Origin of the sequence: Halomonas ramblicola, from assembly GCF_030409215.1 — a bacterium.
Classification (GTDB): domain Bacteria; phylum Pseudomonadota; class Gammaproteobacteria; order Pseudomonadales; family Halomonadaceae; genus Halomonas; species Halomonas ramblicola.
This window is the reverse complement of sequence record NZ_JAUFPL010000032.1, coordinates 98,872-153,224: the sequence shown is the minus strand read 5'-3', so window position 1 is coordinate 153,224 and position 54,353 is coordinate 98,872. Positions and strand designations below refer to the sequence as shown.

54 protein-coding genes (1 of these 54 running past the window's edge) are annotated in these 54,353 nt (G+C 69.6%); 24 read left to right on the top strand and 30 right to left on the bottom strand.

The features are described from left to right. Both QWY80_RS14770 and QWY80_RS14765 read right to left on the bottom strand, forming a co-directional pair. Nucleotides 1-209: the beginning of a hypothetical protein gene (locus QWY80_RS14770; protein ID WP_290232988.1), read on the bottom strand. The gene continues 343 nt to the left of window position 1, outside the view; only the first 209 of its 552 coding nucleotides appear in the window; the start codon lies at nt 207-209; its stop codon lies beyond the left edge, outside the window. A 160-nt stretch (nt 210-369) separates the two neighbouring features. Further along, nucleotides 370-822 (bottom strand): Rrf2 family transcriptional regulator, encoded by a 453-nt coding sequence (locus QWY80_RS14765; protein WP_290232985.1) that lies wholly within the window; start codon nt 820-822, stop codon nt 370-372. Nucleotides 823-1,035: 213 nt separating this feature from the next. Between QWY80_RS14765 and hemN the strand changes: the two genes are divergently transcribed. Further along, on the top strand, nt 1,036-2,421 hold the full coding sequence (gene hemN, locus QWY80_RS14760) for an oxygen-independent coproporphyrinogen III oxidase (protein ID WP_290232983.1): 1,386 nt from the start codon (nt 1,036-1,038) through the stop codon (nt 2,419-2,421). A 176-nt stretch (nt 2,422-2,597) separates the two neighbouring features. Here the strand turns inward: hemN and QWY80_RS14755 are convergent, their stop codons facing one another. Then, the gene (locus tag QWY80_RS14755) at nt 2,598-3,512 is read right to left on the bottom strand and encodes an AEC family transporter (RefSeq protein ID WP_290232981.1); all 915 of its coding nucleotides are present in this window, start codon (nt 3,510-3,512) and stop codon (nt 2,598-2,600) included. Between the two features lie 107 nt (nt 3,513-3,619). Here QWY80_RS14755 and QWY80_RS14750 point away from each other — a divergent pair, with 107 nt between their 5' ends. Further along, on the top strand, nt 3,620-4,132 hold the full coding sequence (locus QWY80_RS14750) for a hypothetical protein (RefSeq protein ID WP_290232979.1): 513 nt from the start codon (nt 3,620-3,622) through the stop codon (nt 4,130-4,132). Next, on the top strand, nt 4,129-4,722 hold the full coding sequence (locus QWY80_RS14745; RefSeq protein WP_290232977.1) for an SCO family protein: 594 nt from the start codon (nt 4,129-4,131) through the stop codon (nt 4,720-4,722). The genes QWY80_RS14750 and QWY80_RS14745 overlap by 4 nt, the downstream gene beginning before the upstream one ends. A gap of 6 nt (nt 4,723-4,728) precedes the next feature. Here the strand turns inward: QWY80_RS14745 and QWY80_RS14740 are convergent, their stop codons facing one another. The 7 genes from QWY80_RS14740 to QWY80_RS14710 all read right to left on the bottom strand — a co-directional run bounded on the left by QWY80_RS14740 (nt 4,729) and on the right by QWY80_RS14710 (nt 10,844). Further along, the gene (locus QWY80_RS14740) at nt 4,729-5,781 is read right to left on the bottom strand and encodes a prolyl oligopeptidase family serine peptidase (protein WP_290232975.1); all 1,053 of its coding nucleotides are present in this window, start codon (nt 5,779-5,781) and stop codon (nt 4,729-4,731) included. Between the two features lie 8 nt (nt 5,782-5,789). After that, complete coding sequence (gene bamJ / locus QWY80_RS14735) at nt 5,790-6,479, bottom strand: BamJ family beta-barrel-assembly machinery protein (protein WP_290232973.1); 690 nt, start codon at nt 6,477-6,479, stop codon at nt 5,790-5,792. A gap of 155 nt (nt 6,480-6,634) precedes the next feature. Beyond that, a complete protein-coding gene (locus tag QWY80_RS14730) occupies nt 6,635-7,078 on the bottom strand; it encodes a universal stress protein (protein ID WP_290232971.1) in 444 nt (147 codons plus the stop codon). Between the two features lie 27 nt (nt 7,079-7,105). Then, a complete protein-coding gene (locus tag QWY80_RS14725) occupies nt 7,106-8,392 on the bottom strand; it encodes a TRAP transporter large permease (RefSeq protein ID WP_290232969.1) in 1,287 nt (428 codons plus the stop codon). A 30-nt stretch (nt 8,393-8,422) separates the two neighbouring features. Further along, a complete protein-coding gene (locus QWY80_RS14720) occupies nt 8,423-9,001 on the bottom strand; it encodes a TRAP transporter small permease (protein WP_290232967.1) in 579 nt (192 codons plus the stop codon). 186 nt (nt 9,002-9,187) lie between these two features. Then, nucleotides 9,188-10,213, bottom strand: coding sequence for a TRAP transporter substrate-binding protein (locus QWY80_RS14715; protein WP_290232966.1), 1,026 nt, complete (start codon nt 10,211-10,213; stop codon nt 9,188-9,190). Nucleotides 10,214-10,307: 94 nt separating this feature from the next. Further along, on the bottom strand, nt 10,308-10,844 hold the full coding sequence (locus QWY80_RS14710) for a TIGR02444 family protein (RefSeq protein ID WP_290232962.1): 537 nt from the start codon (nt 10,842-10,844) through the stop codon (nt 10,308-10,310). Between the two features lie 50 nt (nt 10,845-10,894). Here QWY80_RS14710 and QWY80_RS14705 point away from each other — a divergent pair, with 50 nt between their 5' ends. Continuing rightward, nucleotides 10,895-12,838: an ABC-F family ATP-binding cassette domain-containing protein gene (locus QWY80_RS14705; RefSeq protein WP_290232960.1), complete on the top strand. Its 1,944-nt coding sequence runs from the start codon at nt 10,895-10,897 to the stop codon at nt 12,836-12,838. A 68-nt stretch (nt 12,839-12,906) separates the two neighbouring features. Here QWY80_RS14705 and dtd read toward each other — a convergent pair whose 3' ends face one another. The 3 genes from dtd to thiD form a co-directional block, all read right to left on the bottom strand. Then, entirely contained in the window at nt 12,907-13,344 is a 438-nt protein-coding gene (gene dtd, locus QWY80_RS14700; RefSeq protein ID WP_290232957.1) for a D-aminoacyl-tRNA deacylase, read from the bottom strand. 97 nt (nt 13,345-13,441) lie between these two features. Beyond that, entirely contained in the window at nt 13,442-14,287 is an 846-nt protein-coding gene (locus tag QWY80_RS14695) for a universal stress protein (RefSeq protein WP_290232955.1), read from the bottom strand. Between the two features lie 83 nt (nt 14,288-14,370). Further along, a complete protein-coding gene (gene thiD / locus QWY80_RS14690) occupies nt 14,371-15,183 on the bottom strand; it encodes a bifunctional hydroxymethylpyrimidine kinase/phosphomethylpyrimidine kinase (protein WP_290232953.1) in 813 nt (270 codons plus the stop codon). 190 nt (nt 15,184-15,373) lie between these two features. On the opposite strand from thiD, the gene ndhC reads away from it, so the two are divergent. From ndhC to nuoN, 13 genes are all read left to right on the top strand, one after another. Next, on the top strand, nt 15,374-15,781 hold the full coding sequence (ndhC, locus tag QWY80_RS14685) for an NADH-quinone oxidoreductase subunit A (protein ID WP_290232951.1): 408 nt from the start codon (nt 15,374-15,376) through the stop codon (nt 15,779-15,781). Nucleotides 15,782-15,921: 140 nt separating this feature from the next. Beyond that, on the top strand, nt 15,922-16,599 hold the full coding sequence (locus QWY80_RS14680) for an NADH-quinone oxidoreductase subunit B (protein ID WP_290232948.1): 678 nt from the start codon (nt 15,922-15,924) through the stop codon (nt 16,597-16,599). Nucleotides 16,600-16,660: 61 nt separating this feature from the next. Continuing rightward, the gene (gene nuoC / locus QWY80_RS14675) at nt 16,661-18,433 is read left to right on the top strand and encodes an NADH-quinone oxidoreductase subunit C/D (RefSeq protein WP_290232946.1); all 1,773 of its coding nucleotides are present in this window, start codon (nt 16,661-16,663) and stop codon (nt 18,431-18,433) included. Nucleotides 18,434-18,436: 3 nt separating this feature from the next. After that, complete coding sequence (gene nuoE, locus QWY80_RS14670) at nt 18,437-18,946, top strand: NADH-quinone oxidoreductase subunit NuoE (protein WP_290232944.1); 510 nt, start codon at nt 18,437-18,439, stop codon at nt 18,944-18,946. Next, on the top strand, nt 18,943-20,274 hold the full coding sequence (nuoF, locus tag QWY80_RS14665) for an NADH-quinone oxidoreductase subunit NuoF (RefSeq protein ID WP_290232941.1): 1,332 nt from the start codon (nt 18,943-18,945) through the stop codon (nt 20,272-20,274). Before nuoE ends, nuoF begins: the two co-directional genes overlap by 4 nt. Further along, entirely contained in the window at nt 20,274-23,012 is a 2,739-nt protein-coding gene (gene nuoG / locus QWY80_RS14660) for an NADH-quinone oxidoreductase subunit NuoG (protein ID WP_290232939.1), read from the top strand. The genes nuoF and nuoG overlap by 1 nt, the downstream gene beginning before the upstream one ends. 14 nt (nt 23,013-23,026) lie before the next feature. Beyond that, a complete protein-coding gene (gene nuoH / locus QWY80_RS14655) occupies nt 23,027-23,995 on the top strand; it encodes an NADH-quinone oxidoreductase subunit NuoH (protein WP_290234154.1) in 969 nt (322 codons plus the stop codon). Nucleotides 23,996-24,011: 16 nt separating this feature from the next. Continuing rightward, entirely contained in the window at nt 24,012-24,551 is a 540-nt protein-coding gene (gene nuoI, locus QWY80_RS14650) for an NADH-quinone oxidoreductase subunit NuoI (protein ID WP_290232937.1), read from the top strand. Nucleotides 24,552-24,591: 40 nt separating this feature from the next. Continuing rightward, nucleotides 24,592-25,116 carry an NADH-quinone oxidoreductase subunit J gene (nuoJ, locus tag QWY80_RS14645; protein WP_290232935.1) on the top strand — a complete coding sequence of 175 codons (525 nt, stop codon included), beginning with the start codon at nt 24,592-24,594 and terminating at the stop codon, nt 25,114-25,116. After that, nucleotides 25,113-25,421 (top strand): NADH-quinone oxidoreductase subunit NuoK, encoded by a 309-nt coding sequence (gene nuoK / locus QWY80_RS14640; RefSeq protein WP_290232934.1) that lies wholly within the window; start codon nt 25,113-25,115, stop codon nt 25,419-25,421. Before nuoJ ends, nuoK begins: the two co-directional genes overlap by 4 nt. 11 nt (nt 25,422-25,432) lie before the next feature. After that, nucleotides 25,433-27,286, top strand: coding sequence for an NADH-quinone oxidoreductase subunit L (gene nuoL, locus QWY80_RS14635; protein ID WP_290232932.1), 1,854 nt, complete (start codon nt 25,433-25,435; stop codon nt 27,284-27,286). 69 nt (nt 27,287-27,355) lie between these two features. Next, entirely contained in the window at nt 27,356-28,903 is a 1,548-nt protein-coding gene (nuoM, locus tag QWY80_RS14630) for an NADH-quinone oxidoreductase subunit M (protein WP_290232930.1), read from the top strand. After that, nucleotides 28,900-30,348, top strand: a complete 1,449-nt coding sequence (nuoN, locus tag QWY80_RS14625) for an NADH-quinone oxidoreductase subunit NuoN (protein ID WP_290232928.1) — start codon at nt 28,900-28,902, stop codon at nt 30,346-30,348. The genes nuoM and nuoN overlap by 4 nt, the downstream gene beginning before the upstream one ends. 99 nt (nt 30,349-30,447) lie before the next feature. Here the strand turns inward: nuoN and QWY80_RS14620 are convergent, their stop codons facing one another. From QWY80_RS14620 to QWY80_RS14595, 6 genes are all read right to left on the bottom strand, one after another. Further along, nucleotides 30,448-31,551: a TRAP transporter substrate-binding protein gene (locus QWY80_RS14620; RefSeq protein WP_290232926.1), complete on the bottom strand. Its 1,104-nt coding sequence runs from the start codon at nt 31,549-31,551 to the stop codon at nt 30,448-30,450. A 137-nt stretch (nt 31,552-31,688) separates the two neighbouring features. Next, nucleotides 31,689-33,092, bottom strand: a complete 1,404-nt coding sequence (locus QWY80_RS14615; protein WP_290232923.1) for a TRAP transporter large permease — start codon at nt 33,090-33,092, stop codon at nt 31,689-31,691. Then, nucleotides 33,092-33,652: a TRAP transporter small permease subunit gene (locus QWY80_RS14610; protein ID WP_290232921.1), complete on the bottom strand. Its 561-nt coding sequence runs from the start codon at nt 33,650-33,652 to the stop codon at nt 33,092-33,094. Before QWY80_RS14610 ends, QWY80_RS14615 begins: the two co-directional genes overlap by 1 nt. Nucleotides 33,653-33,760: 108 nt before the next feature. Then, nucleotides 33,761-34,570 carry an endonuclease/exonuclease/phosphatase family protein gene (locus QWY80_RS14605; protein ID WP_290232919.1) on the bottom strand — a complete coding sequence of 270 codons (810 nt, stop codon included), beginning with the start codon at nt 34,568-34,570 and terminating at the stop codon, nt 33,761-33,763. A gap of 1 nt (nt 34,571) precedes the next feature. Then, on the bottom strand, nt 34,572-35,204 hold the full coding sequence (locus QWY80_RS14600) for a thiol:disulfide interchange protein DsbA/DsbL (RefSeq protein ID WP_290232916.1): 633 nt from the start codon (nt 35,202-35,204) through the stop codon (nt 34,572-34,574). A gap of 152 nt (nt 35,205-35,356) precedes the next feature. After that, nucleotides 35,357-35,977, bottom strand: coding sequence for a c-type cytochrome (locus QWY80_RS14595; RefSeq protein WP_290232914.1), 621 nt, complete (start codon nt 35,975-35,977; stop codon nt 35,357-35,359). 300 nt (nt 35,978-36,277) lie between these two features. Between QWY80_RS14595 and yihA the strand changes: the two genes are divergently transcribed. Then, nucleotides 36,278-36,883 (top strand): ribosome biogenesis GTP-binding protein YihA/YsxC, encoded by a 606-nt coding sequence (yihA, locus tag QWY80_RS14590; protein WP_290232912.1) that lies wholly within the window; start codon nt 36,278-36,280, stop codon nt 36,881-36,883. 52 nt (nt 36,884-36,935) lie between these two features. On the opposite strand, the gene QWY80_RS14585 is transcribed toward yihA, so the two are convergent. From QWY80_RS14585 to argH, 7 genes are read right to left on the bottom strand one after another with little or no spacing between them, the layout of a single operon-like run. Then, entirely contained in the window at nt 36,936-37,670 is a 735-nt protein-coding gene (locus tag QWY80_RS14585) for an HAD family hydrolase (RefSeq protein WP_290232909.1), read from the bottom strand. Continuing rightward, the gene (locus tag QWY80_RS14580; RefSeq protein ID WP_290232907.1) at nt 37,667-38,593 is read right to left on the bottom strand and encodes a tyrosine recombinase XerC; all 927 of its coding nucleotides are present in this window, start codon (nt 38,591-38,593) and stop codon (nt 37,667-37,669) included. The genes QWY80_RS14585 and QWY80_RS14580 overlap by 4 nt, the downstream gene beginning before the upstream one ends. Continuing rightward, entirely contained in the window at nt 38,586-39,302 is a 717-nt protein-coding gene (locus QWY80_RS14575; RefSeq protein WP_290232905.1) for a DUF484 family protein, read from the bottom strand. The genes QWY80_RS14580 and QWY80_RS14575 overlap by 8 nt, the downstream gene beginning before the upstream one ends. A 28-nt stretch (nt 39,303-39,330) precedes the next feature. Beyond that, complete coding sequence (gene dapF, locus QWY80_RS14570) at nt 39,331-40,161, bottom strand: diaminopimelate epimerase (protein WP_290232902.1); 831 nt, start codon at nt 40,159-40,161, stop codon at nt 39,331-39,333. Next, a complete protein-coding gene (gene lysA, locus QWY80_RS14565; protein ID WP_290232900.1) occupies nt 40,161-41,432 on the bottom strand; it encodes a diaminopimelate decarboxylase in 1,272 nt (423 codons plus the stop codon). The genes dapF and lysA overlap by 1 nt, the downstream gene beginning before the upstream one ends. Before the next feature lie 2 nt (nt 41,433-41,434). After that, nucleotides 41,435-41,596 (bottom strand): LPS translocon maturation chaperone LptM, encoded by a 162-nt coding sequence (gene lptM / locus QWY80_RS14560; protein WP_290232897.1) that lies wholly within the window; start codon nt 41,594-41,596, stop codon nt 41,435-41,437. After that, entirely contained in the window at nt 41,596-43,014 is a 1,419-nt protein-coding gene (gene argH, locus QWY80_RS14555) for an argininosuccinate lyase (protein WP_290232893.1), read from the bottom strand. The genes lptM and argH overlap by 1 nt, the downstream gene beginning before the upstream one ends. Before the next feature lie 274 nt (nt 43,015-43,288). Between argH and hemC the strand changes: the two genes are divergently transcribed. The 4 genes from hemC to QWY80_RS14535 are packed head-to-tail and all read left to right on the top strand — an operon-like array spanning nt 43,289 to nt 47,966. Continuing rightward, nucleotides 43,289-44,230 carry a hydroxymethylbilane synthase gene (hemC, locus tag QWY80_RS14550; RefSeq protein ID WP_290232890.1) on the top strand — a complete coding sequence of 314 codons (942 nt, stop codon included), beginning with the start codon at nt 43,289-43,291 and terminating at the stop codon, nt 44,228-44,230. After that, nucleotides 44,230-45,021, top strand: a complete 792-nt coding sequence (locus QWY80_RS14545; RefSeq protein WP_290232887.1) for a uroporphyrinogen-III synthase — start codon at nt 44,230-44,232, stop codon at nt 45,019-45,021. The genes hemC and QWY80_RS14545 overlap by 1 nt, the downstream gene beginning before the upstream one ends. A 6-nt stretch (nt 45,022-45,027) precedes the next feature. Continuing rightward, complete coding sequence (locus tag QWY80_RS14540) at nt 45,028-46,713, top strand: uroporphyrinogen-III C-methyltransferase (protein ID WP_290232884.1); 1,686 nt, start codon at nt 45,028-45,030, stop codon at nt 46,711-46,713. Beyond that, nucleotides 46,710-47,966 (top strand): heme biosynthesis HemY N-terminal domain-containing protein, encoded by a 1,257-nt coding sequence (locus QWY80_RS14535; protein ID WP_290232881.1) that lies wholly within the window; start codon nt 46,710-46,712, stop codon nt 47,964-47,966. Before QWY80_RS14540 ends, QWY80_RS14535 begins: the two co-directional genes overlap by 4 nt. An 86-nt stretch (nt 47,967-48,052) precedes the next feature. On the opposite strand, the gene ybiO is transcribed toward QWY80_RS14535, so the two are convergent. Continuing rightward, nucleotides 48,053-50,359, bottom strand: coding sequence for a mechanosensitive channel protein (ybiO, locus tag QWY80_RS14530; protein WP_290232878.1), 2,307 nt, complete (start codon nt 50,357-50,359; stop codon nt 48,053-48,055). A gap of 238 nt (nt 50,360-50,597) precedes the next feature. Here ybiO and QWY80_RS14525 point away from each other — a divergent pair, with 238 nt between their 5' ends. Together QWY80_RS14525 and QWY80_RS14520 are read left to right on the top strand one after the other, a co-directional pair. After that, on the top strand, nt 50,598-50,990 hold the full coding sequence (locus tag QWY80_RS14525) for a fluoride efflux transporter FluC (RefSeq protein WP_290232876.1): 393 nt from the start codon (nt 50,598-50,600) through the stop codon (nt 50,988-50,990). Continuing rightward, a complete protein-coding gene (locus QWY80_RS14520) occupies nt 50,987-51,370 on the top strand; it encodes a fluoride efflux transporter FluC (protein ID WP_290232874.1) in 384 nt (127 codons plus the stop codon). Before QWY80_RS14525 ends, QWY80_RS14520 begins: the two co-directional genes overlap by 4 nt. Before the next feature lie 6 nt (nt 51,371-51,376). Here QWY80_RS14520 and pgi read toward each other — a convergent pair whose 3' ends face one another. From pgi to QWY80_RS14505, 3 genes are all read right to left on the bottom strand, one after another. Beyond that, entirely contained in the window at nt 51,377-53,011 is a 1,635-nt protein-coding gene (pgi, locus tag QWY80_RS14515) for a glucose-6-phosphate isomerase (RefSeq protein ID WP_290232872.1), read from the bottom strand. Nucleotides 53,012-53,038: 27 nt separating this feature from the next. Further along, the gene (locus QWY80_RS14510; RefSeq protein ID WP_290232870.1) at nt 53,039-53,518 is read right to left on the bottom strand and encodes a methylglyoxal synthase; all 480 of its coding nucleotides are present in this window, start codon (nt 53,516-53,518) and stop codon (nt 53,039-53,041) included. A gap of 4 nt (nt 53,519-53,522) precedes the next feature. Beyond that, a partial coding sequence (locus tag QWY80_RS14505) for a pyruvate kinase (protein ID WP_290232867.1) occupies nt 53,523-54,353 on the bottom strand: 831 nt, incomplete at its 5' end.

Sequence of the window (54,353 nt, the reverse complement as noted above, 5' to 3'; positions counted from 1 at the left end):
GGGGTGTAGTTGACGCTGAACAGGGAGTCGCCGTAGCTGTCGCCCTCCGCGGCGCGGTAGAGACGCTCCTCGCCGAGCACCAGGGTCATCGACTGCCAGGCGTCGTGGCGCTCGACCTCGGCGGTGTTGAACTGCAGCGCGCTGACGGGGCCGGCCAGGGCCAGGCCGAGCAGCATGAGGAGGATGGACGGGACGAGGCGCTGGAGCATGGCGGTGTTCCTCTGGCAGGGACGTTCCCGGGGCGAGAGGGAGGCCTCTCCCGCCGAAAAGCCCACATGGTGCCAGAGTGCCGCCGGCCTGTCCCGGCCCGGTCAGCGGTGGCCGGTACCGAGGGTCATGTCGGCCTGCGGCCCGGTGGGCGGCGGGGCCTCAGGAGGCGGAGGGCAGTTCCTCGATATGCAGCAGGCGGATCAGCCCCGGGCGGCGGGGACCGAGCAGGTCGGCCAGGGTGTAGCGGTCGAGCACGGCCATGAAGGCCTCCAGGGCCTCGGCGAGGACGTGCTTGAGCTGGCAGGCCGGGGTGATCACGCACTCGTTGCGCTCGCCGAAGCACTCCACCAGGTCCAGGTCGCGCTCGGTGGTGCGCACCAGCTCGCCGAGCGAGATCGATGCCGGGTCGCGCTGCAGCAGCAGGCCGCCGTTCTTGCCGCGGATGGCGGTGATGTAGCCGTGGTGGCTCAGGTCCTGGACCACCTTCATCAGGTGATTGCGGGAGATGTCGAAGCGTTCGGCGATCTCGGTGATGGTCGAGCGCTGTTCCCCCTTGACCGCCAGGTAGAGCAGCACGCGCAGGGAGTAGTCGGTGAAGCGGGTCAGGTGCATGGGATGTCGGATGCCTCGCGCCGATGATCGGGGTGTCCACAGATGCAACGTATCTACATCTTATCCGACGCTGCAAGGCGGGGCATCCTGCTTTGCCGCCGGCTGGCCCCCACCGAGGGGGTAGCCGCCGCGTCGTGCCTACCTCCAGAAGGGTACCGACGCGCCGCGCCGCGGCTGGCATACTCCCCGGCATCTTCAAGAGGCCGTTCGACCATGCGAGATCACCTGCCCTTCGACCGCCACCTGGTGGAGAAGTACGACCGCCCGGGGCCGCGCTACACCTCCTACCCCACGGCGCCGCAGTTCCACGCCGCCTTCGCCGAGGACGACTACCGCGCGGCCGCCGAGCGCAGCAACCGCCCCGCGTCGCCCAAGCCGCTGTCAGCCTATGTGCACATCCCCTTCTGCGAGAGCCTCTGCTACTACTGCGCCTGCAACAAGATCATCACCCACAACCGCGAGCGGGCCGCCGAGTATCTCGAGTGGCTCAAGCAGGAGATCCGCGTCCAGGGGGCGCTGTTCGACGACTCGCGGCGGATGACCCAGCTCCACCTGGGGGGCGGCACTCCCACCTACCTGAGCCACGCCCAGCTGGGCGAGCTGATGGCGAGCCTGGACGCCGCCTTCCACTTCGCCGAGCCCGAGGCACGGGAGTTCTCCCTGGAGGTGGACCCGCGCACCGTGACCCCCGGGCAGATCCAGGCGCTGCGCGAGCTGGGCTTCAACCGCCTGAGCTTCGGGGTGCAGGACTTCGATCCCGAGGTGCAGGAGGCGGTGAATCGCGTGCAGAGCGAGGCGCAGGTGGTGGCGCTGGTGGCCGCGGCCCGCGAGGCGGGCTTCGACTCGGTGAGCGTCGACCTGATCTACGGCCTGCCACTGCAGACGGTGGCCAGCTTCGACACCACCCTGGACAGGATCATCGCCCTGCGCCCCGACCGCATCGCCGCCTACAGCTACGCGCACCTGCCGGCACTGTTCAAGGCCCAGCGGCTGATCCGCCCCGAGGACATGCCGCCGCCGGAGCGCAAGCTGGAACTGCTGGAGCTGACCATCCGCCGCCTCACCGAGGCGGGCTACGTCTATATCGGCATGGATCACTTCGCCCTGCCCGAGGACGAGCTCAGCCTGGCCCGCGAGAACGGCACCCTGCAGCGCAACTTCCAGGGGTACTCCACCCATGCCGATTGCGACCTGATCGGCCTGGGCATCACCGCCATCGGCCGGGTGGGCGACACCTACGGCCAGAACGTCAAGGAGACCGCCCAGTACCAGCATCGCCTGGCGGCGGGCGGGCTGCCGGTGATGCGTGGCTATCGGCTCAGCGCCGACGACCGCCTGCGCCGCGACGTGATCAACGCCCTGATGTGCCACGGACGCATCGACTTCGCCGCCATCGAGGCGCGTCACGCCATCGACTTCCGCGACACCTTCGCCGACGCCCTCGTCGAGCTCGAGGAAATGGCCGACGACGGCCTGCTGGCGATCCGCCGGGACGCGATCGAGGTGCTGCCCGCCGGCCGGCTGATGATGCGCAATGCGGCCATGGCCTTCGACGCCTATCTCGATCCCGGGGAGAACCGCTATTCGCGCACCGTGTGAACGAAAAAAGCCACCCTCGGGGAGGGTGGCACAAGACCGTGACTAGCAATGAGGAGGGAGAAACCATGGCAGGAGACTGGCGGGTCCTGCCCTGGCAGTGGCGCCTCATCAACGCCACTGAGGAAAGAGTAATCATTCTCGTTTATTGTGTCAACAAGAATGCGAATGTTTTTTATCTAGCTCGCCAGGCGTAGCCATAGCGGCAGGGTCAGCATCGCCAGCAGGGTCTGGGCGGTGATCAGCGCGGCCATCATCTCGGCATCGCCGCCCAGTTGGCGGGCCAGGATATAGGCGGAGGTGGCGGTGGGCAGGGCGGCGAACAGCAGGACCACGTCGCGGCTCACCGGGTCGAGGCCCAGCCCCAGGGCCAGCAGCAGCACCAGGGCCGGCATCAGCACCAGCTTCACCAGGTTGGTGGCCCAGGTGCCGCGGTCGAGGCGCATCAGCGCCCGCGGGCGCAGGGCGACGCCCACGGCGACCAGGCCCAGCGGCAGGGCGGCGCGGCCCAGCAGCTCCACCGTGGCCTGGCTCCAGCCCGGCAGGCCGATGCCGCCGAGGTTCAGGGCGATGCCCAGCAGGCAGCCGAGGATCAGCGGGTTGCGGGTCAGGGCAGCCAGGCTCTTGCCGAGGCTGCCGGTGCCCAGGGTGCCGGCGGCGATGAAGCTGGCCACGCACAGCACGTTGACCACCGGCACCATCAGCGCCACGGCGACCGCCGCCACCGTGGCGCCGGGGGCGCCGTGCAGGGCCGCGGCGCCGGCCACGCCCACGTAGGTATTGAAGCGCAGCGCCCCCTGGAAGGCCGAGGTGAAGGCCGGCGCCGCCAGGCCCAGCCAGCCGCGCAGGCGCCACAGCAGGGCGCCGAAGAGCCCCATGGCCCCCAGCAGCGCCACGGCGACCCGTCCCACCGGCACCTGGCTGACGTCGGCGGTGGCCAGGGTGGCCACCAGCATGGCGGGAAACAGCAGGAAGTAGATCAGGCGCTCCAGCTGGGCCCAGAAGTCGCCGCTCGGCTGGCGCAGCCGGCCGAGCAGCGCCCCCAGCAGGATCAGCAGGAACAGGGGGCCCAGCGCGTCCGCCACTTCCGTCATGTCGTTCTCCTTGGTCTTGTTGCCTGCGACATCCTTGCGCAGTCTGCCACAGCCGAAAGCTGATAAGCTTGCCGGCAGCTCCCGCAACCGTCACGTCGTCCCTCGCCATGCCCGATACCGCCTCCCCCGACCCGGCCGTCACGCGTCCGCCGCTGCTGCGGCTGCTGATCCTCGTCACCCTGGCCGCGGTGGCCGTGGCGCTCTGGTACCTGACCAGCTACAGTCTGCGCGGGGCCGAGGAGGTGCGCTGGTTTCCCGCGTCACCGGGCTGTGACCTGCACCATGGGCCCTGCCGGGCCGAGCTCGGCGAGGCCGGTCACCTGAGCCTGGACCTCGGCGCGGACGGCCAGGTGGGCGCCCTGGAGATCCTGCCCCTCGAGGTGTCCCTGGAGGGCGTCGAGGCGACCTCGGTGCGGGTGGACCTGGTGGGACGCGGGATGGACATGGGCTTGCACCGCTACCCGCTGGCACGCGACGCTGACGGCGTCTTCCGCGGCGCGGGGCAGGTCCCGATCTGTACCCAGGCGGTGATGCCCTGGCGGGCCAGGGTCATCGTCGAGACTCGCGATGCTAAGCTGGGCAGCGGATTCGACTTCGACGTGGAGAGAGAGGCGCCATGAAACGCAAGGGCATCTGGGCGGGCATCGCCCTCATCGTGCTGATCCTGGCGGTGGGCGGCGTCGGCTGGTTCCAGCACCAGTTCGGCAGTGCGGGAAGCGGCAACGAGTTGCAGGGGGGGCCGATCGAGCTGCCCTCGACCCACGGCGACTTCTCCCTCGAGCGACTCGGGGAGGAGGAGCTGGCGGTGGTCTTCTTCGGCTACACTCACTGCCCCGACGTCTGTCCCATGAGCATGGCGGTGATCCGCCAGGCGTTGGCCGACCTGGAGGCGGATCAGCGCGAACGGGTGGTGCCATTGATGATCTCGGTGGACCCCGAACGGGACACCGTCGAGCGGCTGGCCGAGTACACGGACTTCTTCGGCGACGACTTCATCGGCGCCACCGGCAGCCAGGCGCAGCTCGAGGAGATCGCCGAGCGCTACGGGGTGGTGTGGCGCAAGGTGGAGGCTCCCGACTCGGCCATGGAGTACACCGTGGACCACAGCTCCTCGCTCTACCTGGTGGACCGGGAAGGCGAGATCCTGAGGCGGGTGCTCTACTCGCCGGCTCCCCATAGCCTCAGCGCGGCACTGCAGGAGGTGCTCTGAGCCGGCTCAGTCGGGCGGCGACTCCTGCAGCCGGTCCAGCATGGCCATCAGGGCGCGCACCTGGGTGCCCTCGCGGGTATCGTGGAGCGGGTCGAGCTGCCAGGTGCTCTCGGCGTAGCCCCACCAGTCCCAGCAGCCCTGGGGGTTGGCCAGGCTGGTTTCCACCTGGGGGTAGAGCACCACTCGCCGGTTGGTGGCCGCCCAGGCGTTGAGCCCGTTGTGGCGCACGAAGGCCTCGCCGATCTGCTCGGCCCCCATGGAGCAGCCGTGCAGGGCCAGGGTGAGTGCGCACTCCCCCGATTCACACCCCTCCGGTACGAACAGGTAGCCGGCGTCGTCGAGGCCCTTGGCGTCGAAGTCGCCCTGGTCGAAGCGCCGCAGCTCACCGCGCGGTTCGCCGTCGGCGGGCGGTGCCTGCTCCCCGTGCAGCCAGGCCAGGGCCGCGCCGGCGATGTCCCGGTCGCAGGCCAGCAGGTGGGTGCCGCCGCCGCGACGGCAGTCGCCCAGTTCGCTCGCCTCTGCCGCCACCGAGCCGGCATCGACGGGCCAGCCGTGGCCGATGCCGTCGTCCCGGCGCAGGCGCAGCTGGTCGTCGGGGGCGGCCAGCCAGGCCGCCAGCTGTTCGCTCAGGGCCTCGCCCAGCGCCGGGTCGACGGTGTCGTCCTCCCCGCCGTGCCAGACGAAGGCCCGCAATTCGGCGAGCGCCTCGGCGTCACCCACCTGGTCGCGCTCGCGATAGTCGGCCAGGCGCAGCTCGAGGTCTCCCGGGTCGGGCAGGCCGCGGCGGGTGGTCATGCACTGGCCGAGCGCCAGGCCCAGTGAGCCCCGGGCGCAGGACCAGGGCCCGGCGGCCAGCACGCCCAGGCCGGCGAAGCGCTCGGGCCAGGCCACCGCCAGCTGGGTGGCCATGTAGCCGCCGGAAGAGACGCCGATGACGCTGGTGGCGTCGCCCGTCACCCCCAGCCGCGGCAACTCGGGCGGCTCCTCCTGGGCCGCGACCGGTATGGCCGCCAGGCCGGTGAGCGCCAGGGCGGCGGCGAGTCGCGAGGGGCGGGTCATCGGGTGGCTCAGTCCTCGGTGGCGACGTCGAGCAGCTCGACCTTGAAGATCAGGGTCTCGTTGGGGCCGATGGGGCCCTGGCCCTGGGCGCCGTAGGCCAGCTCGGCGGGAATCACGATCTCCCAGGTGTCGCCGACGCTCATCAGCTGCAGGGCCTCCTGCCAGCCGTCGATCACCTGGTCGACGCGGAAGCTGACCGGCTCGCCGCGCTCGTAGGAGCTGTCGAAGACGGTGCCGTCGATGAGGGTGCCCTCGTAGTGCACCTCGACGGTGTCGGTGGCCGCCGGGGTGGCGCCGTCGCCGGCCTCGAGCTCGCGGTACTGCAGGCCGGAGTCGGTGGTCTCGACGCCCTCCTCCTCGGCGTTGTCGGCCAGGTAGGCCTCGCCCTCGGCGAGGTTGGCCTCGGCTTCCTGTTCGGCCTCGGCCTGGCGGGCCGCCATGGCCTGCTGCTGGAAGTTCATCAGCGCCTCGGCCATCTCCTCTTCGCTCATCTCGAGTTCGCCACCGGCGAAGACGTCCTGGATCGCCTGGGTGAAGGCGTCGACGTCGAGGTCCTCCACGTCCTGCTGGATGCTCTGGCCCAGGGTGACGCCCAGGCTGTAGCCCAGCTTCTCGTCGTCGGTTTCCGGGGCGGCCAGCGCCAGGGGGGCGGCGCCGAGCAGGGCGGTGAGGGAGGCGGTGGTCAGCAGTCTCTTCATGGGAGTCCCTTGTTTATCGATCTGATGAGGCGAATAGCCCGCTATTTAACGAATCAGCTCCTTCGTGCGCCTCAAGTTGGATGCAAACCCATGGGACTCTAACAGGGCCGGGCCGGTTCCGCACCAGAGGGCGATGCCGGCCCGGCGACGAGGCGTCAGACCACCAGGGTGGGACAGTGGGCGGAGCCGGCCACGCGCTGGGAGACGCTGCCCAGCAGCAGGCCCTTGTCGCCGTTGGTGCCCTGGGCACCGATCACGATCAGGTCGCACTCGCGCTTGCGGGCGAAGCGCACGATGGTGCGCGAGGGGCGCCCACCCTTGACGAAGGCGCGTAGCTTGTCGGCCGGTACGCCCATCTCCGTCGCCTGGGTCTTGGCGTGCATGGCGATCTCGGTGGCGTACTCCTTGAGGGCGTCGTCGGGGATGTCCAGCTTGTCGGGGCGCACCATGGAGAGCGAGGCCTCCAGCAGGCTGTGGTGTTTGAACACGCAGAGCAGGTAGAGCTCGGCCCCGGTCAACTTCTGGAGTCCCACGGCCTTTTCCAGCGCCTGCAGGGCGCCCTTGGAGCCATCCACCGGAACCAGTATCCGATTGAACATCGTCACCTCTCCTCTTGGTGTCCGGGGTCAGTCAGCAAAGGCCAGGTCGCGCAGGAAGAGGGCGATCTGCGGGAACATGATCAATAGGGCCGCCGCCAGCACCAGCATGAACACGAAGGGCGGAGTGCCCTTGATCACGTCCCAGTAGGGGCGCTTGAAGATGGCGATGGCGGTGAAGATGTCGCAGCCGAAGGGCGGCGTCGCCGAGCCGATCGCCACCTGCAGGGTGATCAGGATGCCCACCAGCACCGGATCCAGGCCGGTGGCCGCCACGGCCGGGGCGAAGATCGGCGTCAGCACCAGGATCACCACGATGGGGTCGACGAACATGCAGGCCACGAAGAAGGAGATGCAGATGGCGATCAACACCCCGGTGGGGCCCGCCTCGCCGATGCCCACGGCATCCAGGATCGCCTGGGGAATCTGGGCGAAGGAGATGATCCACGAGAAGCCGTTGCCGGCCGCGACCAGGATGAAGACCACGGCGGTGATCAGGCCGGTGGACTTGGCGATGGCGTAGATGTCCGCCACCTTCAGCGAGCGGAAGACGATGAACTCCAGGAAGACGGCGTAGAGCACGCAGGCGGCCGCCGCCTCGGTGGGGCTGAAGACGCCACCATAGATGCCGCCGACGATGATCACCGGGAAGCCCAGCGGCCATAGCGCCTGGCGAACGGCAGTGAAGCGTTGTCTCCAGTTCGCCCTGGCCTCGGTGGGGACATCGCGGATCAGGGCGTAGGCGACGCAATAGACCGAGAACATCACCAGGATCATCAGGCCCGGGCCGATACCGGCGATGAACAGCTCGGCGATGGAGGTCTCGGAGATGACCCCGTAGATGATCATGCCGATGCTCGGCGGGATCAGGAAGGCGATGTCGCTGGCGTTGATGATCAGTGCCAGGGTGAAGGAGTCCGAGTAGCCGGCCTTGAGCATCTTGGGGCGCAGCGGCGAGCCCACCGCCACCACCGTGGCCTGGGTGGAGCCGGAGACGGCGCCGAACAGGGTGCAGGAGGCGGCGGTGGAGACCGCTAGCCCTCCCTTCACGTGGCCGATGAAGGACATCACCATGTTGATCAGGCGATCGGCCGACTGGCCGCGGGTCATGATGTCCGCGGCGAGGATGAACATGGGCACGGCGATCAGCGAGGCGGGCCGGATGCCGGCCATCATCTGCTGGATCAGGGTATCCATCTGGCCCAGGCCGTTGAACATCATGTAGAAGCCGATGACCGCCGCGGTGATCAGCGGGATCATCATCGGAAAGCCCAGCAGCAGCAGGGCGATCATGGTCACTACCATTATTGTCGTCATCTTGCGCTCCCTCAGGCGTGTCGCCCTGCGTCAGACTTCCGTTTCCGTATCCTTGTAGCCGTCGATCACGCCGGTCGACAGGTAGACGTCCCGCGACGTCATGTTCTTGATGGCGGTAAGCAGGTACTGGATCCCGGTGATCAGGAAGCCCAGCGGGGCCCAGACGTAGATGACCCAGATCGGGAAGCCCAGCGCCGGCAGCACGCGACCACTGGCCCTCAGGTCCAGCATGTAGACGATCGCGTAGTAGAGCAGGAAGAACATCACCAGCGAGGTGAAGAGGGAGATGCAGATCATCAGCGCCTTGCGCCCGCCCACCGGCAGGGCATCATAGATCGCCGACATGCGGATGTGCCGGCCGTGACGGGCCGCATAGCCGATGCCGGCGAAGGTGATCATGATGATCAGGATGCGATTGATCTCCCCGGTGAAGAAGATGCTACCGCCCAGCATGAAACGGGCGATGACGTTGGCGACGGTATTGATGGCCATCAGCAGCACGCCCATGGCGAGCAGCACCGCCTCCAGCTTGCTCATGAAGGTGTCGACGACCCCGAGGGGGCCCGGCAGGCCTGAGCGGTAGTTCTTTTCGGACTCTTCATCCGTCATGGCGGCGCTCTCCCTCCAGCATGCGTTACGGGTAGATGGGTTCCCTTGCCTGTCAGCATATCCTGTGCGCTATGGGCACCCGGCCTCGAGGGTCAACGCTGGGTGCACGCTGCGACGGCGTGGCCGGAAACGAGCAGGGGGGTGACCCGGGTGGGCCACCCCCCTGCCATCCAGCGCGGCTCGCTATCACTCCGCGTCTTCGTTGACGGCCTCGAGGTCGGCCTTGAACTGGTTCAGCAGTTCCTCGCCGGTCTCGCCGGTCATCTCGAGGAACTCCTCCTCGACCTGGGGCGCACGCTCGCGGAAGGCCTGGATCTGCTCCTCATCGAGGCGGGTGACGCTGCACTCGTCGCCGCAGTCTTCCATGATCTTGTCCAGCGACTCCTCGGACAGGCCCTGGATATGCTCGATGGTGTGATCGTAGGCCGCCTCGGAGGCCTCATTCACCAGCTGCTGGTCCTCCTCGGAGAGGCCGTTGAAGAAGTCCTGGTTGGCCATCATGGCGGTGGTGAACCAGCCGTGGCCGGTGAAGGTCAGGTGCGGCGACACCTCGTAGAGGCCGCCGGACTCGATCCAGAAGATGGGGTTCTCCTGGCCGTCGATGATGCCGGTCTGCAGGCCGCCGTAGACCTCTCCCCAGGGCAGCGGCGTGGGGGTCGCGCCGAAGGCGCTGTAGGTCTCGGAGAGCAGCGGGTTGGTCATCACCCGGATCTTCTTGTTGTCGAGATCCTCCGGCGAGCTGATCGGCTCGTCGGTGGTGATCACCATCTCGCCCTCCGGGTACATCTGGAGCAGCTCCAGGCCGTGTTCCGCATAGATCTCCGGGAACATCTCGTTGATGGCCTCGCTCTCGTCGAAGAACTCGAGCACGGTTTCCATGTCGGTGGGCAGCAGGTAGGGGATGAAGAAGATCTGAGCCGACGGGATCAGGGACCCGGTGAAGCCCGGCGACTGGTTGACGAACTGGAGGATGCCGCTGCGGGTCTGCTCCATGATGTCGTCGGACTCGCCCAGTTCGCCGAAGCGATAGATCTGGACGGTGTGGTCGGAATTTTCCTCGACGTATTCCTTGAAGGCCACGGCGAAGACGTCCTGGACATCGCCCTCGTACTCCTCGTGGGCGTAGCGCCAGTTGTCTGCCATGGCGGCGGAGGTCATGCCTAACATCAGCGCGCCGATACCGGCGGTGGACAACAGCTTGTGTGACTTCATTCTTGTGGTCCCTCTGCAGGTTTGGCCCATGCAAGGCGAGTCGTTCGCCACCGGGCTTCAGGTGAACATCACATTCACTCGTCTGATTTTCAGGCTAGCGTGGCCCCCGGGGAGGGTCAAGGCAGGCAACCAGGCTGTTGAGCGTTGAAAGATGCGGTTTTTTCTGCAGTTTTAGGGTTTCGGCGAGAACTTTTTCATAGTCGGGGTGGGGCGCGGAAAGCGGTCCCGACTGGTCGCACAACGTCAGGTCTTGCAGGCGGGAAAGCGTCTCTCTCTCGGCCTGCAGCTCCGCCCGCTTGAGGGTCTCGCGCAGCGCGGCGACGCCCTCGCAGCGTGCCGCCCGGGCCTTCAGGCCGCGACGCAGCCGGCGCAGCGGAGCCGTGACCTCGCGCTGCCAGGCCCGGATCTCCGCCAGGCTGGCCTCCAGCGCGACGTCGGGCACGGCACCGTGGTGCAGCAGCCAGCAGCGCCACAGCAACTCGCAGACGTCGACGCCGGCCTCGTCCTGCAGGCGCAGGCAGGCGGCCTCGACCCCCGGGCGGGCGTAGAGGTCGAGGGCGAAGGGCCAGAGCGGTGCCGCGGCGAGGCGAGCCCGCAGGCGGGCCGCCATTTCGGTAGAATCGTGGGTCATCGTCTCGCTGCCGCCACGGCGGCAGCCCATGCACAGCCCGTGGAGCCCGCATGATCGCACTGCGCCAAGTTTCCCTGCAACGCGGCACCCAGGCCCTGCTGGAGGGCGCCGACCTGACCCTCCACGCCGGCCACAAGGCCGGCATCGTCGGCCCCAACGGTGCCGGCAAGTCGAGCCTCTTCAAGCTGCTGCTCGGCGAGCTGGTCCCGGATCGGGGTGAGGTCGAGATGAGCGGCGGTCAGCGCATCGCCCATATGGCCCAGGAGGTGGAGGCGCTGGCGCGTCCCATCGTCGACCACGTGCTCGATGGCCACCACGAACTGCGTGAGGCCGAGGCGGCCCTGGCCGCCGCCCGCGAGGCCGGCGACGATCACCGCGAGGCCGAATTGCACGGCGTCATCGAGGCCCTCGATGGCTACAGCGCGCCCTCGAGCGCGGCCCAGTTGCTGGTCGGGCTGGGCTTCACCCAGGCCGACCTCGACCGGCCGCTGTCGGACTTCTCCGGGGGCTGGCGCATGCGGGTGGGTCTGGCGCGCACCCTGTTCATGCCCTCCGACCTGCTGCTGCTGGACGAGCCCACCAACCACCTGGACCTGGACGCCCTGTTGTGGCTCGAGCAGTGGCTGGTGCGCTACCCCGGTACCCTGCTGCTGATCTCCCACGACCGCGACTTCCTGGATGCCGTCTGCGACCATATCGTGCACTTCGATCGCCGCAGCCTGGTGCTCTACCGCGGCAACTACACCACCTTCGAACGTACCCGCGCCGAGAAGCTGGCCCTGCAGCAGGCCGAGGCCGCCAAGCAGCAGGCGCGGCGCGAGGAGATCGAGCGCTTCGTGGCGCGCTTCCGTTATCAGGCCAACAAGGCACGTGCCGCCCAGAGCCGCTTGAAGATGCTCGAGCGCATGGGCGACATCGCCGTGGCCCATGCCGACTCGCCCTTCCACTTCACCCTGCCCGCCGCGGAGAAGACCTCCCATCCGCTGCTGGTGCTGGACGAGGCGCGGCTCGGCTATCGTGACGCCTCGGGTGACGAGACGGTCCAGCTCGAGGACGTCAAGCTGACCCTGCTGCCCGGCCAGCGCATCGGCCTGCTGGGCCCCAACGGCGCCGGCAAGTCGACCCTGATCAAGTCGCTCACCGGGGAGCTGCCGTTGCTTTCCGGCCGGCGGGTGCCCGGCGAGCACCTGGCCGTCGGCTACTTCGCCCAGCATCAGTTGGAGGGACTGGATCTCGCCTCGACGCCCTTCATGCACGTGCAGCGCCTCTCGCCCACCGCGGCGGACCTGACCATCCGCAACTTCCTGGGCGGCTTCGGTTTCCGGGGCGACGATGTCTTCGGCGAGGTGGGGCGCTTCTCCGGCGGGGAGAAGGCGCGCCTGGCGCTGGCCCTGGTGGCCTGGCAGAGGCCCAACCTGCTGCTGCTCGACGAGCCCACCAACCACCTGGACCTGGAGATGCGCGAGGCGCTCACCGAGGCGCTGGTCGGCTTCGAGGGCACGGTGATCATCGTCTCCCACGACCGCCACCTGCTGCGGGCTACCGTGGACGAGTTCTGGCGGGTGGCCGACCATCGTGTCGAGCCCTTCGACGGCGACCTGGAGGACTACCGCGCCTGGCTCAAGGCCAGGCTGGAGGGCGAACGCCGCGAGGCGCGGGTCGACAAGGCCGAGCGCCAGGCGGAGGGCGCGGCACCCAAGGAGGACCGCAAGGCCGCCCGGCGCGCCGCCGCCGAGCTGCGCGAGAAGCTGCGCCCGCTGAAGCGCCGCCGCGACCGTGCCGAGCAGGCCATGGAGAAGGTGCAGGCGCAACTCACCGAGGTGGAGGCGGCGCTGGCCGACGCCGAGCTCTACACCGACGCCGCCCGCAAGGACGAGCTGACCGCCACCCTGGCCCGCCAGGGTGAGCTCAAGTCGCGGCTGGAGGAGCACGAGGCCGAGTGGCTGGCCGCCGAGGAGGCGCTGGAAGAAGCCGCGCTGCGCGCGGAGACATAAGACGCGGCTACGCCGCTCGAAGCGGGAAGACACACCCCCATCCTGTCTTCCCTCCTCCCTCTTCCCTCTTAACTCTCGAGGAGAAACGTCACCGGCCCGTCGTTGATCAGCGCGACCCGCATGTTGGCGGCGAATTCGCCGCTGGCGACCCTCGGCCAGGCGTCGCGGGCGCGGTCCAGCAGGTAGTGGAAGAGGCGTTCGCCCTCGGCGGGCGGGGCGGCGCTGGAGAAGCTCGGCCGCAGCCCCTTGCGGGTATCCGCCGCCAGGGTGAACTGGGAGACCAGCAACAGCCCGCCCTCGACCTGCTGGACATCGAGGTTCATCTTGCCCGCCGCGTCGGCGAACACCCGGTAGTGCAGCAGCTTGTGCAGCAGGCGGCGGGCGGCGGCCTCGTCGTCGCCCTTCTCGACCCCTACCAGGGCCAGCAGGCCGTGGTCGATGGCGCCGACCGTGCGGTCCTCCACCGTCACGCTGGCCTGGGTCACGCGCTGGATCAGTGCCTTCATGCGTCGTCCTCGGCGTCCCTGAAAACCGCCAAGGGTAGCATGCGCGGGCGCCTCGGCGGTCGCAGCGAACAGGGGCTCGGGCCGTCCATCGGGGCGCCTACCAGGCGCGGCACAGCATGATGTCGCAGTGGGGCTCGGCCAGCAGCCGCTCGGTGATCTGGCTCTGGCGCCCCAACTGGCCGCGGCTGCCCAGCGCCAGCAGGTCCGGCGGCTGGCGGCGCAGGCGCGTCATCAGCACTTCCAGGGGGTCGCCCTGCTCCAGTACCAGCTCGAGTTCCGGCACGTCGTCGAGTTCCGCCATCAGCTGCTCGGTCTCGCGCTCCAGTTGGGTGCGCAGGCGGGCCACCTCACGGTCGCGCCAGCGCGCGTAGTCGCCCTGGGAGCCCAGCTCGCGCTCGCCGGGGATGTCCCAGGCGTGCAGCAGGGTCAGGCGGGCGTCGGGGAAGCGCCTCAGGGTCTCGCGCAGGGTATGGCGGCAGGTGAGCGAGAAATCCACCGGCACCAGGATGTCGTGCCACGCCTGGTTGGCGGTGTGGCTCACCGAGAGCACCGGGCAGGGGGCGCTGCGCAGCACCCGGGCCAGGGTGGTGCCGGCCACCAGGTCGGGCTGGCCGCGCTTGCGGTGGGCGCCCAGCACGATCATGTCCACCTCGCGTTCGTGGGCCTCGCGGATGATCTCGGCATAGGGGGAGCCGGCCACCGTCTGCATCAGCACCCGGGGTTCGGGGAGGGCGTAGTCCTCGCGAATGTCGGTGAGCATGGCCTGCATGTCCGCCACCACCGCCTCCTCCAGGTCATGGAGCACCCGCCGCGGCAGGTAGGGGTCGAGCACGTGGATGACGTCCAGGCGGGCGCCATGCTCGTCGGCCAGGCGCACCGCGCGGGCGAAGGCGGCACGGTTCTCGGCGGAGAGGTCGCAGGCGAACAGCAGGGTCTGGGTCATGATGACTCCCTCCCATGGCAGGTGATCCCGGTGGGACAGCCTTCAGCATGGGTGGGGAGGCGCGGGCCTGCAAGCTCGCCGGGTCACCACCAGGCGTGGAAGTGGTGCACCGGGCCGTGCCCCCGACCCACCGCCAGGCGCTGGCTGGCGGCCAGCGCCTCGCCCAGCCAGCGCTTGGCGTCCGCCACCGCCGCGGGCAGGGTGGCGCCGGCCGCCAGGCGGGCAGTGATCGCCGAGGAGAGCGAGCAGCCGGTGCCGTGGAGATTGGCGGTGTCGACCCGCACCGCCTCGACCCAGGTCGTGGCCTCGGCGGTGATCAGCAGGTCGGGGCACTCGGCGCTCTCCAGGTGGCCCCCCTTGAGCAGGGTCGCCCCGGCACCCAACTCGCGCAGGGCCGGCGCCAGGGCCTCCATGCCGGCCCGGTCGGTGGGCGCCGGCCGGTCGAGCAGCACTGCGGCCTCCGGGAGGTTGGGGGTGATCAGGTCGGCCAGCGGCACCAGGACGTCGCGCACCGCGCGGATGCCGGCGTCGTCCACCAGGACGTCGCCGCTCTTGGCCACCATCACCGGATCCAGCACGGTCCAGTGCGGCCGGCGACGCTCCAGTGCCGCGCGGATCGTCTCGGCCACCTCGCGGCTGGCCACCATGCCGATCTTGACGGCGTCGATGTGCACGTCGTCGAGCAGGGTCTTGAGCTGGAGGCCGATGAAGTCGGCCGGGACCGGGTGCACGCCGGCGACGCCGCGAGTGCTCTGGGCGGTGAGGGCGGTGATCACGCTGGTGCCATAGGCGCCCAGCGCCGAGAACGCCTTGAGGTCGGCCTGGATGCCGGCGCCCCCGCTGGGGTCCGAGCCGGCGATGGTCAGGGCATTGGGAATCGGTCGTGGCTGTGTCATGACGTCATGGTATCGCAAGGTGGTGTCGGTGAGTGAGCCTCAGGGACCACTCTGACAAAGGGCGTCTCATCACCTATCCTCAATAGCAGCCGCCTTCCATCCGGATATCAGGGAACGCTTTTCAATGCCGCCTGCTCTTGCCGAGGCATTGACACGCAGGGGCCGGGTCGGCGAACCATCGAGGAGCGACATGAGCCAAACCGCCAGCGCCGTGATTGCCGAGCAATGGGCCGTGGGGCTGTTCGTCCTGGCCGTGCTGGTACTGTGCGTGTTCATGGCCGGTATCGCCAGCCTGTTGGGAGGACGCAGCTCGGGGCCGGCGAAGAGCCTGCCCTTCGAATCCGGGGTGGTCGGCGCCGGCAGTATCCGTCAGCGCTTTTCCGTCAAGTTCTACCTGGTCGCGATGCTGTTCGTGATCTTCGATATCGAGGCCGTCTACCTGTTCGGCTGGGCCGCCGCGGTGCGCGAGGTCGGCTGGCCTGGCCTGTGGGGCGCGGCGGTGTTCATCTTCATCCTGCTCGCCGGCCTGGTCTACGACAGCCGTGTCGGCGCCCTGGACTGGGCGCCACGCCGCCGCCCCCTCGAACACCGGTCCTGACGAGCTGGCGCCTGGGCATCAGGAATGCCGGCCGGCAGGCCAAGGCCCGGCCGGTCTCTCCACCGCAGGCCAATGCAGAGCCTGATCTCCCGGCGCCCCAGGCGAAGCCTGACACTTGTGTCCGTGCTGGAGGAAGTCGCATGGAGTACACCCTGACGCGTGCCGACGACAGCGTGGCGGGAGATGCCCGCTACCCCCTGGGCGAACGCCGCCGCGTCGAGGCACCCACCCGGCAGCAGCTCGAGCGCAACATCTTCACCGGCAAGCTCGACGACGTCCTCAACAGCGTCGTCAACTGGGGGCGCAAGAACTCCCTGTGGCCCTACAACTTCGGCCTGTCGTGCTGTTACGTGGAAATGACCACGGCGTTCACCTCCCCCCATGACATCGGCCGCTTCGGCTCGGAAGTCATCCGCGCCTCGCCGCGCCAGGCGGACTTCATGGTCATCGCCGGTACCGTGTTCATCAAGATGGCGCCGGTGATCCAGCAGCTCTACGACCAGATGCTCGAGCCCAAGTGGGTGATCTCGATGGGCTCCTGCGCCAACTCGGGGGGCATGTACGACATCTACTCGGTGGTGCAGGGGGTCGACAAGTTCCTGCCGGTGGATGTCTATGTGCCGGGTTGCCCGCCACGGCCGGAGGCCTTCCTGGAAGGGCTGCGGCTGCTGCAGGACGCGATTCAGGCGGAGCGCCGGCCGCTGTCGTGGGTGGTCGGCGACCAGGGCGTCTATCGGGCCGAGCTGCCGTCGCGACGCGAGACACTGCGCGAGCGTCGCATTCATGCCACGGAACTGCGTACACCGGACGACGTATGAGGCGCTATCGGCATCGTCATTCAGCCGGGAGTGAAAGCGAATGCGATCGATGAGTCAGGCCATGCCGTCGAACGCGGCGTCCCGGGAGGACAGGGCAGACGACCCGGTCGTCGTCGCCCTCAGGCAGCGCCTGGGGGCCCGGGCGATTGGCGTGCAAGCCACCCTGACCGGCATGCCGGTGGTATGGCTGGCGCGGGAGTCGCTGTGCGACGCGCTCGCCTTGCTGCGCGACATGCCCGAGCCCTTCGAGATGCTCTTCGACCTCTCGGCGGTCGACGAGCGCCTGCGCTCGCGGCGCGAGGGGCTGCCCGAGGCGGATTTCACCGTCTTCTACCATCTGCTCTCGGTGTCGCGGAATCGTGATGTCATGCTCAAGGTCGCCCTGGCCGAAGGCGACCTGACGCTACCCAGCGTCCGGTCGCTCTACCCCAATGCCGACTGGTACGAGCGCGAGGTGTGGGACATGTTCGGCATCGTCTTCCGCGGCCATCCGCACCTGACGCGCCTGCTGATGCCGCCCACCTGGGAGGGGCATCCGTTGCGCAAGGATTATCCGGCCCGGGCTACCGAGTTCGACCCCTATACCCTGACCGTCGAGGGCCAGGAACGGGAGCAGCGGGCACTGCAGTTCGACCCCGAGGCGTGGGGCATGCAGCGCGAGAGCGAGGACACCGACTTCATGTTCCTCAACCTCGGCCCCAACCACCCCTCGGCGCACGGCGCCTTTCGTATCGTGCTGCAGCTCGACGGCGAGGTGATCGTCGACTGCGTGCCGGATATCGGCTACCACCATCGCGGTGCCGAGAAGATGGCCGAGCGGCAGTCGTGGCACAGCTACATCCCCTATACCGATCGCGTCGACTACACCGGTGGGGTGGTGAACAACCTGCCCTATGTGCTGGCGGCGGAGACGCTCGCCGGCATCGAGGTGCCGGAGCGGGTCAAGGTCATCCGCGTGATGCTGACCGAACTCTTTCGCGTCAACAGCCACCTGCTCTACCTCGGCACCTACCTGCAGGACCTGGGGGCGATGACCCCGGTGTTCTACGCCTTCACCGACCGCCAGAAGGCCTATGAGGTGATCGAGGCGATCACCGGCTTTCGCATGCATCCGGCATGGTTTCGCATCGGGGGCGTGGCCCAGGACCTGCCCCGGGGCTGGGAGCGACTGATGCGGGATTTCCTCGCCTGGATGCCGAAACGCCTGCGCGAGTACGAGCGAGCGATGATGGACAATGCCATCGTGCGCCAGCGGACCCGCCACATCGCCGCCTACACCACCCGGGAGGCACTGGCCTGGGGGGTGACCGGACCCAACCTGCGTGCCACCGGCCTCGATTTCGACCTGCGCAAGCAGCGCCCCTATTCGGGCTACGAGCAGTTCGACTTCGAGGTGCCGGTGGGCGCCAACGGCGATATCCTCGATCGCGGCCGGCTGCGTATCGAGGAGATGCGCCAGAGCCTGCGCATCATCCAGCAGTGCGTCGATCACATGCCCGCCGGCGACTACAAGGCCGACCATCCGTTGACCACCCCGCCGCCCCGCGAGCGCATGCTGGAGCACATCGAGACGCTGATCACGCATTTCCTGCAGGTGTCCTGGGGGCCGGTGCTCGAGGCCAACGAGTCGCTGGCGATGATCGAGGCGACCAAGGGCATCAACGGCTACTACCTGACCAGCGACGGCAGCACCATGAGCTACCGCACCCGTATCCGCACCCCCAGCTTTCCCCACCTGCAGCAGATTCCCGCGGTGATCCGCGGCGCTCTCGTCTCGGATCTGATCGCCCACCTGGGCAGTCTCGACTTCGTCATGGCCGATGTGGATCGCTGACCCATGAGAGAGAACCTGGAGCCCCTGGCAAGCGACGGCGACGGCTTCGTGCTCGACCCGCAGGACCGGCGCGCCATCGAGCAGGAGCGTCGCCACTACGAGCAGCCGCAGGCGGCGTGCATCGAGGCGCTCAAGATCGTCCAGCGCCGACATGGCTGGGTGCCGGACGGAGCGATCGTCGCCATCGCCGAGACACTGGGCATCGGACCCGCTTCGGTCGAAGGCGTGGCGACCTTCTACAGCCTGATCTTCCGCCAGCCGGTGGGCCGTCACGTGATCCTGATCTGCGACAGCAGCGTGTGCTTCCTCACCGGCTTCGAGCCACTGCACGCGGCGCTGGCCGGCCAGCTGGGCATCGACTTCGGCCAGACCACCGACGATGGCCGCTTCACGCTGCTGCCGGCCTGCTGCCTGGGGGCGTGCGATGGCGCCCCGGCACTAATGATCGATGACGACACCTACGCCACCGTCGCGGCGGAGGACCTGGCCACCCTGCTGGAGGCATACCCATGACCGCGACGCGCTACCGCAGCCGGCTGCACCAGGCGGGGGGCGAGCGTCGCCTCGAGACGCATCCGCTGACCTGGTGGCTGCGCGATGACGGCGAGCGAGTCGACCTCGACGACTATGTCGCCAAGGACGGCTACGGCGTGGTGCGCCAGGTGCTCGGCCATCAGACGCCGGATGCGGTGATCGAGACCCTCAAGGCGGCCAATATCCGCGGTCGCGGCGGCGGCGGCTTCTCGGCGGGCGTCAAGTGGAGCCTGACGCTCAAGGGCGAGGAGGTGCCGCGCGGCTACCTGGTGTGCAATGCCGACGAGATGGAGCCCGGTACCTTCAAGGACCGATTGCTGCTCGAACAGCTGCCGCACCTGCTGCTCGAGGGCATGATTCTCGGCGGCTACGCCAATGCGGCGTACTACGGCTACATCTTCCTGCGCGGCGAATACGTCGCGGCAGCGCAAGCGCTGGAGCGGGCCATCGAGGAGGCGCGCGCCGCCGGCTGGCTGGGCCGCGACATCGCCGGCAGCGGCTTCGACTTCGACATCGCCCTGCACACCGGGGCCGGACGCTATATCTGCGGCGAGGAGACCGCCCTGATCAACTCCCTGGAGGGGCAGCGCGCCAACCCGCGGGCCAAGCCACCGTTTCCCGGCCAGTCCGGCGCCTGGGGCAAGCCGACCGTGGTCAACAACGTCGAAACGCTGTGCAACGTGCCGGCGGCGCTGCGCTTCGGGGCCGACTGGTACCAGGGGCTCTCCGGGGAGCGCAGCGACGACGGCGGCACCAAGCTCTACGGCGTCTCGGGCCAGGTGCGGCGCACCGGGCTGTGGGAACTGCCCATGGGCACCCCGGCGGGCGAGCTGCTCGACCGCGCCGGGGGGCTGCGCGACGACCGCACGCTCAAGGCCTGGCTGCCGGGTGGCGGCAGCACCGGCTTCCTGCTGCCCGAGCACCTCGACCTGGCGCTGGACTTCGACACCATCGGCAAGGCCGGCAGTCGCCTGGGCACCGGCCTTCTCACCCTGGTGGCCGACGATCAGAGCCTGGTCGCGCTGGTGCGCAACCTGGAAGAGTTCTTCGCCCGCGAATCCTGCGGCTGGTGCACGCCGTGCCGCGACGGCCTGCCCTGGGCGGTGGAACTGCTGCGCGCGCTGGAGCGTGGCGAGGGGCAGCCAGGGGACATCGAACGGCTCGAGGCGCTGGCCGCGGATCAGGGGCCCGGCAAGACCTTCTGCGCCCATGCCCCCGGCGCGGCGATGCCGCTGGCCTCGGCGATCCACTTCTTCCGCGACGAATTCGCCCGCGGCATCGCCGGTGCAAGGGAGGAGGGAGGCTGATGGCGACGATTCAGGTGGACGGTCGCCGCTATGCGGTCGATGACCGGGACAACCTGCTCCAGGCCTGTCTGACCCTGGGCTTCGATCTGCCCTATTTCTGTTGGCATCCGGCCATGGGCAGCGTGGGGGCGTGTCGCCAGTGCGCGGTCAAGCAGTACCGGGACGCCGATGACACCCAGGGGGCGCTGGTCATGGCCTGCATGACGCCGGCCGCCGACGGCACCCGGATCTCGATCGCCGACGACCAGGCCCGCGAGTTCCGTGCCAACGTCATCGAATGGCTGATGGTGCACCATCCCCACGACTGCCCGGTGTGCGAGGAGGGCGGTCACTGCCACCTGCAGGACATGACGGTGATGACCGGCCATCACCGGCGCCGCTACCGCTTTCGCAAGCGCACCCATCGCAATCAGTACCTGGGGCCCTTCATCGCCCACGAGATGAACCGCTGCATCACCTGTTACCGCTGCGTGCGCTTCTACCGCGACTATGCCGGCGGCACGGACCTGGGCGCCTTCGGCGCCGGCGACAACATCTATTTCGGCCGCCATCGCGAGGGGGTGCTGGAGAACGCCTTCGCCGGCAACCTGACCGAGGTCTGCCCCACCGGCGTGTTCACCGACCGGCCCCATTCCGAGCGCTATGCCCGCAAGTGGGACCTGCAGTTCGCCCCCAGCGTCTGCCACCAGTGCGCGGTGGGCTGCAACACCAGCCCCGGCGAGCGCTATGGCGAGATCCGGCGCATCGAGAACCGCTACCATGGTGAGGTCAATCGTTTCTTCCTGTGCGACCGTGGCCGCTTCGGCCATGGCTACGTCAATCGTGACGATCGCCCGCGCCGCCCCGAATGGCACGCCGCGGCGGGGGAGACGCGCGTCCTGGACGTCGACGAGGCCCTGGAGCGCGGCGGCGAGGCACTGCGCCGGGCCCGACGGGTGATCGGCATCGGCTCGCCGCGGGCGAGCCTGGAGAGCAACCACCAGCTGTGCGAACTGGTCGGCCAGGACAACTTTTCCACCGGCATCGCCGAGCGTGAGCAGGTCTGCCTGGCGCGAATGCGTCGGCTCAACCTCGATGCCGGCCTGCCCACGCCGACCCTGCGCGAGGTCGAGGCGCACGACGCCGTGCTGGTGCTCGGCGAGGACCTGATTGCGAGCGCCGCGCGGCTGGGGCTGGCGGTGCGCCAGGCGGTGCTGGGGCGTCGCGAGGTCCTGGCCGAAGCCCGCGACATCCCCGCCTGGAATGCCGAGGCGGTGATGACCCTGGCGCAGGATGCCCGTCATCCGCTGTTCATCGCCTACCCCACGACCACCGAGCTGGACGCCATCGCCGAGCGCTGCCTGCACCTGGCCCCCGATGACATCGCCCGCCTGGGCTTCGCGGTGGCCCACGCCATCGATGCGACGGCGCCCGCCGTCGGGGGGCTCGACGAGCGCACCCGGGCGACGGCCGAGCGCATCGCCGAGGCGCTGCGCTCGGCCCGGCGTCCGCTGGTGATCGCCGGCGGCTCGCTCGAGTCGCCGGCGATCCTCGAGGCCGCCGGCAATGTCGCGCGGGCGCTGGCGACCCGGGAACGCCGGGGCGGCCTGACGCTGGTGCGTCGCGAGGCCAACAGCACCGGCGTTGAGCTGCTCGATGGCCGACCGCTGGAGTGGGCACTCGACGCGCTCGGCCAAGGTGACGCCGATGCCGTGGTGGTGCTGGAAAACGACCTCCATCGGCGCCTGCCGGGCGAGCGCGTGGATCGCGCGCTGGCCGCTGCCGAGACGGTGATTGCCCTCGATCATCAGCGCACCGCGACCTGGGAGCGGGCTCACCTGGGCCTACCCGCCGCCAGCTTCGCCGAGGCGGACGGCACCCTGGTCAGTCTCGAGGGCCGCGCCCAGCGTTTCTACCCGGTGTACGAGCCGCGCTATCACCGCCCCGAGTCGCGCATCCATCCGGGCTGGCGCTGGTTGCTGGCGTTGCATGCCGGTCTCCAGCGCCGCACGCTGCCCGACGTCGCCTTCGATGATCTCACCCGCGACTGCGCGCGGCGCCACCCGGTGCTGGCCGGGATCGTCGCGGCCGCACCGGGGGCCGACGAGCGGGTCTGCGGCCTCAAGCTGGCCCGCCAGCCGCACCGCTACAGCGGGCGCACGGCAATGCGCGCCGATCTCGATGTCAGCGAGCCGTCGCCCCCTCGGGATCCCGACACGCCCTTCACCTTTTCCATGGAGGGCTATGCCGGCTTCGATCGACCGCGCCGGGAGGTGCCCTTCGCCTGGGCGCCGGGCTGGAACTCGCCGCAGGCCTGGAACAAGTTCACCGACGAGGTGGGCGGCCACCTGCGCGGCGGGGACCCCGGCGCCAGGCTGCTGGAGCCGGCGGCGGGCGTCGCCGGCCATGTCGACGCGATACCGCCGCCCTTTGAAGCCGGGGTCGGCGAGTGGCGGGTCGTGGTGCTGCCCCGCCTGTTCGGTGGCGAGGAAACCTCGTCACGCGCGGCGCCGATCATGGCGCGCGCGCCGGCCCCGACCCTGCGCCTGGCACCCGCGGATGCCCGGCGGCTCGCGGCCGAGGCGGGGGACACCCTGGTCATCGAGACCTCGCTGGTGCACCTGACGCTGCCGCTGCTGGTCGATGCGGCACTGCCCAGCGGCCTGGTCGGGATCCCTGCCGGCCTGGCGGCCGCGCTATCGAGCGGAGCACCGGCCAGGCTGTCGGTGGTACCCGGGGATGGGGAGGCTCAGCCGTGAACGGGTCGACGGAGATGCTCGTGGTCGTGCTCGCCGCCATGGCGCAGGCGTTGGCGATCCTCGCCGGCGCGCTGCTGCTGGCGGCGGTGATGACCGTGGTCGAACGCCGCCTGCTGGGCCTGTGGCAGGATCGCCATGGTCCCAATCGCGTGGGTCCCTGGGGCTCGCTGCAGCTGGTCGCCGACATGATCAAGATCCTGTTCAAGGAGGACTGGATCCCGCCTTTCGCCGACCGCGCCCTCTTCGTGCTGGCACCGGCCATCGCCATGGCCTCGCTGCTGCTGTCGTTCATGATCATCCCCTGGACCCCGACCTGGGGCGTGGCGGACTGGCACATCGGGCTGCTGTTCTTCTTCGCCATGGCCGGCATCAACGTCTATGCCGTGCTGCTGGGCGGCTGGTCGAGCGGCAACAAGTACGCGCTGCTCGGCGCCATGCGTGCCACCGCCCAGACGCTCTCCTACGAAGTGTTCATGGGGCTGTCGCTGATGGGCGTGGTGGCGCTGGCGGGGTCGTTCAATCTGCGCGACATCGTCGCCGCCCAGCAGGGGCTGTGGTTCATCGTCCCGCAGTTCTTCGGTTTCTGCACCTTCCTGGTCGCCGGGGTCGCGGTGACCCATCGCCATCCCTTCGATCAGCCCGAGGCCGAGCAGGAACTGGCCGACGGCTATCACATCGAGTACTCGGGCATGAAGTTCGGCATGTTCTATGTCGGCGAGTACCTCGGCATGGTGCTGGTCTCGGCGCTCATCGTGACGCTGTTCTTCGGTGGCTGGCACGGCCCCTGGCTGCCCCCCTTCGTGTGGTTCGCGCTCAAGACCGCGGCGCTGCTGGTGCTCTTCGTGCTGCTGCGCGCCTCCCTGCCGCGCCCACGCTTCGACCGCATGATGAGCTTCGGCTGGCGGGTCTGCCTGCCGCTGACGCTGATCAATCTGCTGGTGACCGGTGCCGCCATCCTGTGGCTGTCGCCGGCCGCTGACTGAACCGAGGAGGCACGAGATGTGGACATCGCTGATTCCTGCAACCTGGTCGCAACTGCGCACCCTCGGCATGGTGTTCCGTCACGCCTTCCGCAAGCGCGAGACGGTCAGCTACCCCGAGGAGGCGGTCTACCTGTCGCCGCGCTTCCGCGGTCGCATCGTCCTGACCCGCGACCCGGATGGCGAGGAGCGCTGCGTGGCGTGCAACCTCTGCGCGGTGGCCTGTCCGGTGGACTGCATCGCCCTCGAGAAGGGCGAGGCGGAGGATGGCCGCTGGTATCCCGCCTCCTTTCGCATCAATTTCTCGCGCTGCATCTACTGCGGCATGTGCGAGGAGGCGTGCCCGACCTCGGCGATCCAGCTCACCCCCGACTTCGAGATGAGCGAGTACCGGCGCCAGGACATGGTCTACGAAAAGGAGGACCTGCAGATCGACGGGCCCGGCAAGGACCATGACTACCACTTCTACAAGGTGGCGGGGCTGGCCATCGCCGGCAAGGGCAAGGGCGAGGCGCAGGACGAGAAGCCGCCTCGCGACGTCAGGACGCTGCTGCCCTAGGCTCGTCCGACCCGACTCAGCCGACACACGGAGGTCCTGTATGGAACTGGCATTCTACGCAAGCGGCCTGGTCGCCGTGCTGGCCACGCTGAGGGTAATCACCAGCACCAACCCCATCCATGCGCTGCTCTACCTGATCGTCTCGCTGCTGGCCGTGGCCCTGGTGTTCTTCGCCCTCGGCGCGCCCTTCGCCGGGGCGCTGGAGGTCATCGTCTACGCCGGGGCGATCATGGTGCTGTTCGTGTTCGTGGTGATGATGCTCAACCTGAACGCGGCGGTGACCGCCCGCGAGCGTGCCTGGCTGGGGCCGCGGACCTGGGTGGGGCCGTCCGTGCTGGCGGCGCTGCTGCTGGTCGTGCTGCTCGCGACCCTCCAGCACGGCGATATCGGCCGGGTGATCGAGGGCGACACCCTCACCGCCAAGGCCGTGGGCATGGTGCTGTTCGGGCCCTGGCTGGTGGTGGTCGAGCTGGTGGCGATGCTGCTGCTGGCGGCCCTGGTCACCGCCTCGCACGTGGGGCGCTCGGTGTCGCGGGAAGCGGATAGCGGGAGGGACGGCGCATGAATGGCGTTCCCATGGCGCATGGCCTGGTGCTGGCGGCCGTGCTGTTCACGCTGGGCCTGGCCGGGCTGATGTTCCGGCGCAACATGATCTTCATGCTGCTCAGCCTGGAGATCATGCTCAATGCCGCGGGCCTGGCGTTCATCGTCGCCGGCATGGCGTGGGACCAGGCCGAGGGCCAGGCGATGTTCCTGCTGGTGATCACCCTGGCGGCGGCGGAGGCCAGCGTGGGGCTGGCGCTGCTCAACCAGCTCTATCGCCGTTTCAAGACGCTGGATATCGACACGGCCAGCGGCATGCGTGGCTAAAGGGAGGATCGATGACCTGGACCCTGCCGCTGACCTTCCTGCTGCCCCTGGCCGGGACGCTGATCCTGGCCTTCTCCGGGGCGCGACTGGGCCGGCGTGGCACGACCTGGGTCGGGGTGACCAGCGTGGCGCTGGCGGCCCTGGTCACGGCGCTGCTGGCCCACCACTACCTCGCCGCGCCCGAGGCCCGGACGCTGACGCTGTGGCGCTGGATCGCGGTGGGCGACTTCCAGCCCACCATCGGCCTGAGGCTGGATGGCCTGTCGCTGACCCTGCTCGGCGTCATCACCGGCGTCGGCCTGCTGATCCACTGGTTCGCCGCCTGGTACATGCAGGGCGAGGAGGGCGTCACGCGCTTCTACGCCTACATGAACCTCTTCGTGGCCAGCATGGTGCTGCTGGTGCTGGGCGACAATCTGTTGCTGCTGTTTCTGGGCTGGGAAGGCGTGGGGCTGTGCAGCTACCTGCTGATCGGCCACTACTACCGCACCGCCGCCAACGTCCGGGCGGCGTTCAAGGCCTTCCTCGTCACCCGCATCGGCGATGCCTTCCTGGCCATCGGGCTGTTTCTGCTGTTCCGCGAACTGGGCACGCTGAACATTGCCGAGATTCTCCAGCGTGCGCCCGAGCGCTGGTCGGCCGGCGACCCCCTGGTCGAACTGGCGGCGCTGCTGCTGCTGGGCGGGGCGCTGGGCAAGTCGGCGCAGCTGCCGCTGCACACCTGGCTAGCCGACGCCATGGCCGGCCCCACCCCAGTGTCGGCGCTGATCCATGCGGCGACCATGGTCACCGCCGGGGTCTATCTGGTCGCGCGGCTGCACGGGGTCTTCCTGCTCGCCCCGGCCGTGCTGTGGCTGACCGGGGTGATCGGCGCCCTGACATTGCTGGCGGCCGGCTTCGCCGCCCTGGCGCAGACCGACATCAAGCGCGTGCTGGCCTATTCGACCATGAGCCAGATCGGCTACATGTTCCTGGCGCTGGGGGTGGCCGGCTTCGAGGCGGCGATCTTCCACCTGATGACGCACGCCTTCTTCAAGGCGCTGCTGTTCCTCTCCGCCGGCGCGGTGATCGTCGGTTGCCATCACGAGCAGGACATCCGCCGCCTGGGCGGGCTATGGCGGCGCCTGCCGCTGGCCTATGTCGGCTTCCTGGTGGGCGGGGCGGCACTGGCGGCGCTGCCGCTGGTCACCGCCGGGTTCTACAGCAAGGACGCGATCCTGTGGCAGGCGTTGGCCGCGGGCCATGGGGCGCTGCTGCTGGCCGGGCTGCTCGGCTCGCTGCTCACCTCGCTGTACCTCCTGCGCCTGATCGTCGGGATCTTCCACGGCGAAGCGGGCAGCGAGGGCGCCCGCCGGGCCGAGGCAGGGCAGGGACTGGCGCACGGGCTGCCGCTGGTGGTGCTGGCGCTGCTGTCGACCTTCCTCGGTGCCTGGCTCGAGCCGCCGCTGGGGAGCGTGCTGCCCGCCCCTCACGAAGGTAGCGAAGGCTGGCACCTGGCGCTCGAGCTCCTGGCCGGCGGCGTCGCCCTGCTGGGGATTGCGCTGGGTGCCTGGCTGTTCCTGAACCGCCGTGCCTGGCTGGCCGACGTCGCCGCCCGTGGCTTGGGCGCCCGGCTTTGGCGCCTGTGGCACCACGCCTGGGGCTTCGATGCCGCCTACGAGCGCCTGCTGGTGCGTCCCTATCGCGGCCTGGTGAGCGGGTTGCGACACGATGCCATCGATGCCCTGGGCCTGCTGCCCGCGCGACTGGCGTGGTGGCTGCATGTGGCGCTGTCGCGCACCCAGGGCGGCAAGCTGCGTCTCTATGCCGTGTCGATGGTGGTCGGGGCGACCCTGATCCTGCTGGTGATGGCAGTGGCGGCGTGAGGCGCCGGTTTCCGGGCCGACAAGGAGAGCGAGGATGACGACGCAGTACAGGCAAGGAGTCCGCACCCCATGGCGTTGATCTGGCTGATCCTGATTCCCTTCCTCGGCGGCCTGGCGTGCTGGCAGGGCGAGCGCTGGGGCGACGGGGTGCCGCGCTGGATCGCCCTGGGCAGCATGCTGCTGGTGCTGCTGATCACGCTGGGCCTCTGGTGGCAGGGCGACTACCGCTGGCCTGCCGGAGCCGAGTCGGGTGTCGTGCCCTGGGCCCTGGAGTGGCGCGCACCCTGGATACCCCGCTTCGGTATCGAGGTGCACCTGGCGCTGGACGGCCTGTCGCTGGTGCTGGTGGCGCTGTCCGCCCTGCTCGGCGTGCTGGCGGTGCTCTGCTCCTGGCACGAGATCCGCCGGCGGGTCGGCTTCTTCCACCTCAATCTGCTGTGGATCCTGGTCGGGGTGGTCGGGGTCTTCCTGGCCGTCGATCTGTTCCTGTTCTTCGCCTTCTGGGAGATGATGCTGGTGCCGATGTACTTCCTGATCGCGCTGTGGGGCCACAGCAGCGCGACGGGCCGGTCACGCATCGGGGCGGCGACGAAGTTCTTCCTCTATACCCAGGCCAGCGGCCTGCTGATGCTGGTGTCGATCCTCGGCCTGGTCTTCGCCCATCGGGCCGCCACCGGCGAGCTCACCTTCAGCTATGCGGCGCTGCGCGAGACGCCGCTCTCCGACGAGGTGGCGATGTGGCTGATGCTGGGTTTCTTCCTCGCCTTCGCGGTCAAGCTGCCGGTGGTGCCCTTCCACGGCTGGCTGCCCGATGCCCATGCCCAGGCACCCACCGCCGGCAGCGTGGATCTGGCCGGCATCCTGCTCAAGACCGGCGCCTACGGCCTGCTGCGCTTCGCGCTGCCGCTGTTTCCCGAGGCCTCCCAGGCGATCGCGCCGCTGGCCATGGGGCTGGGGCTGGTGGGCATCGTCTATGGCGCGCTGCTCGCCTGCGGCCAGCAGGACATCAAGCGGTTCATCGCCTACACCAGCATCTCGCACATGGGGTTCGTGCTGATCGGCATCTACGCCGGCACCGAACTGGCGTTGCAGGGGGTGGTGGTATTGCTGGTGGCCCATGCCTTCTCCACCTCGGCCCTGTTCATCCTGAGTGGCCAACTCCACGAACGCCTGCATACCCGTGACCTGGGCGAGATGGGCGGCCTCTGGGGACGCCTGGGCAGCCTGCCGGCGTTCATGCTGTGCTTCGTCGTCGCCTCCCTGGGGATGCCGGGAACGCTCAACTTCGTCGGCGAGTTCATGATCCTGTTCGGTAGCTTCCCTGTGGCTCCCTGGGTGGTGGCGATCGCCAGCGCCGGCCTGGTGCTGGCGGCGATCTATTCGCTGCTGCTGATGCAGCGGGTTCACTATGGTCCGCCCCGCAGCGAGTCCAGCCTGGCCGATCTCGATGGGCGGGAATACGCCATGCTGCTGGGCCTGCTGGCGCTGGTGCTGGTGCTCGGGCTCTATCCGCAACCGCTGCTCGATACCGCCGGCCCCGCCATGCAGGAGGTTCAGCGACTGTTCGACGATGCCGCGACGCCTTCGCCCACCACCATGCCGCTGGGGGACTCATGACCTTGACCGGGACACACCTCGTGGCCCTGTTGCCGCTGATCCTCGTGTGTGCCGCGGCGATCACGGTGATGCTGGGTATCGCCTGGCGCCGCCACCATGCCGGTACGGCGACGCTCACCGTGGCCGGCCTCGTGGCGGCCCTGGTGGCGCTGCTGGTGATCTGGTCGCGGGCGCCGATCGAGGTGCCGCTGCTGGTCATCGACGGCCTGGCGCTGCTGGCCGGCGCGACGATCCTGGGCGCCTCGCTGGTGTGCGTCGCCCTGGCCTACGGCTATCTGGAACGCTATCCGGGCCCGCGAGAAGAGTTCTACCTGCTGCTGCTGTGTGCGGCGGCGGGGGGCATGGTGCTGGCGGCCAGCCGGCACCTCGCCACGCTGTTCATCGGCCTGGAGCTGTTGTCCATGCCGCTCTACGGCATGCTGGCCTACGCCTTCACCGAACGGCGCTCGCTGGAGGCCGGGATCAAGTACTTCATGCTGTCGGCGGCGGCCAGCGCTTTCCTGCTGTTCGGCATGGCACTGATCTATGCCCAGACCGGCCGTCTGGACCTGGCGGGGGTGGCGGGGGTGTTCGGCGAACGCCCGGCGTCCTGGGGGCTGGCGGGCATCGGCCTGCTGCTGGTCGGGCTGGGCTTCAAGGTGTCGATCGTGCCGTTCCACCTGTGGACACCGGATGTCTACGACGGCGCACCGGGCCCGGCCGCGACTTTCCTGGCGTCGGCGAGCAAGGTCGCGGTGTTCGTGGTGCTGCTGCGCCTGGTGCTGGCGACACCCGGCTTTCAGGCGGAGTGGCTGCGCGGCTTGCTCGCGGCGCTGGCGCTGGCCGGCATGCTGGTGGGCAACCTGCTGGCCCTGCGCCAATCGAACCTCAAGCGCCTGCTGGGGTACTCGTCGATCGCGCATTTCGGCTATCTGCTGGTGGCGCTGGTGGTGGGCGAGGGGTTGGCCCTGGAAACCAGCGGCGTCTATCTGCTCACCTATGTGGTGGCAACGCTGGCTGCCTTCGGCGTGGTGACACTGCTCTCCAGCCCCTACGGCGGCGGGGACGTGGCGGCGCTGTACCACTATCGGGGCCTGTTCTGGCGGCGTCCCTGGCTCACGGCGGTGCTCACCGTGAGCCTGCTGTCGCTGGCCGGGATTCCCTTCACCGCGGGCTTCATCGGCAAGTTCTATATCCTCGCGCTGGGCGTCGAGGCCGGTCACTGGTGGTTGGTCGGCGGTATCGTGGTGGGCAGCGTCATCGGCCTCTACTACTACCTGCGGGCGATGGTCGCCCTCTACCTGGTGGAGCCCGGCATGCGGCGTCACGATGCCCCGCCCGACTGGGGAGTCCGGGCCGGCGGTATGGTCGTGCTGGGCTTGGCGATCCTGGTCGTGCTGCTCGGCATCTATCCCTGGCCGATGATCGCGTGGGTGACCGGGGTCGAGGTCTTCACGGCGGGGTGAGGTGCCGGCGAGGGCCGACGCCTGGCTGGCGCCGTTGTGTGCCGGATAACGCAGGGGGCGCCCGAAGGTGGCCCCCTGCGCGGGGGCGAGGCCTCGACCTCAGTCGGTGCTCGCGTCCGGGTTGCGGGCGTTGTAGTAGGCCTGCTCGGAGATGGTGTGGTAGTTCACCACCTTCTCCTGGAAGGCGCGGTAGGAGTCGTGGATCCGGGTGGCCAGCTCGCTGGTCTCGGCGAGTTCCGCGACCACGTCGGCGGAGTGCTCCTGGGCCTCGGCCAGGACGTCGTCCGGCAGGCGGCGCAGCTCCACGCCGTGTTCGTCGATCAGGGTCTCCAGGGCGTCGTTGTTGCGTGCGGTGTACTCGTCGAGCACGTCCTGGTTCACGTCGCGCACCGCGGTACGCAGGATCGCCTGCAGGTCGGCGGGCAGGGCGGCATAAGCCTCCTCGTTGATGATCGCCTCGAACATCACCGTGGGCTCGTGCCAGCCCGGGTAGTAGTAGTAGTCGGCCGCCTGGTGCAGGCCGAAGGCCAGGTCATTGTAGGGGCCGATCCACTCGGTGGCGTCGATGGCGCCGGACTGCAGCGAGGTGAAGATCTCGCCGCCCGGCATGTTGACGATGGCCACGCCCATGCGCTGCATCACCTCGCCGCCCAGGCCCGGCATGCGCATCTTCAGGCCGTCCAGGTCGTCGACGGAGTCGATCTCCTTGTTGAACCAGCCGCCCATCTGCACGCCGGAGGCGCCGGCGGTGAGGACGTCGACGCCGAAGTCGTCGTAGAGCTCGTTCCACAACTCCAGGCCACCGCCGTAGTGCAGCCAGGCGTTCATCTCCTGGGCGTTCATGCCGAAGGGCACGGCGGCGAAGAACTGGGCCGCCGGGGCCTTGCCCTTCCAGTAGTAGGAGGCGGAGTGGCCCAGCTCGGCGGTGCCCTCGGAGACGGCGTCGAACACCTCGAAGCCCGGCACCAGCTGGCCGGCACCGAAGACCTCGATGGTCAGCCGGCCGTCGGACATCTCCTCGACCCGCTCGGCCAGGCGCTCCGGGCCCTGGCCGACGCCCGGGAAGTTCTTGGGCCAGGAGGTGACCAGCTTCCATTCGAAGGTCTCCTGGGCCTGGGCGGGGTTCTCCAGGGCGGAGACGATCAGCAGGCCGGAGGCGGCGGTGGTCATCGCCACGGCGGCGGTGAGCGTTCTGAGCTTCATGCTAACCCTCTGTCTGTTGTGTCGTTGTGGGCCCTTGTGGGGCGGATGACGGAAGCGGCGGCCGGGGCCGCCGAGACGACGCCGGCACTATAGCCGCTGCCGGAAGCGCGGCCATAACGCTGTGTTCACGCTGCCGCTCAGAAGGTCTCGGGTAGCCAGGTGGCGAGCTGCGGGAACCAGGCCAGGGCGAGCAGCATGCCGAGCTGCAGCATGATGAACGGAATCACCCCCTTGTAGATCGCCGAGGTGGGCACCGAGTCCGGCGCCACGCCGCGCAGGTAGAAGAGCGCGAAGCCGAAGGGCGGCGTCAGGAAGGAGGTCTGCAGGTTGATGGCGATCATGATGCCCAGCCAGATGGGATCGAGGCCCATGGCCAGCAGGATGGGGCCGACGATGGGCACCACCACGAAGGTGATCTCGATGAAGTCGAGGATGAAGCCGAGCAGGAAGATCACCAGCATCACGATGAGCGTCGCCCCGACCACCCCGCCGGGCATGTTGTCGAACAGCTGGGTGACCAGCTCCTCGCCGCCGTAGGCGCGGAACACCAGCGAGAACAGCGCCGCCCCGATCAGGATCAGGAACACCATGGTGGTGACGTGCACCGTGGAGCGCAGCACCTCCTGGAGGGTGGCGAAGTCCAGGCGGCGATAGGCCAGGGCCAGCACCAGGGCGCCGAAGGCGCCCACCGCCGAGGCCTCGGTGGGAGTGGCGAAGCCGCCGAGGATGGAGCCCAGCACGGCGATGATCAGCAGCACCGGCGGCACCAGGCCCTTGAGCAGCAGCAGCCCCAGGCCCTGGCGGTGCCCCAGCTCCTCCATCAGTTCCTGACGGTCGGCGGCCGGGGCGGACGCGGGGCGCAGCCAGGCGACCACGGCCACGTAGATGATGTAGAGCACCACCAGGATCAGGCCCGGGACCAGGGCGCCCATGAAGAGGTCACCCACCGAGACCGTCTTGGGGCTGAAGATGCCCATGGAGAGCTGGGCCTGCTGATAGGCGGAGGAGAGCACGTCGCCGAGCAGCACCAGGGCGATGGACGGCGGGATGATCTGGCCCAGGGTGCCGGTGGCGCAGATGGTGCCGGTGGCCAGCGGCATGCTGTAGCCGCGCTTGAGCATGGTGGGCAGCGACATCAGGCCCATGGTGACCACGGTGGCGCCGACGATGCCGGTGGAGGCCGCCAGCAGCATGCCCACCAGGGTCACCGAGATGCCCAGGCCGCCGCGCAGCGAGCCGAACAGCAGGGCCATGGCGTCGAGCAGCGTCTCGGCGACCTTCGACTTCTCCAGCAGCACCCCCATCAGCACGAACAGTGGCACCGCCAGCAGCGTCTGGTTGGTCATGATGCCGTAGAGGCGGTTGGGGAAGGCGGAGAGGAAGCCGCCGTCGAAGTGGGCGTCGATGCCCAGGCTCTCCAGACCCAGGCCGAGGCCGGCAAAGGCCAGGGCGGTGCCGGCCAGCGACAGGGCGACCGGGTAACCGGCCATCAGTACCAGGCAGATGACGACGAACAGCACCAGTGGCATGAATTCCAGCATCACAGGCGCTCCTCGGCGTGGTCGTGGTCATGGGCGGGCGGGTCGATGCGGCCGGTGAGCACCAGGAAGTGGCGCGTCGCCTCCACCAGGCCCTGGAGGATCATCAGCCCGGCGAACAGCGGGATCAGCGTCTTGAGCAGGAAGACCCCGGGAATGCCGCCCGAGTCCGGCGAGCCCTCGAGGATGCGCCAGGACTTGCCCACGTAGCCGAGGCTGGTGAGGATCACGAAGACCATCACCGGCAGCAGCAGGAAGAGGGTGCCGAGCAGGTCGACCAGCGCCTGGCGGCGGGGCGACATGGCGCGGTAGAAGATGTCCACCCGCACGTGGCCGTCGTGCTTGAGGGTCCAGGCCGCGGCCAGCATGAAGACCACGGCGTGCATGTACATCACCGATTCCTGCATGGGGATGCTGTTGACGCTGAAGGCGTAGCGCAGCACCACGATCAGGAACTGGATGAGCATCATCGCCAGGATCAGCCAGGACAGGCTCCTGCCGAGCCGTTCCGAGGCGCGGTCGAGCCAGGCGATGGCGCCCGGCAGTTCGCGTGAATGGGCCATGGGGGTCTCGTCTCGTGGGTCGTTCGCAAGGGGGCCATGGTCGCACGACGCCACGGCGGCGCCAGGCGGGCAGGCCAACGCAGACTATACGGTAGCGGTGGGCGTTCGTCAGGCGTCGGCGAGCATCGTGGACAGGCAGGCCGGCGGCAGCCGGACCTCCACGGCGATGGGCAGGTGGTCCGAGAAGAGGTGATCGAGCACCCGCACCTCGTCGGCCTCCAGGGAGCGCGACAGCAGGATATGGTCCAGGGCGCGGCGCGGCTGCCAGGAGGGGTAGCTCAGCGGTGGCCGGACGGGATGCAGCGGCAGCGAGGCGCAGAAGCGGTCGTGGCCGTGCAGTTGCTCCGGGGTGCAGTTGAGGTCGCCCATCACCACCACGTGGCGCAGCGGCTGGATGAGCTCGGAGAGGTAGTCGAGCTGACGCACCCGGGTGCGGTGGCCCAGCGCCAGGTGGGCGACGAACAGGTGCAGGGCGTCGTGGCCCTCGCCGAAGCGGGCATGGATGGCGCCGCGCCCGGGCAGGGTGCCCGGCAGGCGGTGCTCCTCGATGCGGCTGGGCGTCAGGCGCGACAGCAGGCCGTTGCTGTGCTGGGCGATGCGTCCCAGGTTGCGGTTGAGCTGCTGGAAGTGGTGGGGGAAGCCGCCCCGGGTGGCCAGGTATTCCACCTGATTGACATGGCTGGAACGGAAACTGCCGCCGTCCACCTCCTGCAGGCCGACGACGTCGAAGCGTCCCAGCACCTCACTGACCATGTCGAGGCGACGCAGCCGCCTGGGGTGGGGCAGCAGGTGCTGCCAACTGCGGGTCAGGTAGTGGTGATAGGCCGAGGTCTGGATGCCCACCTGGAGGTTGAAGGTGAGCAGCTTGAGGGTCCCGCCCTCGAGGGGCGGGGTCCTGGCGTTGGCCAGATGCGACATCTCAGCCTTCGCGCTCCGCACGCACCTTCTCCACCAGGGCGTCGGCGATCTGCGGCATGTTGGCCAGGCTGCCGGCGCCGCTCGGCGTCACCAGGTAGCGGCCGTCCACGATCAGCGCCGGCACGCCCATCAGGCGCATGCTGCGCATGCGGGCATTGGCCTGGTTCACCCGGCTCTTCACGGCGAAGGAGCCCAGCGCCTGCTGCGCCTCCTCCTCGCTGACGCCGTAGTCGCTGAAGAAGGCGGCGATGGCATCGGTCTCGGTCAGGCTGCGGCCGTCCTCATGGATGGCGTGGAAGAAGTCGTCGTGGATGGCGTCCAGGATGCCCAGCTCCTGGGCGGCGTAGAAGGCCATGGCGTGCTGGTTCCAGTCGCCGCCCATGGTGGCCGGCATGCGCTGGAAACTGACGTCATCGGGCAGTTCGGCGACCCAGGCGTTGAGCGGCTCTTCCAGGTTGTAGCAGTGGGGGCAGCCGTACCAGAAGGCCTCGGTGACCTCGATCTGGCCCTCGTCCACCTGGGTCTCGACGGCCTCGGGGAGCACCTCGTAGTGCTCGCCCTCGACCAGGCTCTGGGCGGAAGCCAGGCCCGACAGGGTCAGGCCGGCCAGGGCAAGCATCAGGGACTTCAACATGGGCATCTCTCTCCTTGGGATGAATCGCGTCCCGGCGCGGCCGGGCATCGCTGCCTTTGAGCCCGCCGAGCGGCACGGGTTCCCGGCGGGGGATACTCAGCCTATGACAAGGGCGGCCCTCGGGCCGCCCTGGGGCGTCGTGTGCGGTGCGCTCAGTGCAGGCCGAGCACGTAGTTGGCCACCGCCTGCATGTCGTCGTCGCTCATCTTGCTGGCGATGCCGCGCATGATGTTGGCCGGGTCGTTGGCACGCTCGCCGGCGGCGAAGGCCTGCAGGGTGGACAGGGTGTAGTCGGGGTGCTGGCCGGAGAGTGCCGGGTAGACGGCGGTGCCGATGCCCTCGCCGGTCGGGCCGTGGCAGGCGGAGCAGGCCGGAATGCCCTTGGCCATGTCGCCGGCACGGTAGAGCTCCTCGCCGCGGGCCAGCAGCTCCGCGTCGTCCTCGGCCTGGCCCAGGGCGGGGTCCAGCCCGGCGAAGTAGGCGGCCACGTCCCAGGCATCCTGGTCGGAGAAGTCGTCCACCTGGCCGGCCATCTGCGGCACCTCGCGATTGCCGTCGCGGATGTCCATGATCTGCTTGGCCAGGTAGGAGGCCTGCTGGCCGGCGAGGTTGGGGAAGGCGCCGGACGGGCTGATGCCCTCCTGGCCGTGGCAGGCCGCACAGGGCTGGGCCTTCTCGCGGCCGGCCGCGGCGTCCGCATCGGCCTCCGGGGCCGCGTGGGCGGCGCCGACGGCGCCCATGGTGATTGCCAGGCTTGCCAGTAACTTTCTCATCGCTGATCCACTATGCCGTTACGTTGTTGACCGGTACGTACCCTGGGTGCCGTCCGGATCGCGATGCCAGGCCCTCCCTCAGGCACTGACGGGTTCACGGACGCGGTGCTACACTAGCGTGCCCCGGGTCGCAGAATAAAGATATTGTATTATACCGAATCACCCCCGCGGCGGGAATGCAAGCCGTGGTGCCCGTAGGGCTATCGCAGTTGCCGACAGCGAGGGGCGCCGGAACAGCCTCGAAGCGATACGGCCATATGCGATAATCCTGCCCCCGCTCAATCTCAGGATCAGCCCGCCATGGCGCGACTCAACTACCAGACCGCCCGCTACCTCACCAGTGCCCCGACCCTGGCCAAGTGCCCCGCCGACGAGGGCGTCGAGGTGGCCTTCGCCGGCCGCTCCAACGCCGGCAAGTCCAGCGCCATCAACGCCCTGACCCGCCAGAAGGCGCTGGCACGCACCTCCAAGACCCCCGGGCGCACCCAACTGATCAACTTCTTCGTCCTCGGCGAGGACGTCGGACGGCGCCTGGTGGACCTGCCCGGCTACGGCTTCGCCAAGGTGCCGGAGGCGGTCAAGCTGGAGTGGCAGCGCCATCTCTCCGACTACCTGCAGCGACGTGCCTCGCTGCGCGGCCTGGTGCTGGTGATGGACGTGCGCCACCCGCTCACCGAGTTCGACCAGACGATGCTGGGCTGGGCCGACGACAAGGACATGCCGGTGCACATCCTGCTCACCAAGGCCGACAAGCTCAAGCCCGGTGCGGCGAAGAACGCCCTGCAGCAGGTACGCTCGCGGCTGCGCGACTGGGAGGACCTGGTGAGCATTCAGCTGTTCTCGGCGCTCAAGGGCCAGGGCATCGACGAGGTGCACGAGCGGCTCGATGGCTGGCTGCTTGGTTAGTACCGAAGGCCGGTGCTGACCCCAACGGGATCTCCAGCACTCCTCCTCGCTGTCAACGCTGCTTCTCCAGCCAGGCGATCAGCGCCGGCAGCTCGCGCACATGGGCCAGGCGGTGAATGCCCGGTGGCAGCGGACGGTCCGCCTCGCCGATCCACGCCGCCTGCATGCCCAGGCGCCGGGCGGGCAGGGCGTCCTCCGCCCAGGAATCGCCCACGTGCAGTGCCCGTGCCGGCCGGGTGCCCAGCCGTGACAGGGCGGCCAGGAAGGGGCGCGGGTCGGGCTTGGGGGCGAGCATCTCGCCGGCGGCGATGGCCACCGGGAAGTGGCGCCCCAGCGGCAGGCGGGCCACCTCCACGTTGCCGTTGGTGATGCTCGCCAGTCGATAGCGCCTCCCGAGTTCGCTCAGCAGGTCATCGATCCCCTCATGCGGTGTTATCTCGTGCCTGAGCGCCATAAAGCGCTCCATGGCCCGCCCCGCCCAGTGCTCGGCGTGCTCCCTCGCCAGGCCGTATTCGCCCAGCAGCTCGACCAGCGCCCGCCGGCGCAGCCAGGTGAAGTCGCCGCGGCGCAGCGGGTGCGCCCGGGCCAGGGCCTGGCGGCGGGCGACGAAGGCCTCCAGCGCGAAGCGCTCGGCGAAGCGCGTGTCCCGTGGCTCGCCGAGGGCGGCGAGCCACTCGGCCAGGGCCGCGTCGAGCCAGGCGTAGTGGCCGCGCTCGGTGCGCGCCATCACCCCGCCGTTGTCCCACAGGGTGTCGTCCAGGTCGAAGGTGATCGCCTCCAGCCTCATGGCGTCTCCTCGTCGCGGCGTCGCCGCGCCCGGGGGTGGGCGGCGTCGTAGCTGGCCGCCAGGTGTTGCCAGTCCAGCCGGGTGTAGACCTGGGTGGTGGCCAGGTTGGCGTGGCCCAGCAGCTCCTGGACGGCACGCAGGTCCTGGCTCGACTCCAACAGGTGGCTGGCGAAGGAGTGGCGCAGCCGGTGGGGATGGAGGTGCTCGTCGAGCCCGCGGCGCCGGGCGACCTGGGCGAGGCGTTGCTGGATGGCGCGATGGCCGAGGCGCGTGCCGCGGGCGCCGACGAACAGCGCCGTCTCGTCCGGCGCGGCCAGGGCGCTGCGCATGCCGAGCCAGGCCTCCAGGGCCTGGTGGGCGCGTCTGCCCACCGGCACCTGGCGCGGCTTGTCGCCCTTGCCGCGCACGCGTACCCGCTGCGGCCGCAGGTCGACCAGGTCCAGCCCGGCCAGCTCCGCCAGGCGCAGGCCGCTGGAGTAGAAGAGCTCGAGCATCGCCTGGTCGCGCACCGCCAGGGGCGAGCCGTCGTGGGGGGTGTCGAGGAAGTGCGCCAGGCGGTCGACGTCCACCGGGCTCGGCAGGTGGCGGGGCTGGCGCGGCGCGCGGGTCAGGGCCACCGGGTTGTGGTCGAGGTGGCCGCGGGCCACCAGGTGGTCGGCCAGCCGTGAGCACGCCGAGCGGCGCCGGGCCAGGCTGCGCGGCGCCAGGCCCCGGGCGCGCTCGCCGCCCAGGAAGCGGCGCAGCAGGCCGGCGTCCAGGGCGCGCCAGTCGTCGATGTCGCGCTCGGCGAGGAAGGCCAGCAGGGCGGTCAGGTCGCGGCGATAGGCGTCCAGGGTGGCGGGGCTGGCGGTGCGCGAAAGCGCCGCCAGGAAGGCCTCGACCTCCGCGGTCAGCGGGCCTGCCGCGGGGGAGTGGCTAGCCATGATCCGGGCCGAGGCGCATCAGCAGCCGGGCGACCACGTCGCCGACGTACTCGGTGAACAGGGTGTCCATGCTGGCACGGAAGTGATCCGGATCGGGGCTGGCCAGTACCAGGTAGCCCAGCGGCTCGCCCAGGGTCAGCCGGGAAAGGGCGCAGGAGCCCGACTTGCGCGGCGCCGGCACATGGGGCAGCAGGCGCTTCCAGTCGGTGGGGGTCAGCCGGGTGCAGCGGCTGGCGCGGCCGTCGAGCAGTGCCGCCAGGCGCGAGCCGGCGTGCTCGTCGAGCACCTGGCGTGGTGCCTGGGGCGGCCGGGGCTCGGCGTCGGTGAGGGCGGCCGGGCACCACAGCGCCACTGCCGGGGTCTCGAAGCGTTCGCTGAACTGGGTGGCCAGGGCCTGGCCCAGGGCGTCGCGGTCCTCGGCCTCGAGCAGGGCCAGCACCAACTCGCGGGTTCGCCGGTACTGGGCCTCGTTGTGGCGCGCCGACTCCAGCAGCTGCTCGAGCCGCCATTCGGCCTGCTCGGCGCGGGCGCGCAGGTCGTGGACCAGGCGCTCGAGCAGCGAGGTGGCGCCGCGCGCCTCGGGGTGGGGCACCCTGAGCTGCTGCAGCAGCCCCTCGCGACCGACGAAGAAGTCCGGGTGGGTAGCCAGCCATTCGGCGACCCGGTCCGGGTCGAGGGTCTTGCGCGGTTCGGGGACGGCTCGTGACATGCACAACTCCTCGGTCGGTCTGGGCGGATCAGTTGAGGACCAGGCGGCCGTCGAAGACGCGTTCGGCGGGGCCGATCATGGTCAGGGCGCCCTCCCCGGGCCACTCGATGGTCAGGTTGCCGCCCGACAGGTGCACGGTGACGGGGCTCTCCAGCACGCCCTGGCGGATGCCGCAGGCCACGGCGGCACAGGCGCCGGTGCCGCAGGCCAGGGTCTCGCCGCTGCCGCGCTCGTATACCCGCAGGCGGATCTCGTGGGCGGAAACGACCTGCATGAAGCCGGCGTTGACCCGCCGCGGGAAGCGCGGATGGGTCTCGATGACCGGGCCCAGGCGCTCGACGGGGAAGGTGGCGACGTCGTCGACGCGCAGCACCGCATGGGGGTTGCCCAGGGAAACCACGGCGATCTCGAGGCGCTCGCCGGCCACCTCCAGCGGATGCAGCAGGCGGTCCTCCTCGGCGTCGAAGGGCAGGTCGGCCGGGGAGAAGCGCGGCGCGCCCATGTCGACGCGGATGCGGCCATCGTCCTCCACCCGCAGCACCAGGGGGCCGCCGGCGGTCTCCACGTGGATCTCGCGCTTGTGGGTGAGGCGCTGGTCGCGCACGAAGCGCGCGAAGCAGCGCGCGCCGTTGCCGCAGTTCTCCACCTCGCTGCCGTCGGCGTTGTAGATGCGGTAGCGGAAGTCCATGTCCGGGTCGCGGGGCGGCTCCACCACCAGCAGCTGGTCGAAGCCGACGCCGAAGCGGCGGTCGGCCAGGCGGCGGACCTGGTCGTCGTGCAGGCGGGCGCGCTGGGTGACCAGGTCGACCACCATGAAGTCGTTGCCGAGGCCATGCATCTTGGTGAAGTGCAGCAGCATCAGCGGGCGTCCTCCGGCAGCAGGGCCTCGCCGGCCCAGAGGTCCTCCAGGTGCTCGCGGCGGCGCACCAGATGGGCGGCGTCGCCGTCCACCATCACCTCCGCCGGGCGCGGGCGGCTGTTGTAGTTCGACGCCATCACGAAGCCGTAGGCGCCGGCGGAGCGCACCGCCAGCAGGTCGCCGGCGGCGATGGCCAGTTCGCGCTCCTTGCCCAGGAAGTCGCCGGTCTCGCACACCGGGCCCACCACGTCGTAGGTGGCGGCGTCGCGAGCGGCGCGGGTGTCGACCGGCAGGATCGCCTGCCACGCCTGGTAGAGCGAGGGGCGGATCAGGTCGTTCATGGCCGCATCGACGATGGCGAAGTTCCGGGTCTCGCTGGGCTTGAGGAACTCCACCCGGGTCAGCAGCACGCCGGCGTTGGCGGCGATGGAGCGACCCGGCTCGAACAGCAGGGTCAGCCGCTCGCTGCCCTCCCAGCGGGCCAGGCGCTCGAGTAGGGCGGCGGCGTAGTCGAAGGGCGCCGGCGGGCGCTCGTCGCGATAGGGCACGCCGAGGCCGCCACCCAGGTCCAGATGGTCGACCTCGATGCCGCGGCCGTGCAGGCGCTCCAGCAGCACCAGCAAGCGATCCAGGGCATCGAGGAAGGGCGCCAGTTCGGTGAGCTGGGAGCCGATATGGCAGTCCAGGCCGGCGATGCGCAGGTGGGGCAGGCGCGCCGCCAGCTCGTAGACCTCCAGGGCCTCGTCCACCGGGATGCCGAACTTGTTGTCCTTGAGGCCGGTGGAGATGTAGGGATGGGTGCCGGCGTCCACGTCCGGGTTGACCCGCAGCGATACCGGCGCCACCTTGCCGAGCCGGCCGGCCACGGCGTCGAGGCGCTCGAGCTCGGCGCGCGACTCGACGTTGAAGCACTTGATGCCCACCTCCAGGGCGCGGGCCATCTCGGCCTCCTGCTTGGCCACCCCGGAGAAGACCACCCGGGTCGGGTCGCCGCCGGCGGCCAGCACCCGCTCCAGTTCGCCCAGCGAGACGATGTCGAAGCCGGCCCCCAGGCGGGCCAGCAGGCCCAGCACGGCGAGGTTGGAGTTGGCCTTCACCGCATAGCAGATCAGGTGCGGGTGGTCGCCCAGCGCCTCGGTGTAGGCGCGGAAGTGGCGGGCCAGGGTGGCCCGTGAGTAGACGTAGCAGGGCGTGCCGAACTGCTCGGCGATGCGGGTCAGGGGGACCTCCTCGCCGTAGAGCACGCCGTCGCGATATTCGAAGTGGTCCATGCCTAGTTCTCGTCGTCTGGGGAGGCGTCGTCGTCCGGCTCGGCGCCGTACTGCTCGGCGGCCTGCTCGTCGCCGGGCAGGTAGAGCGGCCCCTTCTGGCCGCAGCCGACCAGCAGGGCGGCCAGCAGCAGGGCCGCGGCGACGGCGGCGCTGAGCCGGCCCATCAGGCGCCTCCCGCCAGGCTGGCCAGGGCCTCGCGGGCGCGCTGGGCGGCGGCGCGCACCTGGTCCGGGGCGGTGCCGCCGATATGGTTGCGGGCCGCCACCGAGCCCTCCAGGGTCAGCACCTCGAAGACGTCCGCCTCGATGGTGTCGGAGAACCGCTGGAGCTCCTCGAGACTCATCTCGGAGAGGTCCCTGCCCTCGCGCAACCCGAAGGCCACGGCCTGGCCGACGATCTCGTGGGCGTCGCGGAAGGCCACCCCGCGGCACACCAGGTAGTCGGCCAGGTCGGTGGCGGTGGAGAAGCCGCGGCGGGCGGCCTCGGCCATGTTGGCCTTCTTGGGTTCGATGGCCGGCACCATGTCGGCGAACGCCTTGAGGCAGTCCTGGACGGTGTCCACGGCGTCGAACAGCGGCTCCTTGTCCTCCTGGTTGTCCTTGTTGTAGGCCAGCGGCTGGGACTTCATCAGGGTCAGCAGGCCCATCAGGTGGCCGTAGACCCGGCCGGACTTGCCGCGCACCAGCTCGGGCACGTCGGGGTTCTTCTTCTGCGGCATGATGGAGGAGCCGGTACAGAAGCGGTCGGGCAGGTCGATGAAGTCGAACTGGGCGCTGGTCCACAGCACCAGCTCCTCGCTCATCCGCGACAGGTGCATCAGCAGCACGCTGGCGAAGGCCGTGAACTCGATGGCGAAGTCGCGATCGCTGACCGCGTCCAGGCTGTTCTCCGCGGGACGCTCGAAGCCCAGCAGCTCGGCGGTGACGTGGCGGTCGATGGGGTAGGTGGTACCGGCCAGGGCGGCGGCACCCAGCGGCATGACGTTGACCCGGCGGCGGCAGTCGAGCAGCCGCTCGTGGTCGCGGGCCAGCATCTCCTGCCAGGCCAGCAGGTGGTGGCCGAAGGTCACCGGCTGGGCGGTCTGCAGGTGGGTGAAGCCGGGCATGATGGTGTCCGCCTCGCGGTCGGCCAGCTCGATCAGCCCCTCGCGCAGCCGGGCCAGCTCGGCTGCCACGGTGTCGATCTCGTCACGCAGGAAGAGGCGGATGTCGGTGGCCACCTGGTCGTTGCGCGAGCGGCCGGTGTGCAGCTTCTTGCCGGTGATGCCGATCTTCTCGGTGAGCCGTGCCTCGACGTTCATATGCACGTCCTCGAGCTCCACCGACCAGGGGAACTCGCCGCGCTCGATCTCGCCGCGGACCTCCTCGAGGCCGGCGATGATGGCGTCGCGCTCGGCCCCGCTGAGCACCCCGACCCGGGCCAGCATGGTGGCGTGGGCGATGGAGCCCTGGATGTCGTGGAAGGCGAGGCGGCGGTCGAACGCCTCCGAGGCGGTGAAGCGGGCGACGAAGGCGTCGGTAGGCTCGCTGAAGCGGCCGCCCCAGGACTGGTTGGTGCCAGGGGTTGAAGAACTAGGGCTCATCGGCTGGACATCCTGCATGACGGGTTGCGTTTGACTCGGGGACGGGAGGGCCCCGGCGCCGGTTCGGCGGCGCGCTGATGACATGCCGGCAGTGTACCAGAGTCGGCGGGGCAGGCGAGGGGCACGGCGCTCGCCGGGCGGCGCGAGGCGTGGATTTTTCCTGCCCTGCCGCGTGCTTTATGATGACCGACAAGAGTCAACAGAGAATGCCATCATTGCCGGGCGCTAGCGTCGTCTGCGTCGCCGGCGAGGGAACCGGTACAGGGAGAACCTCGTGCAACCCATCACCAAGCTGCGTATCGCCACTCGCAAGAGTCAACTGGCCATGTGGCAGGCCGAGTACGTCCGCGACCGCCTGCTGGCCACCCACCCCGGCCTGGAGGTGGAGCTGGTGGCGCTGTCCACCCGGGGCGACAAGATCCTCGACACGCCGCTGGCCAAGGTGGGCGGCAAGGCGCTCTTCGTCAAGGAGCTGGAGGAGGCGATGCTCGACGGCCGCGCCGACATCGCCGTGCACTCCATGAAGGATGTGCCCATGCACTTCCCCGAGGGCCTGGGCCTGTCGGTGATCCTGGAGGGGGCCGACCCCACCGACGCCTTCGTCTCCAACCACTACGCCTCGCTCGACGAGCTGCCCGAGGGGGCGCGCATCGGCACCTCCAGCCTGCGCCGCGGCCTGCAGATGCGCGAGGCCCGCCCCGACCTGGAGATCCTCACCCTGCGCGGCAACGTCCAGACTCGCCTGGGCAAGCTCGACGGCGGCGAGTTCGACGCCATCATCCTGGCCACCTCCGGCCTCAAGCGCCTGGGGCTCGCGGATCGCATCACCATGGAACTGCCGCCCGAGGTGTGCCTGCCGGCCTGCGGGCAGGGCGCGCTGGGCATCGAGTGTCGCCTCCACGATCCCGAACTGATCAACCTGCTGGCGCCGCTGGACGATCCGGCCACCGCCACCCGGGTGCGCGCCGAACGGGCCATGAACACCCGCCTGGAGGGCGGCTGCCAGGTGCCCATCGGCGGCCACGCGATCTTCGAGGACGACGACCAGACCCTGTGGCTGCGCGCCCTGGTGGGGACCCCGGACGGTTCCCGGGTGCTGCGCGCCGAGGGGCGCGGCTCCCTCCACGAGCCCGAGGCCCTGGGCATCCGCGTGGCCGAGGAGCTGCTCGAGATGGGCGCCGGCGAGATCCTCGCCGAGGTCTACGGCGCCACCTGATGCACCGTCCGGTCCTGGTCACCCGGCCCGGGGCGCGCGGGGAGGCGCTGGCGGCCGCCATGGCGGCGCGCGGCTGGCCGGTGGCGCGTCTCGAGGCGATGCGTCTCGAGGTGCTCCCCGAGACGCCGGAGCGGCGCGCCGCCTGGCTCGACTTCGACCACTTCCGCCGTGTGGTGGTGGTCAGCCCCTTCGCCGCCGAGTGCCTGGCCGAGGCCCTGGACCGCTACTGGCCGCAGCTGCCGCTGGGCAGCGACTACTATGCCGTGGGGCGGGCCACCGCCGCCGTGCTGCACGAGCGACTGGGTGTGCGGGTTCATGTGCCGCCGCTCGATACCGGCGAGGACACCAGCGAGGCGTTGCTGGCACTGGGTTCCCTGCGGCGGCTCGACGGCGAGAAGGCACTGATCGTGGCCGGCGAGGGCGGGCGGCCGCTGCTCGCCGATACCCTGGCCGCGCGCGGCGCCCGCGTCACCCGCCTGGCCGTCTACCGGCGCGTCCTGCAGGCGCCCGACGCCGAGATGCGCCGCCGCCTGGCGCATGGCGAATACCGGGCACTGGTGGTCAGCAGCGGAGAAATCCTCGAATATCTGGCAAGATGGTGTTCCGACGCCGCCTTGAACCAACCGCTAATCGTTTCCAGTGCTCGGTTGGCTACACTGGCCGGCAAGCTGGGGTTCCGTACCCCTCGCGTGGCGCGCGGTGCCACGCCCACGGCGCTGGTGGCGGCGGTGGCCGATGCCTGTGACCCGCAGGAAGCCGATGTCGATCAAGACGATCTCGAAAAGGGCTAGCACACGATGAGCAAGCAACCACACGAGCAGGACGAACAGAAGGCGTCATCCGGCGCGGAGTCGGCGACCTCGGGCGAGGGCGGCAAGGGCAGTCCGCCGGGGCGGCGACGCTCGCGTCGCTACGACAAGGCCAGCCAGGAGAAGGGCGCACGGGGTCAGGCCGCCGCCTCCAAGGCCTCTGGCGAGGCCAGGCCCGAGGCCGCCAAGGGCGCGGGAGACGAGTCGGCCGCCAGCGGCAAGGCCGACCGGAGTGGCAAGCAGACGACCGACAAGCCCACCGGCGACCAGCCCGACCGGAGTGGCAAGCAGGCAACCGACAAGCCCACCGGCGGCCAGGCTGACCAGAGCGGCAAGCAGGCAACCGACAAGCCCGCCGGCGGCCAGCCCGACCAGAGCGGCAAGCAGGCAACCGACAAGCCCGCTGGCGGCCAGCCCGATCGGAGCGGCAAGCAGGCGGTCGACAAGCCCTCCGGCAGCCAGGCCGACAAGGGGGGCAAACAGGAAGAGAAGAAGGCCGAGCCGGCGAAGGGCTCGGCATCGTCGTCTGCGGCACCCGGCAAGGACGGCAAGCAGGACAGGACCCCGGCCTCGCGGCCCGTGTCGGGCGGCAGCGGCGGCGCGTCCAGTGCGCCCCGTCCGTCCGGTGGCGGCGATGGCAAGGGGGGCAAGACCGGCGTGGTGGCCCTGGTGCTGGTGATCCTGCTGGCCATCGCCGCGGCTCTGTTCGGCTGGCAGGCCTGGCAGAAGCTCGATGCCCAGCAGGCGCGTATCGGCGAGCTCGAGTCGCGCACCAGCGAGGCCGCCACCGCCACCGACCTGGCCGACCTCCAGGAGCGCTTCGAGGCCGCCGAGAGCGAGCGTGAGGCCGCCCTGGAAGAGGCCATCGAGACCCTCCAGGGCGAGTTCGCCGACTATCGCGGCGAGGTCGACGACACCCTGGACCAGGTGCTGGCCGAGCTGGCCAGCGAGCAGGAGACCGACGAGCGCGACTGGCTGCACGCCGAGGCCGCCTACCTGCTGCGCCTGGCCAACCAGCGCCTGCAACTGGAGCGCGACGTCGAGGGTGCCGCCGCCCTGCTGCGCACCGCCGATGCCCGCCTGCGCGAGGCCGACAACCCGGCGCTGGTACCGGTGCGCCGCGAGATCTCCAGCGAACTGGCGGCACTGGATGCGGTGCCCCGGGTCGATCGCACCGGCCTGTGGCTGGCCCTCAACGCCCAGCAGGAACAGATCGCCGGCCAGCCGCTGGCCCAGGACGTCGAGGAGATCGTCGCCGATGCCCGTCTCGAGGAGGCGCCCAGCGGCGCCTGGCAGCAGCAGCTGTCGCGCTTCGGCCAGGAGCTCAAGGACCTGGTCACCGTACGCCACCACGACGAGGCCCTGGAGGCGCTGATCTCCCCCGAGCAGGAATCCTACCTGCGCCAGAGCGTGCGGCTGGTGATCGAGCAGGCCCAACTGGCGCTGCTCAAGGAAGAGGCGGAGCTCTTCGAGGCCAGCCTCGACAAGGCGCTGACCCTGATCGAGGGCTACTACGACACCGACGCCAGCGGCGTGCAGTCCGTGCTCCAGCGCCTGCGCGAGCTCAAGGGCGAGGCGGTGCGGCCCGAGCTGCCCGACATCAGCGGTTCCCAGCAGGCCCTGGCCACCTTCATCGAGCGCCGCTTCGAGTCGCGCCAGGGAGACGAGGCATGAGAAAGCTGATCCTGATCATCGTCCTGGGCCTGGCCATCGGCGCGCTGTTCGGCCAGTTGATGATGTCGGTGCCCGGCTACTGGCTGGTGCGCGTCGGCAGCACCTCCTTCCAGACCTCCTTCTGGTTCGGCCTGGTGCTCCTGCTGGCCGCCTTCCTGGTGCTGCACTTCGTCCTGCGCGTGCTGCTGCGCCTGTCGCGGCCGGTCAGCCGCTTCAAGGTGTGGAACAGCCGCACCCGCAACCGCAACGCCATGCGGCGCACCGTGCGTGGCCTGGTGGCCCTGGCCGAGGGGCGCTGGAAGAAGGCCGAGAAGTCGCTGGTCAAGGCCGCCGACGACTCCAGCACGCCGCTGGTCAACTACCTCTCCGCGGCGCTGGCCGCCCACTACCAGGGGCGCTTCGACCAGGCCGACACCCTGCTCAAGCGGGCCCACCTGAGTACCGAGGGGGCCGACACCGCGGTGGGCATGATGCAGGCCCAACTGATGCTGGACCGCCAGCAGTACGAGGAGGCCCTGGCCATCCTCACCCGCCTCGACCGCCAGCTGCCCAACCACCCTCAGGTGCTCAAGCAGCTCAAGCAGGCCTACCTCAGCGTCAGCGACTGGGACGGCCTGCGCCGGCTGATGCCGCGCCTGGCGGCCCAGCAACTGGTCTCCCGGGAGGAGCGCGAGCAGCTCGAGCGTCGCGCCTACCGCGAGCTGATCGTGCGCGAGGCCCGCGACGGCGGCGACATCGAGGCGGTGCGCAGCCTGTGGGCCGACATGCCCGACCACCTGCGTGGCGACGTGGAGCTGATCGTGCTCTACGCCGAGGCGCTGGTGCGCGGCGGCCAGGAGCCCATCGCCGAGCGGCTGCTGCGCCACTCCCTCAAGGAGCACTGGGACAGCCGCCTGGTGCAGCGCTACGGCCTGCTCGACGTGGACGCCTCACGCCAGCTGGTCACCGCCGAGAAGTGGCTGCAGGAGCGGCCCAACGACCCCGATCTGCTGCTCGCCCTGGGCCGGCTGTCGCTGCGCAATGCCTACTGGGGCAAGGCCCAGGAGTACTTCGAGGCGAGCCAGCGCCAGCGCCCCAGCGGCGTGGTCTGTGCCGAGCTGGCGCGGCTCTACGCCAACCTGGGCGAGCACCAGAAGAGCCAGCTCTACTACCGCCAGAGCGTCGAGCTGCTCGACAAGTCGCTGCCCTCGCTGCCCCAGCCCAGCGAGGACAAGGACGTGCTCGGCGAGGGCAAGGCGGCCAAGGCCTCCTGAACCGCCGCCGGCGATCCGTCACCCATGAAAACGGCGGGGCCGCCCGGAAGGGCGGCCCCGCTGGCGTTGGCGGGTCGGGCGTGGGCTCAGTGCTCCTCCACGTCGTCGCCGCTGGGCTTCTCGTGCTCGGGGTTGGTGATCTCCTGGACCCCTTCCCGCGTGTCCGACCGCGGCGCGGTGGTGCCCGGCGCCGATTGACGCGTCCGCTCCTGCAGGACCCTGACGTTGGCGGCCGGTGAGCCTCCCTGCTTGTCCTCGCCGAAGTAGAGGGTGGTGTGCGGGAAGGGAATCTCGATGCCGGCCGCGTCGAAGCGCAGCTTGACCAGGCGGTTGTAGGCGCGGCCCACGGCCCACTGGTCCCCGGGGGTGGTCTTGATGACCACCCGGATATTGACCGAGCTGTCGGCCAGGGCCACCACGCCGGCCACGTTGAGCGGCTCGAGCAGCTTGTGGCCGTGCTCCTCGCTGGCCTGGAGGTCCTCGAAGGCCAGCTGCAGCTGCTCGATGGCCTCGTCGATGCTCTCGCGGTAGGCGATGCCGTATTCGCCCACGTGGTTGCCGAACTCGCGCATGTAGTTGGAGACGGTATCCACGCTGGAGAAGGGGATCAGGTGATAGGTGCCGGAGAGGTCGCGGATGCCCACCGAGCGGATGCTGAGCTTCTCGGCGGTGCCGGTGATGCCGCCCACCGTGACCACGTCGCCGGTGTTCATGGCGTTCTCCACCTGGATGAAGATGCCGGTGATGATGTCCTGCACCAGCTTCTGGGCGCCGAAGCCGATGGCCAGGCCCAGTACCCCGGCGCCGGCGATCAGCGGGCCGATGTTGATGCCGATCTCGGCCAGCACGATCATCGCCGTCATGGTGATCAGGGCGATGGCCAGGGCGTTGCGGAACAGGGCCAGCAGGGTCTGGGCGCGGGCCGAGGGGACGCCGCCACCGGTCTCGGGGTTGAGCTTGTGCTCGATCAGGCTGGCCAGGGCGAGCCAGACGGCGATGGCGATCACCAGGATCACCGCCACGCTGATCAGCTTGCCGACCAGGCCGCGGCCCGCCTCCGAGGCGTACCAGGCCGCCAGGTCGAAGGCGCCCCAGGCGTTGAGCACCACCATGGCCACCAGGACCACAATGACCGTGCGGATCACCCGCAGGGCGTTGGGCACGTAGCGGTTGAGGCGCGGCTCGAGCAGCGGCAGCTTGCGGCGCAGGTCCTCGTGCAGGGTGATGCGCCGGCCGATGGTCTGGGTCAGGAAGTTGGAGACCAGCAGGCCCACCACCACGGCGGCGATGGTCTTGAGGGTGGCGAAGAGCACGAAGGGCAGGGCGTCCACCGGCCGGGTCAGGGTCACCACCAGCACCATGACGAAGTAGGCCAGGGCGAAGAGGTGCCAGATGCGCGCGAACAGCTGCAGGCTGACGCGGCTGGCGGCCATGGTCGCCCGCTCGGCCTTGGCGTTGATGGCGTCGCGCAGGCGCACGCGATTCCTGAGCACCACCGTCACGGCATAGAGGAAGGCGCCGATCATGATCAGGGTGCCCAGCCCCTGGCCCACCGCCGACGATACATAGGCGTTGACCAGCGGCACCACCACCATCAGGCCGTAGCCCACCAGGCCGATCAGCCGGGCGATCCAGCGGTTCCAGTAGCCGGCCTCGCGGGAGTCGATCGGCAGCAGGCGCAGCCCCTCGTAGCGGGAGGCGAACAGCATGCGCACCCCCGCCTTGAGCAGCTCGATCACCAGGAAGGCGTTGAGGAACAAGGAGGCCTGGGTGGAGAGTTCGCCGGTCTCGCCGATGGCGAAGGTGGCGATCAGGTTGCCGCCCAGGTAGGCGAACGCTACCACCAGCACGTCGACCGCGGCGGCCAGGGCCACGCAGACGACCAGGCGCAGGATGGGCGTCAGGCCGCTGCCGTTGAGCGACCACTGGCTGATGCCGGTGAACAGCGGCCGGACGAGGCGCCGGAAGCCCAGGAAGAGCGCGATGGTGGCCAGGATCACCAGGCCCAGGTTGATGGCGGCGCCGGTGAAGGCCGCCATGTCGAAGGTGCTGTCCAGGTCACCGCTGAACATGCCGCCCAGGGCGCCGGCGATGGCATCGAACTGGCTGCCGATGTCGCCGGCGACCCGGCTGGTCACCTCGGCCAGCTGGCGGGGCAGCGATGGCGAGGCGGCCTCCTCCTCGGGGGCCGGCTCGGCGACGTCGCCGGCCATGCCGCGCAGCTGGTCGATCAGCTGCTGGCGGGTCTCCTCGTTTTCCAGCAGGTCGGCCAGGGTCGAGTAGGCCGGCGGCTCCTGGCCGCCGTCCTGCTGGGCCTGGACCGGACCCGCGAGGGCCAGCAGGGCGACCAGCAACCAGCCGAGCATCAGGGGTAGGGCTCGCAAGGGATTCACGCTGTGACCTCCGTCTCGTGGCGTGGGGCGATGGTTATATCAGCGTTCTCATGATACGGGCTTCGTGGTGCGACCACGACCCGTGGCGGTCACGCTGCTTGATGTACAAGGATTGTACATTATGTGTCGTTTGTGTCATATTTCCTTCGTCGGCGGCCTTCCTGCCCGCCGGCCCGGCAAGCATGCGATACTCTTCCGCCACCCGCTCGGGTGGCGTTTTTGTGGGATGGAGATGGCGATGCAGGCGGGAGCGCTGGAGCTGCTGGCGGTGATGCTCGGCGGTGTCCTGGGCGGCGTGGGGCGCCTGGCGGTGGGCAATGCCGTGGGGCGGCGCCTGGGCACCCACTTCCCCTGGGGGACCCTGGCGGTCAACCTCAGCGGCGCCCTGGCCATGGGCTGGCTGGCCGGTACCCTGGGCCTGCCGGGAGATGACCCGGCATCGCCGGCCTGGTCGCTGCTGGCGGTCGGCCTGCTGGGCGGCTACACGACCGTGTCGTCGTTCAGCCTGCAGGCCCTGACGCTGTGGCGCCAGGGCCATGTGCCGCTCGCCTCGGCCTATGTCGCCGCGACCCTGCTGGCCGGCCTGGGGGCGGTGGCCCTGGGGCTCTGGCTGGCGGGAGGCGGGGCATGAACGCCTGGCGCGCCTATCTCGCGGTGGGATTGGGCTGTGGCCTCGGCAGCGCCCTGCGCTACCAGGTCGGGCTCTGGCTGCCGTTCCCCTGGGCGACCCTGGTCGTCAATGTCCTGGGCGCCTGGCTGATCGCCGCCTTCGCCGCCTATGCCGCGCGGCGGACCCATGGTCGGGTGGCGCGCTGGCAACCCTTCCTGGTCGCCGGCTTCTGCGGCGGCTTCACCACCTTCTCGCTGTTTGGCCTGGAGACCCTGGGCATGATGCACCAGGGCCGCCATGCGGCGGCCCTGGGGTATGTGGCGGTCAGTCTCGCGGCGTGGCTGGGCGCCGCCTGGGTGGGACACCTCGCCGGGCGACGACTGGCCGCCGCCCGGGGGTGAGGGGCCTCAGCCCTTGGCCTTCTTGCCGGCCTTGGGGGCCGGCTGGCTGGTCGCGGCGGGGAAGTGCTCGCGCACCAGCGCCAGCAGCCCCTGGGTGGAGGCGTCGAAGTCGCCAGCGTTGGTGTCGATGCGCTCGCTGATCTCGCCGGCGATCTGCTTGCCCAGCTGCACCCCCCACTGGTCGAAGGAGTTGATGTTCCAGATCACCCCCTGGACGAACACCTTGTGCTCGTAGAGCGCGATCAGGGCGCCGAGGTTCTTGGGCGTCAGTTCGTCGAGCAGCAGGGTGCTGGAGGGGCGGTTGCCCGGGCAGCTGTAGGGGTCGAGGCGGCTGCCCTGCTGGCTGCCCTCCATGAAGGCGTTGGCCTGGGCCAGCATGTTGGTGAGCAGGGCGAAGTGATGGTCCTCGAAACCCGGCTCCGGCTTCAGCGAGGCGATGAAGTCGATGGGCACGTAGCGGGTGCCCTGGTGCAGCAACTGGAAGAAGGCGTGCTGGCCGTTGGAGCCGGTCTGCCCCCAGACGATGGGGCCGGTCTTGTAGTCCACCGGGTGGCCGAAGATATCCACCGACTTGCCGTTGGATTCCATGTCGAGCTGCTGCAGGAAGGCCGGCAGCTGGTGGAGCGCCTGGTCGTAGGGGACGATGGCCTGGGTCTCGGCGCCATGGAAGTTGATGTACCAGATGCCGATCAGCGCCATCAGCACCGGCATGTTCTCGCGGAAGGGCGCATTGAGGAAATGCTGGTCCATCTCGTAGGCGCCTTCCAGCATGGCGATGAAGCCGTCGTAGCCGATGGAGAGCGCGATGGGCAGGCCGATGGAGGACCACATGGAGTAGCGCCCGCCGACCCAGGCCCAGAACTCGAAGACGTTCTCCTCGCGGATGCCGAACTCCATGGCCGCCTTGCGGTTGGTGGAGGCGGCGATGAAGTGAGCGCCCACGTCGGCGTCCTCGCCGGCGTTCTCCAGGAACCAGCGGCGCGCGGTCTTGGCGTTGAGCAGCGTCTCCTGGGTGGAAAAGGTCTTGGTGGAGACGATGAACAGGGTAGTGGCCGGGTCGAGGCGCGACAGCACCTTCTGGATATGGGTGCCGTCGACGTTGGAGACGAAGTGGAAGCTGAGGTCCGGATGGCGGTACTTGAGCAGCGCCCGGCAGGCCATGTTGGGTCCCAGGTCCGAGCCGCCGATACCGATATTGACCACGTCGCGGATCCGGCTGCCGCTGTAGCCCTTCCACTCGCCGCTGCGCACCTCCTCGGAAAAGCGCTTGATCTGCTCGCGGGTGCGCTGGATCTCCGGCATCACGTCCTGGCCGTCGACCATCAAGGGGCCCTCGCCGATGTTGCGCAGGGCGGTATGCAGCACGGGACGGTTCTCGGTGACGTTGATGATGTCGCCGGAGAACATCTGGGCGCGGCGCTGCACCAGGGCCGAGTGCTCGGCCAGCTCGATCAGCTTGTCGAGCACCTCCTCGGAGACCTGATGCTTGGAGTAGTCGAGGAACAGGCCGCCCACCCGCAGGCTCATCTTCTCGAAGCGCTTGGGGTCCTTGGCGAAGTAGTCGCGGATGCGGTCGTCGGCGGTCTGCTCATGCAGGCTCTTGAGGGCCTGCCAGGTCACGCTGCGGGTCAGCTGGAACATCGTAAGCCTCGCGTCTCTCGTTATTCGTCAGTCGGTGGTCCGGCCCGAGATCCAGGCGCCGGCATCGGGGATGGTCATCTCGTAGGGCCGGTCGAGCCAGGGGGAACTGATCAGGAAGTCGGCGCTGGCGGCGTTGCAGGCCACCGGCACGTTCCACAGCGCCGCCAGGCGCAGCAGCGCCTTGACGTCCGGGTCGTGGGGCTGGGGGGCGAAGGGATCCCAGAAGAAGATCAGCAGGTCGAGCTTCTGCTCGGTGAGCAGGGCGCCGATCTGCTGGTCGCCGCCCAGGGGGCCGCTCATCAGTCCCTGGACCGGCAGGCCCAACGCCTTCGACACCCGGCTCGCGGTGGTGCCGGTGCCGACGAGCTCGTGCTCGGCCAGCGTCTCCTGCCAGCGCCCCACCCACTCCAGCAGCTCCTCCTTCTTGCCGTCGTGGGCGATCAGGGCGATGCGCTTGCGCGCCGGCAGGGTGCGCTTCACGGTGCGCCGTGGACGTGGATCGCTCATGGTGTCACACCTTCAGGATCTTCAGGGTATTGGTGCCGCCGTGGGCGTTCATCTCGTCGCCCCGGGTCAGCATCACGTGATCGCCCGGCTCGGCGATGCCCTTCGCCACCAGCAGCGCCAGGGCCCGGTCGTTGAGCTCCTCGGCCGCCATCTCGCTGGTATCGAAGGGCAGCGAGACCACCCCGCGGTAGAGCGCCATGCGCCGCTGGGCGATGGCGCTGTGGGCCAGGCCGACGATGGGCAGCCCCGAGCGGATCCGCGAGGCGATCAGCGGCGTGTAGCCGGAGGCGGTCATGCAGGCGATGGCCGCCACGCCCGACAGGTGGTTGGCGGCGTACATCGCCGACAGGGCGATGGTCTCGTCGGCCTGGGTGAAGCCCTCGTGGATGCGGTGGCCGGACTCCTGGGCCACCCGCTCGCGCTCGGCGCCCAGGCACACCCGGTCCATGGCCTCGATGGTCTCCACCGGGAAGTCACCGGCGGCGGTCTCGGCGGAGAGCATCACCGCGTCGGTGCCGTCGAGCACCGCGTTGGCCACGTCGAACACCTCGGCGCGGGTGGGCAGGGGCGACTCGATCATCGACTCCATCATCTGCGTCGCCGTGATCACCGCGCGGTTGAGCGACCGGGCGCGCTTGATGATGCGCTTCTGGGTGCCGATCAGCTTCGCGTCGCCGATCTCCACGCCCAGGTCGCCGCGGGCCACCATCACCGCCTCCGAGGCCCGGATGATGCCGTCGAGGGTGGCGTCATCGGCCACCGCCTCGGCGCGCTCGAGCTTGGCCACCAGGCCGATCTCTTTACCGGCCTCGCCCAATAACTCGCGCGCCTCGGC

What these genes read in the sequence shown, in the direction of transcription:
- QWY80_RS14765 (WP_290232985.1), bottom strand. Translation starts at nt 822, where the DNA reads ATGCACCTGACCCGCTTCACCGACTACTCCCTGCGCGTGCTGCTCTAC.
- hemN (WP_290232983.1), top strand. Translation starts at nt 1,036, where the DNA reads ATGCGAGATCACCTGCCCTTCGACCGCCACCTGGTGGAGAAGTACGAC.
- QWY80_RS14755 (WP_290232981.1), bottom strand. Translation starts at nt 3,512, where the DNA reads ATGACGGAAGTGGCGGACGCGCTGGGCCCCCTGTTCCTGCTGATCCTG.
- QWY80_RS14750 (WP_290232979.1), top strand. Translation starts at nt 3,620, where the DNA reads ATGCCCGATACCGCCTCCCCCGACCCGGCCGTCACGCGTCCGCCGCTG.
- QWY80_RS14745 (WP_290232977.1), top strand. Translation starts at nt 4,129, where the DNA reads ATGAAACGCAAGGGCATCTGGGCGGGCATCGCCCTCATCGTGCTGATC.
- QWY80_RS14740 (WP_290232975.1), bottom strand. Translation starts at nt 5,781, where the DNA reads ATGACCCGCCCCTCGCGACTCGCCGCCGCCCTGGCGCTCACCGGCCTG.
- bamJ (WP_290232973.1), bottom strand. Translation starts at nt 6,479, where the DNA reads ATGAAGAGACTGCTGACCACCGCCTCCCTCACCGCCCTGCTCGGCGCC.
- QWY80_RS14730 (WP_290232971.1), bottom strand. Translation starts at nt 7,078, where the DNA reads ATGTTCAATCGGATACTGGTTCCGGTGGATGGCTCCAAGGGCGCCCTG.
- QWY80_RS14725 (WP_290232969.1), bottom strand. Translation starts at nt 8,392, where the DNA reads ATGACGACAATAATGGTAGTGACCATGATCGCCCTGCTGCTGCTGGGC.
- QWY80_RS14720 (WP_290232967.1), bottom strand. Translation starts at nt 9,001, where the DNA reads ATGACGGATGAAGAGTCCGAAAAGAACTACCGCTCAGGCCTGCCGGGC.
- QWY80_RS14715 (WP_290232966.1), bottom strand. Translation starts at nt 10,213, where the DNA reads ATGAAGTCACACAAGCTGTTGTCCACCGCCGGTATCGGCGCGCTGATG.
- QWY80_RS14710 (WP_290232962.1), bottom strand. Translation starts at nt 10,844, where the DNA reads ATGACCCACGATTCTACCGAAATGGCGGCCCGCCTGCGGGCTCGCCTC.
- QWY80_RS14705 (WP_290232960.1), top strand. Translation starts at nt 10,895, where the DNA reads ATGATCGCACTGCGCCAAGTTTCCCTGCAACGCGGCACCCAGGCCCTG.
- dtd (WP_290232957.1), bottom strand. Translation starts at nt 13,344, where the DNA reads ATGAAGGCACTGATCCAGCGCGTGACCCAGGCCAGCGTGACGGTGGAG.
- QWY80_RS14695 (WP_290232955.1), bottom strand. Translation starts at nt 14,287, where the DNA reads ATGACCCAGACCCTGCTGTTCGCCTGCGACCTCTCCGCCGAGAACCGT.
- thiD (WP_290232953.1), bottom strand. Translation starts at nt 15,183, where the DNA reads ATGACACAGCCACGACCGATTCCCAATGCCCTGACCATCGCCGGCTCG.
- ndhC (WP_290232951.1), top strand. Translation starts at nt 15,374, where the DNA reads ATGAGCCAAACCGCCAGCGCCGTGATTGCCGAGCAATGGGCCGTGGGG.
- QWY80_RS14680 (WP_290232948.1), top strand. Translation starts at nt 15,922, where the DNA reads ATGGAGTACACCCTGACGCGTGCCGACGACAGCGTGGCGGGAGATGCC.
- nuoC (WP_290232946.1), top strand. Translation starts at nt 16,661, where the DNA reads ATGCCGTCGAACGCGGCGTCCCGGGAGGACAGGGCAGACGACCCGGTC.
- nuoE (WP_290232944.1), top strand. Translation starts at nt 18,437, where the DNA reads ATGAGAGAGAACCTGGAGCCCCTGGCAAGCGACGGCGACGGCTTCGTG.
- nuoF (WP_290232941.1), top strand. Translation starts at nt 18,943, where the DNA reads ATGACCGCGACGCGCTACCGCAGCCGGCTGCACCAGGCGGGGGGCGAG.
- nuoG (WP_290232939.1), top strand. Translation starts at nt 20,274, where the DNA reads ATGGCGACGATTCAGGTGGACGGTCGCCGCTATGCGGTCGATGACCGG.
- nuoH (WP_290234154.1), top strand. Translation starts at nt 23,027, where the DNA reads ATGCTCGTGGTCGTGCTCGCCGCCATGGCGCAGGCGTTGGCGATCCTC.
- nuoI (WP_290232937.1), top strand. Translation starts at nt 24,012, where the DNA reads ATGTGGACATCGCTGATTCCTGCAACCTGGTCGCAACTGCGCACCCTC.
- nuoJ (WP_290232935.1), top strand. Translation starts at nt 24,592, where the DNA reads ATGGAACTGGCATTCTACGCAAGCGGCCTGGTCGCCGTGCTGGCCACG.
- nuoK (WP_290232934.1), top strand. Translation starts at nt 25,113, where the DNA reads ATGAATGGCGTTCCCATGGCGCATGGCCTGGTGCTGGCGGCCGTGCTG.
- nuoL (WP_290232932.1), top strand. Translation starts at nt 25,433, where the DNA reads ATGACCTGGACCCTGCCGCTGACCTTCCTGCTGCCCCTGGCCGGGACG.
- nuoM (WP_290232930.1), top strand. Translation starts at nt 27,356, where the DNA reads ATGGCGTTGATCTGGCTGATCCTGATTCCCTTCCTCGGCGGCCTGGCG.
- nuoN (WP_290232928.1), top strand. Translation starts at nt 28,900, where the DNA reads ATGACCTTGACCGGGACACACCTCGTGGCCCTGTTGCCGCTGATCCTC.
- QWY80_RS14620 (WP_290232926.1), bottom strand. Translation starts at nt 31,551, where the DNA reads ATGAAGCTCAGAACGCTCACCGCCGCCGTGGCGATGACCACCGCCGCC.
- QWY80_RS14615 (WP_290232923.1), bottom strand. Translation starts at nt 33,092, where the DNA reads ATGCTGGAATTCATGCCACTGGTGCTGTTCGTCGTCATCTGCCTGGTA.
- QWY80_RS14610 (WP_290232921.1), bottom strand. Translation starts at nt 33,652, where the DNA reads ATGGCCCATTCACGCGAACTGCCGGGCGCCATCGCCTGGCTCGACCGC.
- QWY80_RS14605 (WP_290232919.1), bottom strand. Translation starts at nt 34,570, where the DNA reads ATGTCGCATCTGGCCAACGCCAGGACCCCGCCCCTCGAGGGCGGGACC.
- QWY80_RS14600 (WP_290232916.1), bottom strand. Translation starts at nt 35,204, where the DNA reads ATGTTGAAGTCCCTGATGCTTGCCCTGGCCGGCCTGACCCTGTCGGGC.
- QWY80_RS14595 (WP_290232914.1), bottom strand. Translation starts at nt 35,977, where the DNA reads ATGAGAAAGTTACTGGCAAGCCTGGCAATCACCATGGGCGCCGTCGGC.
- yihA (WP_290232912.1), top strand. Translation starts at nt 36,278, where the DNA reads ATGGCGCGACTCAACTACCAGACCGCCCGCTACCTCACCAGTGCCCCG.
- QWY80_RS14585 (WP_290232909.1), bottom strand. Translation starts at nt 37,670, where the DNA reads ATGAGGCTGGAGGCGATCACCTTCGACCTGGACGACACCCTGTGGGAC.
- QWY80_RS14580 (WP_290232907.1), bottom strand. Translation starts at nt 38,593, where the DNA reads ATGGCTAGCCACTCCCCCGCGGCAGGCCCGCTGACCGCGGAGGTCGAG.
- QWY80_RS14575 (WP_290232905.1), bottom strand. Translation starts at nt 39,302, where the DNA reads ATGTCACGAGCCGTCCCCGAACCGCGCAAGACCCTCGACCCGGACCGG.
- dapF (WP_290232902.1), bottom strand. Translation starts at nt 40,161, where the DNA reads ATGCTGCTGCACTTCACCAAGATGCATGGCCTCGGCAACGACTTCATG.
- lysA (WP_290232900.1), bottom strand. Translation starts at nt 41,432, where the DNA reads ATGGACCACTTCGAATATCGCGACGGCGTGCTCTACGGCGAGGAGGTC.
- lptM (WP_290232897.1), bottom strand. Translation starts at nt 41,596, where the DNA reads ATGGGCCGGCTCAGCGCCGCCGTCGCCGCGGCCCTGCTGCTGGCCGCC.
- argH (WP_290232893.1), bottom strand. Translation starts at nt 43,014, where the DNA reads ATGAGCCCTAGTTCTTCAACCCCTGGCACCAACCAGTCCTGGGGCGGC.
- QWY80_RS14545 (WP_290232887.1), top strand. Translation starts at nt 44,230, where the DNA reads ATGCACCGTCCGGTCCTGGTCACCCGGCCCGGGGCGCGCGGGGAGGCG.
- QWY80_RS14540 (WP_290232884.1), top strand. Translation starts at nt 45,028, where the DNA reads ATGAGCAAGCAACCACACGAGCAGGACGAACAGAAGGCGTCATCCGGC.
- QWY80_RS14535 (WP_290232881.1), top strand. Translation starts at nt 46,710, where the DNA reads ATGAGAAAGCTGATCCTGATCATCGTCCTGGGCCTGGCCATCGGCGCG.
- QWY80_RS14525 (WP_290232876.1), top strand. Translation starts at nt 50,598, where the DNA reads ATGCAGGCGGGAGCGCTGGAGCTGCTGGCGGTGATGCTCGGCGGTGTC.
- QWY80_RS14520 (WP_290232874.1), top strand. Translation starts at nt 50,987, where the DNA reads ATGAACGCCTGGCGCGCCTATCTCGCGGTGGGATTGGGCTGTGGCCTC.
- pgi (WP_290232872.1), bottom strand. Translation starts at nt 53,011, where the DNA reads ATGTTCCAGCTGACCCGCAGCGTGACCTGGCAGGCCCTCAAGAGCCTG.
- QWY80_RS14510 (WP_290232870.1), bottom strand. Translation starts at nt 53,518, where the DNA reads ATGAGCGATCCACGTCCACGGCGCACCGTGAAGCGCACCCTGCCGGCG.